Genomic DNA, 57,671 nt, shown 5'->3' with positions numbered 1-57,671 from the left:
ATCGATTCCCCCTCATAATTTAACACCGGAACAGCGCAAGAAACCAATGGAGATCAAAAATATGCTCATTGACGTAGGAGCAGATGATGAGGAAGATGCAAAGAAACTGGGAATTAAGCCGGGACAGCAGATTGTTCCAATTTGTCCCTTTACCCCAATGGCAAACCAAAAGAAAATTCTGGCAAAAGCCTGGGATAACCGTTACGGATGTGGCCTGTCCATTGAATTACTGAAAGAATTGAAGGATGAAACACTCCCGAATGAATTGTATTCTGGAGCAACGGTACAGGAAGAAGTGGGGTTACGGGGAGCACAGGCGGCAGCGAACATGATCAAACCGGATATTTTTTACGCGCTCGACGCATCCCCTGCCAATGATATGGAAGGAAGCGATAAGGAATTTGGCCACATCGGCAAAGGTGCCCTTCTTCGGATTTTTGACCGGACCATGGTTACCCACAGGGGCATTCGTGAGTTTATTTTAGATATTGCTGAATCCAATGACATCCCTTACCAATATTTTATTTCCCAGGGCGGCACGGACGCTGGACGGGTTCATATGTCCAATGAAGGCGTTCCTTCTGCTGTAATCGGCATTTGCTCCCGCTATATTCATACGTCTGCCTCTATGATCCATGTAGATGATTATGCTGCAGCTAAAGAATTACTAGTAAAACTGGTTCAGGCAACGGATCAAAATGCAGTGGAACAAATCCGAAAAAATGGATGATCAGATACAAAATGAAAGGATGACAGGATGAAAGTACTGGTGGGATCCAACAACCCGGCAAAGGTCAATGCTGTGCAAAAGGTTTTTCCGAATGAACAGGTAGAAGGTGTGAAGGTGTCATCTAACGTATCCTTACAGCCGTTTTCAGATGAGGAAACTCTGGAAGGAGCTATTAATCGGGCCCGTCAGTGCGCCCAAATGGACAAAGATGTTATAGGAATCGGGCTGGAAGGCGGAGTGATGGAGCTGGAAGGCAGGTTATATGTGTGCAACTGGGGAGCCCTGGCAGATGAAAAAGGAAATTTATATACAGCTGGAGGAGCCCGCATTGCCCTTCCGGATGAAATTGCTAAAGAACTAAAAAGGGGAAAAGAACTGGGCGACATTATGGACGAGTATACGAAAAAACAAAATGTCAAGCATCATGAAGGGGCTATTGGAATTTTTACTAACCATTTGGTGGATAGAGAAACGATGTTTATGCATGTGGTTCAGTTATTAAGAGGACAGATGGAATTTACTCTCATAAGAACTAAAAACGGTTTCAAGTAAAATAGCCTCCTGCAATTTCTGCAGGAGGCTAATGTATAACGTTACCTAAAAATGTAGGCAATGGCATCTAAAGCCTGATCTACGGTCTCCACGGTTACATTTGCCCGGTTGGAAAGTTCCTTAAGAGGATGAATTAAGGATTCCGGACGAATAATGATCAGTGGCTTTTGATAGGCAATAGCCATGCCAGCGTCCATGGCCGTATTCCATTGCCGATATTGATCACCAAATAAAGCGATCACTAAATCCGATTTTTCCATCAATAGCTGGGTGCGAAGATTATTGATGCTGGATGCTGTATCGTCCCGGTAAAGCTGGTTCGGTTGCTTGCCTAGAATATCTTCACCGATGCTGTCTGACTGATCGTGGTTTTCCTGAGGACCTACAAAATTGAGCGGAAGACCTTTATCTTTGGCTTTTCTTTTAAGTTCTTCCCTCCAGTTATCATGAATTTGTCCGGCTAGATATACCGTAAATTCCATGTTTTCGCCTCCTTAAGAGATTCTACTATTATCATGTAATGCATACTTCCCCTTGTCAAATCATCTGGACTAACAGTATGATAAAATAGGACATAGAAAGATCGGGGGAATTATTTCATGAGAATTAAACCAATCCTGTTTTTAATCATATGGACACAGTTATCAGTTCTTTTAAGCGGATGTTTGTTTGTATCGGAGGAACAGATTATTGATGATACTGAACGGGCTGTTAAAGATGCGTTTCTTGCGGATCCAACAGAGGCTACTGAAGAGACAGATTCATTATCGTTGTATGTTCCGGAGAAAATGGACATGGCTGATGCCACCGAATACAATCTGGTATTACAGGACGGTGATCAGACATATTTACTGTTTTTTAATCCTCTGGAGGAAGACGCAAGCCGTTTATTATATGAATCCGCCAATAAAAATGATGTGCTAATAGATTCCACATTTCAATCCGAAGAACAGTTCGGATATGTAGTAGCCGTCCCTTATAATGACGACGGTCAATATGAGTTAATTGTCGGCCTTGGAGGGAAAAGAATCTCCACTGTATCAGAGAAGCGAAATTTAGCGGAGGATGCAGGGTTAATGATGGAGATGGTACGGTCCATTTCTTATAAACAGAACGATTAAAAATCTATCGTATATTGTCTTGAGTGACAGGTGTTTGAAGGCTCTGATTCGTTATATAACCCCCCACAGAAACCATGTACTGTGGGGGGTTATAACTGTGTAATCCTTATCTACCATTGTGTGCAGATAAATTATTTTTTCTCATCAGGAAATTCATCTGAGGCTTTTTTGATTTCATCCCATTGATCCTCAACGTTTTCTTCCGTTTCATCTGAATACGCATCTTCTTCTTTGGCAGCCGCAGTTTCTTCTTCTATTTCCTCTGCTTCCACTGCTTCCGTTGAATCTGTCATGATTTCCTCATCGAACGGTTCTAAATCTTGCTTGTCCATATCTTCGGTTTGTCCCTGATAATCGTCCCATTCATCTTCTGCAAGATCCATGTCTGATTCAAAACTTCCGTTTATAGCGTTTTCATTTAGCTTAAAATCACTTACTTCAGCTTCAAGTTCCTGGGATAATGCATGAAGATCCATGGCAGACTCATTTACTTTTGCAATGGATTCAGACTGGTTTTCACTGGATGCTGCAACTTCTTCTGCAGTGGCAACTGCTTCTTCGGAAATGACACTGATATCATGGAGCTTCTGTTTAAGTACGTCATTGGCATCCCTGACTTCCTCAAGAGATGTACCGATCTTATCTGTTTTCTCATTCATATCGTAAATGTGTTCTGTAATACTTGTAAATGCATTCTTTGTTTCCTTTACGGAAACAGCCTGTTCTTCCTGATACGTATTAAACTTGTCAGATTCTCTGGATAAGGCATTCATCTGTTCGGTCATTTGACTGATTAAATGATAGATTTCTTCGGCTTCATTTTTCGAGCGTTCAGCAAGTTTTCGCACTTCATCTGCTACAACGGCGAATCCCCGGCCGTCTTCACCAGCCCGTGCCGATTCAATAGCGGCATTTAATGCAAGCAAATTCGTGTTGTCAGCAATTTCCTGAATGGTGGATACGATTTGGTTAATTTTATTCGACTGGTCGGTAGCCTGCTGAATCTCTTTTGTTAAATGGTTGGCCAGTTCAATAAAAGATTTTGTGATATTTTCCAATTGATTCATTTTTTCAAAACCATTCTGACTTTCTGATTCGGCATTTTTCAATGCTTCGATAATTTCATCTTTCATTGATTCAGTTTGTTCAATCGCTTTTGCTACATTTTCGATCAGGGTTGTGCTTTCTTCAATCTGGCCCGCCTGTTCCTGCGAGCCGATAGCTACTTGATTAATCGCATCATTTACCTCTTGCGCCTGAGAAGAAGTTTGCTGAGAGATGGCTGCTAAATCACTGGATGATGAACCAAGTATTTTGGCCGCATCCCTTACCTTCAATAAGGACTGATTCATTTTTTCAGCCATGTGATTAAAGGATGCAGCTAAATCAGACATCTCATCTTTTCCTTTTACATCTACACGAAATGCAAGATCACCACTGCCCATAATCTCTGCACCCTGCTTTAATGTCTGGATAGAACGGTTAATGGAGCGGATTAAAAAGGTTCCTGTAATCAGAAGGAGTAATAAAACAATGACACCAATGGAAATTAACAGGATATATAACAGCTGCTGAAGTTCTTCCTGTTCTTTCTGCATACGGTTATTCACATCTTCAGCGGCAACAGTTACCTGATTCACCTGATTGACAACAGAAGATGTGATTTCTTCAAACTGTTGTTTGATTTCCATGGCGCTCTCTAAAGTAGTGCGGATCGAAAGCATTCTTGTTTTGTAGTTTAATGCTTCTCGGCTAATTTTCGTCCTTTCCCCATCTTCAACATCGGACTCACGGAGATTTACGTTAAACTGATCCACATATTTATTAAAGTTATTTAATGCAGCGTTATTGCCCGTTTCTAAATAATTTTGCTCATTCATTCGCATTTCCAGTACTAGACGGACCAGATGATGATTTCCAGTCTGTTCAACGAGTGAATACAGGAGGTCGTATGTATCATTCAACGTCTTGTATTGTCCTTCATCTGAATTAAAACCAAGGATTTCATACATTTTTATTACGGGTTCCAGTTCTTCCATATATAAATTAGAACTGTCTACAATTGATGTGAATCCGCCGGCGATCTCCTCATGCATCTGGTGGGATTCAGCATAGCTTTTCGCCTTATTATGTAAGGTTTGAATAGAGTTTCTCAGTTTTTCAGCCGTCTCTTTAGATGGATCATTGTAAAATTGCTGTTCATAGAATCTGGTGTTCATCAGCTCATATTTAATGTTTTCACTTTGCTGCATGGCCTGCTGTACCATTTGCTTTGTCTTTGCCATATCATTTTGCTTGTTTAGAAAAAATATGTTGAAACCTGTCAAAATGGATAGGCTGATAATGGATAAAATGAGCATAAACCCTACTTTTCCTTTAATCGTTTTCAATATGGTTCCTCCTTTTTGGACATATTTCCCCATGAAACGGGAAAATTTTCTAGCATTATTCACAATTATAGAATTAATTTTAAATTATGACAATGTTAGAAAGACAATTTAAGAGATAGCCAGAAAAATTATTGAGTTCCTGACGGTTTTCATGTATGATAGAATCATTGCAAATATGTAAAGGCAGGTGTAAAGTCAGATATGAAAATAAAGGAATTTATGCAAAAAAAAGGGGTAACCCTGTCTCCGAAGGAATATTTTATTACTGCATTATCTTATATGGCATTAGGACTTTTTTCTTCTCTGATCATTGGGTTAATTTTCAAAACCATTGGTCAGGAACTAAATATAACGGTTTTGGTCGATATGGGAAGTTTGGCTATGGAAACAAAAGTATGGGGAGGAGCCATAGGAGTAGCGATAGCTTATGGGCTTCATGCTCCTCCACTTGTCATATTTGCAGCCTTAATTAGCGGAGCAGCTGGAGCAGATCTTGGAGGGCCGGCAGGAAGCTACATCTCTGCATTGACAGCAGTAGAAATCGGAAAACTGATCAGTGGTGAGACAAAGATAGATATTATTGTCACACCTTTTTTCACCATCTTTACAGGATTTATGACCGCATTATTTGTAGGTCCGTATATTAACTCGTTTATGACCGGGTTCGGAAATACGATTGAATGGGCTACCGAACTTCGCCCCTTTTTAATGGGTATTGTGATTGCCGTTTTAATGGGATGGGCATTGACAGCCCCTATATCCAGTGCAGCCATTGCCATTATGCTCGGCCTGGAAGGAATTGCAGCCGGAGCAGCAGCGGTTGGATGTTCGGCACAGATGATCGGTTTTGCCATCAGCAGTTACCGTGAGAATGGAGTAGGCGGTTTATTTGCTCAGGGCATTGGAACATCCATGCTTCAGGTGGCCAATATTATCCGAAAGCCGATCATTATACTTCCCCCTACGATAGCGGGTGCTGTGCTTGCCCCTCTGGCCACGGTAGTATTTGAGCTGGAAAATAATCCATACGGTGCAGGAATGGGAACAAGCGGGTTCGTAGGTCAATTGATGACATTTGAGACCATGGGATTTAGCTGGAATGTTTTTTTCACGGTTCTCATGCTGCATATCATTGGTCCAGCCATCATTAGTCTGTTATTATCAGAATGGTTTAGAACACTAGGTTGGATTAAACATGGCGATATGAAACTGTCCTTACATGAAGGAGGAAAATAATGATGAAATGGCTAAGTGACCAGGATGAATTATTACCGATGATTAGCCGGGGTAAAACCGTACTGCTGTTTTCCGCAGACTGGTGTCCCGATTGCCGATTGATCGAACCCTTTATGCCCGAGATCGAAAAAAAATATGAAGAGTTTCAATTTGTATATGTCGATCGGGATGACTTCATTGACCTCTGTCAGGAATATGATGTATTTGGGATCCCGAGTTTTATCGCATTTGAAAACGGTGTGGAAATTGGCCGGTTTGTCAGCAAAGATCGAAAAACGAGAGAGGAAATTGAAGCTTTTTTAGATGATTTACAGGCATGATCCCTTTTGCGGATCATGTTTTTATTTTTTACTGGAAGTTTGCTAAAATAACTGTTAGTGTCTAGTGAAAAAAGTTTACCGCATGATGGGCTGAACTCATAAAGGGGGGAATTCCAATGCGTATGTCCAGTATGAAGATGAAAAACCTTCTTGAACAACGGTTTCAAAACCCCGACTGGAATCTTTCCTTCGATCGAGAGCGGGATGTTTTTCGGATCGAATGGAAAGATACAAAACAGGGGATTGATATATCTCTTCCCGGTGTTATTTCCAAGTGGGAAGTAAAAAAAGATGCTGCTCTCGATGAACTGGAGGAGCATATAAAAGAAGCCCTCAGGGTCATGCATGAAAAGCAGGTTTTAACCGGGAAAGAACAATATATATTTCCAGTTATTCGGTCTGCTTCATTTCCTGCTGAAACGAAGGATGGAAGAAAGTTAATTTACCGGGATCATACCGCTGAGACAAGAATCTATTATGCCCTTGATCTGGGAAAATCTTATCGGCTGATCGATGAAAGTTTGCTGAAATCGGAGGGTTGGACAGAAGAACGGGTGAAAGAAGTGGCCTCCTTTAATGTTCGGTCTCTGTCAACGGATATGAAGCAGGACGAAGTAGCCGGAAACACGTTTTACTTTATTGCAACAAATGATGGATATGATGCCAGCAGAATATTGAACGAGGTTCTGCTGGAACAGATGAAAGCACGGGTTGCAGGGGAACTCGCAATAGCCGTTCCTCACCATGATGTATGTATTTTTGCTGATATTAAAAACGAAGCCGGTTATGATATATTAGCGCAAATGACCATGCAGTTTTTTGCAGAGGGACGAATACCGATAACCTCTCTTTCATTTCTTTACGAAGATCAGAAGCTGGAGCCAATATTTATTCTTGCAAAAAACAAGAAGAGAGAGGATTAAGGTTTAAATTAGAAAGGACGAGTATTATGAAAGTTTATTATAATAAAGAGGGAATTGGAGATGTATTCATCATTCCTTTAAAAGAGGGAAACCGCTATCACCTTGTTCACGAGGCATTTAACGATGTTGTCAAAATAACGGATAAACAAATGGATCAAGTCGTAGGGTACAATATATTTCATGCATCAGACTATTTCCATTTTAAGGGAAACGGTCCCATTCAACTGACCAGAGATTTGCTTGATTCCATTCACCAGGTCTTTCAAAAAAACGGACTGCATGAAACCCTGGATATAGATTTATCTCCTAAATTTGTTGTGGGGTATGTAATGGAAAGAAAATCTCACGAAAATGCGGATAAACTGAACGTCTGCAAAGTTGATGTTGGTGAAGCAGAACCGCTGCAAATTGTCTGTGGGGCGCCTAATGTGGAAGAAGGCCAGAAAGTAGTTGTTGCCAGGGTTGGAGCGATCATGCCGGATGGAATGGAAATCAAAGAGGCTGAACTCAGGGGCGTAAAATCCTCCGGGATGATCTGTTCGGCAAGAGAGCTTGGTCTTCCGAATGCACCAGACAAAAAAGGGATTTTAGTACTTGATGATGACAAATATGAAACGGGTCAGTCCTTCGAAGGGTAATAAACTTCTGCCCAATCTATTATAAAAATAGATTGGGTTTTTTTAAATGGCGGGGGAATACACAATCCCTGTTATGATCCAGGCACGATTCCCAGCCCGTTCTTGACGCTTTCCTCTTCCTCAAAAGATCTGTGCAGAAACGGTGTCTCCTTTGCTTTTCTCTATTGTCTAGAAACGTTCAGCCCCCCTGGAGAAGCGGGCAGTACCCAGGTGATCCTTCATTGGTTTTCGGGGCAAAGCTAAGCCTTGCTTTCTTTTTGCTCGAATCTACCCATTGATTTTCTTCCCAATCATAACCATAATGAAATTACTAGAGATAGTGGAATACAACAAAGAAAGAGTGGGGTTCATGCTTGAACAAATCATGAAATGGCTGAGAAAAATCCTTTCAGATAATCAGGAACAATCCAGAATCGATACAAATCAAGAAATTCATTCGACGAATCAATCCATTGAAGCCAGAGTATCTTATCAATATCCAAAAAGGAATCATTTTCGTTTTCCTGTCATACCAGACGAAGAACCAGCAGTAAATAGACGGAAGAATAATCGTAAAACGGCAGAAAATTCCCGGGAAAGGGATGAAAGATCAGGACCGTCAGAGCGAAAACGTCCATTTCAGCCTTCTGATGTCCCTTCTCCTGTTTATGGGTATTCCAAAAAGCGCTCAGATGATGAAAAAAAAGTAGAAGACATCCCTTCATTTATTCGTAAACGTCAGGAGTCAGGTACGAATCAAATCAATGAAAATATCCACGGGCGAGAGAATGTTTCAAATAAAAAAGAGCAGGCAGGGATTGTTATTGATGCGAGGGATTCCTTTACGGAGAACAGAGAAAAAAGCGTAAATGAAGAAGGCCCGGAAAATATTGTCCATCGGGCAAACATTTCCCGGTCAGAACATGAACAAACTTTCCATGAATCGGGTAAACGCCCGCAACATAAAAAAGGAAATGAAGGGGAATCCGACCAGGGGGGCAGAAAAAACGCTGTACTTACTCCATTTAATGTCATCATGACCCCTGAAGACCGAAAAAATGTTCAACATAAAAAACCATTGCAGGAGAAAAACCGTACGCTTCCACCATTGCACCTGTTAAATGAACCAGAGAAAGGGAATCCCCACGATGAGAATTGGATACAAAGCCAGCGGGAACAACTTGAATTAACCCTGAGACACTTTCATGTCAAAGCAAAAGTAACCAATGCCATGAGGGGTCCAACGGTAACAAGATACGAAGTAAAGCCGGACCCCGGGGTAAAAGTAAGCAAGATTACAAATTTGTCGGATGATATTAAATTAAACCTTGCAGCCAGAGATATTCGGATGGAGGCACCGATTCCAGGAAAAAATGCAATTGGCATCGAAGTTCCCAATGAAAAGGCAGAAGCCGTTTATTTATCCGAGATTTTGCAGGACAGGCTATTTCAGCAATCTGCTTCCCCATTAACGGTGGCACTTGGCCTGGACATTGCCGGTGAGCCTGTAGTGACGGATTTAAAAAAGATGCCCCACGGGTTAATTGCCGGTGCAACCGGATCGGGAAAAAGTGTTTGTATTAATACCATCCTCATCAGCCTGTTATATAAGGCCAGTGACAATGACGTCCGATTTATGCTCATTGACCCGAAAATGGTGGAACTGGCTCCATACAATGCCATTCCCCATCTGGTATCGCCGGTCATCAGCGATGTGAAAGCTGCTACATCTGCATTAAAGTGGGCAGTAGGCGAGATGGAGGAGAGATATGAACGTTTTGTTCAAACCGGCGCAAGGGACATCGAACGGTATAATGAGAAAATGGGAAGAGAAGGTAAGATGGATGAAAAATTGCCCTATCTCGTCATTGTCATTGACGAACTGGCTGATTTAATGATGGTCTCCCCACAGGATGTGGAAGATGCCATTTGCAGGATTGCTCAAAAAGCCCGGGCATGCGGCATCCATCTGTTACTTGCCACCCAACGTCCATCTGTTGATGTCATCACTGGCTTGATTAAAGCGAATATCCCGACAAGAATTGCCTTTGCTGTTTCATCACAGGTAGATTCCCGCACCATCATTGACGTCAATGGGGCAGAAAAGCTATTAGGCAAAGGGGATATGCTGTTTTTAGAAAACGGTGCTGGCAAATCCCGCAGAATCCAGGGGGCTTTTGTTTCTGATGAGGAAATTGAACGGGTGACAAACTTTGTCAAAAAACATGGTGAGCCCCGCTATATTTTTAAACAGGATGATTTGATCGAAAAATTCGCTGCGGAAGAAAATGAAGACGATCTTTTGTATGATGTCATCGATTTTGTTGTTCAAGAAGGAAATGCTAGCACTTCACTTTTGCAAAGACGCTTCAAAATCGGCTACAACCGCGCTGCGAGACTAGTTGACCGCATGGAAGATCTGGGGATTATATCTGAACAGAAAGGTAGCAGACCACGGGATGTATTGATGTCGAAGGATCAGGTTCAACAACTGTTTCATGTCGATTCATAGAAAAATTTCCCGGGAAATAAGCCATCCATTCGCTTCACCTCTATTTGACTTTTGGTAAATTTTTTGTAAAATAAAATTATGCTATTATAGGACAGGAATGTGTTGTTCCATAATAGCATACTATTTTGAAAGAAGAGGGGGAAGATAATATGAAGAAACTTTTCAGTATGGTATTTTTCGCGTTAATCCTTGTTCTGGCTGCATGTGGGTCAGGTGATGAGGATAACAATGCCGGCGGAGACAATGACGGAGATAATGCCGGCGGCGAAGGGGCCCAAATTCAGTTAGGAACGGGCAGTACCGGGGGTACATATTACCCGCTGGGACAGGAAATCGCCAATATCCTAACGGATAATGTTGATGTTGAAGGATTCAGTGTATCAGCTATTTCTACTGACGCCTCAGTTGACAACCTTTCTCGCATCGGCCGCGGAGAATTAGAGCTTGGAATGACTGTTCATGTTCCTGCTCATGAAGCGATTGAAGGTACAGGAGCATTTGACGGTACGGTCATTGACAACTTCGGCTTTATGGGTCATATCTACCCTGAAGTCATGCAGGTATTTACCCTCGAATCAACAGGAATTGAATCCATTGCAGATTTAAAAGGTAAGCGGGTTGCGATCGGCCCTCCTGGAAGCGGAACACAGACACTTGCCAAGCAAATCCTCGAAGCGTATGGAATCGGTGAAGGTGATTACACAGCATTCCAGGAAGGTTTTGGTGATGCAAGTAAAAAACTTCAGGATGGACAGGTAGATGCCAGCTTCGGAATTCTCGGCCTGCCATCTTCAGCGGTTGATGAGCTACAGGCAGCAACAGGAGAAGTAAAGCTTCTGGAGATTTCCGGGGAAGAATTAGCATCTCTTGAAGAAACAACTGGCTATGAAGAGTTTGAAATTCCTGCCGGCAGCTGGGAATGGCTGGAAGAGCCGGTTACGACTCTTTCTGCATATGCCATTCTTGTGGGAAGCACAGACTTAATTGATGAAGACCTTGGTTATGAAATTACAAAAGCTCTATTTGAAAATGCCGGTGATATCACACACAGTCAGGGCCAGCATATCACCAAAGACAATGCTTTGAATGGTTTAGGTGATCTGAAGCTTCATCCTGGAGCTGAAAGATACTTCAAGGAAATCGGCCTTCTAGATTAATTAAGAAAAAGACCGGGCGATTACACTGTCCGGTCTTTTTTCCCGCAAAAAACTTCCGTCATAGCAAGCAGTAGGATGGTTGAATTCCCTTTAAACTTTAAAATGAAAAAAGCGGTTTCGATCCGGATAGAGAAGTCATTATCAAGTTATACTGCTGGCTCAGTCTTCCGTATAGGCTCGGCCTCGCCGGGTTTTCTTTTTGCCAGATCAAATAAACCCGGGGGTCAATGAACTGAGTATGAAGGAAACATGATAAGGGCAACTATGATTCTGACATTGGCTATAAGACTCGTCAGCCCGTATGATAAAGCGTTCTTGACGAAAGAACGGGTAAAGCTTGTTCTTTCGTGAAGATCGCAGGCACCAGGAAAAAAATACAAGGTGGTGGATGAGATGGACCAGTCTAAACAGAAAGACATAGAAACCAAACAGCTGCTGGCCAAATACGACAGAGAATTTGCAACAAGAGTAAAGCTGAAAAAGGCCCACTGGGTGATTATTGTCATTGGGGTTGCCCTGACCATTTTCCATTTGTATACCGCCTATCGGGGGGTATACCCTTCACAAATTCAGGGGCCGATTCATCTTGGTACGGCACTGGCATTGATTTTTTTGCTCTACCCGGCCAAAAAAGATTGGGTACATCGCCCGGGAGTTCCATGGTACGATGTGCTGCTTGCCTTGCTGGGTGTGTTTACAAACTATTACATCGTTTTTAATTATGAACGCATTGTTACCAAAGCCATTATTCTTGGATTTAATACAATGGATCTCATTGTTGCTACCCTTGGAATCATTTTATTACTGGAGGCAACAAGAAGAGCTGTTGGGTTGCCGATTGTGATTGTGGCTTCTCTCTTCCTCCTTTACGGCTTATATGGCCAGAATATACCGATTATCAGCCACAAAGGGTTTACCTGGGATCAGCTGAGCACGGAGATGTTCTTTAAGACCAATGCCATTTTTGGAATACCTATTCAGGTATCATCACAATACATTTACCTTTTCTTATTTTTTGGGGTCCTTTTGGTCAAAACCGATATTGGGAAATTTTTTAATGACCTTGCCTTTGCACTGACAGGCAGATTTACGGGGGGAACGGCGAAAGCAGCTGTATCAGCGAGTGCCCTTCAGGGGATGGTGACAGGAAGTTCTGTCGCCAATACTGTTGGATCCGGGTCTTTTACCATTCCGATGATGAAACGGGCCGGATTTAAACCAGAATTTGCTGCTGCAGCAGAAGCTTCTGCATCGACAGGCGGACAAATTATGCCTCCTATTATGGGTGCAGCAGCCTTTATTATGGCTGAATATACCGGCGTTCCGTACAGTGAAATCATTGTGATTGCCATTATTCCTGCCCTGCTGTATTTTTCAGGTGTGTTTTTTGGCGTCCACTTTGAAGCGAAAAAACGCGGCATCCTTGGTGTGTCAAAGAAGGAATTGCCTTCCATCAAAGGGATATTGAAAAAGATCGATCTCATTTTGCCCCTTGTTGTCATCGTAGGGATGCTTCTTTCAGGAAGGACTCCTACATATGCAGCTCTGTGGGCGATTGGAACAGCTTTTGTCATCAGTTTATTCCGAAAGGAAACAAGAATGTCTTTCATGAAAACGATTGAAACCTTTGCTGAAGGGGCAAAAACGGCATTGCCGGTTATTGCAGCCTGTGGAACAGCAGGGATAGTAGTCGGTATTGTAACAGTAACCGGTCTTGGTGGGAAAATAGCCGGTGGGATTATTGAACTGTCCCAGAACAACTTTTTCCTGATTTTATTCTTTACGATGTTAGCGGCCATTCTGCTTGGAATGGGTCTTCCGACTACAGCAAACTATGTTGTTACTGCTTCTATGGCAGCTCCTGCTATTTTAACAGCCTTCCCTGATATACCGGTAATTGCTGTACACATGTTTGTCTTTTATTTTGGAATTGTGGCTGACATTACTCCACCTGTTTGTCTTGCTGCCTATGCAGGTGCAGGGATAGCCGGCGGAAATCCGATGAGATCGGGAGTGAAGGCCTTTCAATTGGCCATTGCCGCCTTTATCATTCCATATATATTTGTTGCCCAGCCAAAGTTGTTATTGCAGGATGGAGCGACGTTCATGACAGTTGCCCCCATTTTTATCACAGCTATGCTGGGAATGGGAGCCATTAGTGCAGCATTAATGGGTTATTTAAGTAAGAACACGAATATAGTTGAGCGAATTCTTTTGATCGTTGCCGGTGTACTCCTTGTTTATCCGAACACATGGTATGCCATCGGCGGTCTGGCTCTCGTCATCGGTGTTTATGTATTCCAGCGTTTCTTTAAAAAAGAGAACGAGGCCGTTCAGGCATAACATTCTTTTCCTTGTCAGGCAAATCCCTTGCTGTCCGCACGGATGGCAGGGGTATTTTTTTAAATATTCAAGAAAACACTGACCAAAACGGAAATGGAGTGATCGATAAAAATCCAACTTTTCCTTGTATTGAGGGGCTGATATGATTAAGATAGTTATAGCATTATGTTTTTTCTTTCTTTTAGAAAAATACAAAAGAGGGATAAAAAAATGAAAGAATTCGAATTAAAGATGCAGGGGAAGATCAAGCGACTGACCAATAAAACCTTTAAATTCGACAAACGGGTAAAGGATGGCTGGTTTTCAGCTGTTTATTTTTTAAAAACCAGGGAAATCGTCAAAGAAAAATTAAGTGATAACATGGTAACGATGCAATTTTTTCAGAAAAAGCATGCGGTTCTGTGCGGTACCGATGAGGCGATTGCCCTGATCCATACTTTTGCTGATCGTCCGGAAGAACTCGACATTCATTCCCTAAAAGACGGGGATAAAATCAGCCCGTATGAAACGGTGTTGACCATAACTGGGCCATATCAAAACTTCGGTTATCTTGAAGGAATCATCGATGGTATTCTGGCGAGAAGAACATCTGTTGCTACAAATGTGTACAATGTGGTGAAAGCAGCCAGAACATCAGGAAAGCAGAAACCTGTGATTTTTATGGGGGATCGGGATGATCATTTTACTCAGCAGGCTGGAGATGGTTATGCAGCTTTTATTGGGGGCTCCACGGCACAGGCTACCCATGCAATGAATGAATGGTGGGGAAAAGAAGGAATGGGGACGATGCCTCATGCCCTGATCCAAATGTTCAGGGGAGATGTGGTAGCTGCAGCGAGAGCCTACCATGAAATGTTCCCTGGAGATGATCTTGTTGCCCTCGTGGACTATAATAATGATGTCATTACGGATTCCCTAAAAGTTGCCCGGGAATTCGGGGAAACCCTTAAAGGGGTACGAATCGATACATCCCGCACGCTGGTTGATCAATATTTTTTTCGTAACCCGGATGTGATGGGAACCTTTGATCCAAGAGGAGCCAATCCGGAACTTATTTTTGCACTCCGCAGAGCTTTAGATGATGAGGGGTATCACCATGTAAAAATCGTAGTCAGCGGTGGATTTAATGAAAAACGAATCCGTGAGTTTGAAGAACAAAACGTCCCGGTAGATATGTATGGGGTCGGCAGCAGTCTGTTAAAGATTCACATCGGATTTACCGGCGACAATGTCCTGTTAAATGGAGAACACGAGGCCAAAAAAGGCCGAAAGTACCGTCCAAACCCACGCCTGGAAAAAGTGGAATATATGCCACAGGAGAATTAAGCTTTAGGATTTCCTGAACAGAGATATCTTTTGAAAATACCCTTGCTGTATGTTGTCCCGGCAAGGGTTTTCATTTGGTCCTGGAATGTTGGAAAATTTTAAATGTTTCTATTGATTCAAGGAACATTCACCCTGATTTTAAAATTTGTTATAATATATTGAGGTGTCTTCGTTTAAGCACGAAAACCATTGTGATCGCTGTTTGCAGATGATGGTCAATTTGACAGCGGTTCATGGAAGATAGGGATTAGCAACAAACAGGTAAACGGATACATATACTAACAATAAGAATGACAGTTTGTGGGGGTTCTTGATTTATGACAACATACCACTTTATTGGTATAAAAGGAACGGGAATGAGTGCCCTTGCGCAAATTCTCCATGATTCCGGGGAACGTGTTCAGGGGTCGGATGTTGAAAAGCGTTTTTTTACTCAGAAAGCTTTAGAGGATAAAGGAATTCAAATCATGCCTTTTTCAGAAGATAATATTCGGGAAGGCCTCACGATTATTGCGGGGAATGCTTTTTCCGATGAGCATGAAGAAATACAAAAAGCGAAACAATTGGGACTGCCATATTATCGCTATCATGAGTTTCTTGGAAACTGGATCAAGCAGTTTACCAGCATTGCGGTTACAGGTGCCCACGGAAAAACCTCAACGACCGGATTATTATCCCATGTTTTAAAAAAGGCAGCTCCAACATCCTATTTAATTGGAGACGGAACAGGACACGGACAAAAAGACAGCAAGTATTTTGTTTTTGAGGCATGTGAATACCGAAGACATTTTCTTGCATATGAGCCCGATTATGCCATTATGACTAATATTGACTTTGATCATCCGGACTATTTTACCAGTATCGATGATGTTTTTGAGGCTTTTCAGCAGATGGCTATGCAGGTCAACAAAGGAATTATTGCCTGCGGTGATGATGAGCACCTCCAGCAGATTCAGGCCAAGGTTCCGGTTCTCTTCTACGGCCTTTCAGACGGGAATGATTTTCAGGCAAAAAATATTCGTGAGACGGAGAATGGAACTGAATTTGATGTGTTTATAAGAAGTACCTTTTATGAAACCGTTGAAATTCCTTCATTTGGCACACATAACGTACTGAACGCTCTGGCTGTCATTGCGTTATGCCATTACGAAGAGATTGATCCGGAATACGTCAAGGAAATGAAATCCTTTCAGGGAGTAAAAAGGCGTTTTACAGAGAAACCGTGGAGTCACGGCCAGATTCTTATTGATGATTATGCCCACCATCCGAGGGAAATACGGGCTACTATAGAAGCAGCCAGAAAAAAATATCCAGATAAGAAAATTGTCGGTATTTTCCAGCCCCATACTTATACACGTACCAAAACATTTCTTCAAGAGTTTGCCGACAGCCTCAAGGAAGCAGACCAGGTGTACTTGTGTGAGATTTTTGGCTCTGCCAGGGAACAAACCGGGATGTTGACGATTGATGATCTGAAAGGAAAAATCGAGGGAGCCGAGGTACTTGATCTGGATCATACAGAAGTTTTGAAGGAACACGATCAAGCGGTTCTGATCTTTATGGGAGCCGGAGATATTCAAAAGTACCAGGAAGCCTATGAAAAATTGCCTGTAAATACGGCAAGAGAATAAAGATTACCTGGCAAACCTGCAAAGGTAAGGATGACAGGTCCCAGCTTTCCTTGTGAACCTTTTTCATGTGATTACTGAGGCAAAGGGGACTTTTAGCTATAGGATAAAAGATTAAATGGGACAAAACTTCATAAGGTCATGTAATATCCGAACGATATTCAGGCAGCACCTGAATGAGTTCGGATATTTGTTTTTTTCCCAGCCTCTTTCCTTTAAACAAACATGGTTATTCTTCAACCCGCTTATTTATAGGGAATTTGCACATGATTCTTTAATTTCTGTCATATATATATGTTGTTCCGATCAAACTAATCATACGATCAGGTAAAATAGAGAAACTTGTTCGAGGATTGGTTTATTTCCCAAAAGGGTTTGACGAATTCCAGATGGAGGTATAGATTAATAAATAAATACATAATAAGGAGATGATCAGGGAACATGGAAAATCTGTTGTATATTTCAGTATTCATTGTAGCACTGGCTATCGTTGTATTTGTTTTTTTCGTCATAAGGCTGTTAAGGTCGACACAGAGAACACTTGACAATGTTTCAAACACGCTTGAAAATCTCACCAGGCAAATGGAAGGAATAACCGTTGAAACAACATCATTGTTAAACAAAACCAATAAGCTGGCAGATGATATACATGAAAAATCCCAAATATTAAATACATTCGTTGATCGTGTAAAAGAAATAGGGGATACCATTCAGGAATTTAATCAATCCCTGCAGTCGGTCTCCAGAGAAATTGTGAAAGGAGCACAAAAAAATGCAGATAAAGCAGCGCAGGCCATGCAGTTTGGTGAGGTTGCGCTGGGTCTATGGAAAAAGTATAAATATGTAAAAAATAAACATGATCAGGAGGTATAAGTATGACGGATAAACAGGAACAAAACCTCAACAGTAAAGATTTTCTGCTGGGCACGTTGATCGGGGGAATTGTCGGGGCATCTGTGGCCCTTTTGTTTGCGCCGAAATCAGGAAGAGAATTGCGGAGAGATCTGAATGAGGGCGCCCATTATGTCCGTGACCGGGCAGATGAGTGGCGGGGACGCGCCTATGAAAAGGGAAATGAATGGCGGGAGGCAGCGAGAGAGAAATCTTCTGAACTTGGCCAGACGGTAACAGAAATTGGGGAACGGGTTAAGCAGAAAAAACAACAGCTTCAGGAAAAAGTTCAGGATCTGAGACATCAGACGGTCGAAGAATCTATGGAAAAGGCTAAGGATATTGCGGAAGCCATTGAGGAGGCGGCTGAAGAACTGGAAAGAAAAGAAGCCGAGAGAAACATAAAACGTATGACCAGAGAAGAGGAATAGAGCAGGGGATTTCAGATTGGCTGTTGATCATGCTACATTTAGATCAGCAGCTTTTTGCATGTTAGAAAAACCACATAATGGAGGATGTGTATATGGCTTTAGGTGTTGTGAGAACCTCGGAAGAGTTTCAGAAGATCCTGAACGAATACTCCAAATTTTTACTTCTTAAGCATAGTCTGATATGTCCAGTCAGTGCAGGGGCAAAAAAACATTTCCATGCTGTGAGCAACAACAGTAACATCCCTTTTTTTATTCTTCCGGTCCAGGAAGCCAGAGCTTTATCCAGGGAAATTGAGCAGCAATTTCGGGTAAAGCATGAGTCCCCCCAGGCACTATTGTTTAGCAAGGGAAAGGTCATCTGGCACGCATCCCACCGGAAAATCACCAGTGCTTCACTGCAAAAAGCACTGAGCATATAAACGGTTGGAAAAGGTCAGGGTATATTGAAGAAATGCCCTGACCTTGGGATGCTTGATCAGCTTTTGTCTTTCATCGTTACCGAATCCTGCCAGACAATTTTTAATTCATCACCGGGAGCAATCTGGTCTGAGAATCCGCCTTCCTCTCCATTAATGAATAGTTTAAATCGTTTTCCATTCATATCGGTTAGATTCAGGTCGATATATCGAAAAATATCCTGAAAAATAAAGGGTTCCGCATCATGCTCTTTTGTGAATAGCTGGTCCCCGGGAAAAACCGGATCATTTTCATCAAGCTTCGTACCGTCGCGAAATACGGATATCTTTGGTTTCGTTAAGACAATTTCTTCTGATTCGAACATGACAGGGATTTTTTCACTTATGTCCATCTCAAGGAAAGTCAGAACATCTTTTAATGGAACGGATGTACATGTGTGAATGTTTAATTGATCATTGTGTTTAATCGGGTCATTGAGTTGTGCATCCCTGCCATTAAGGGTGATCGATACCACCTGGGCATTCAATTTTACTTTGTTCTGATTGACATAAAGGGTAAAAGGTTTGTGATCCTTTATGTAATGGGTATGGTCTGTCATCTCCAGAAAATGACGAATGGTGCCTGGTGATTTGATTTGAATTCGGTCCCTGTCCTGAATCATATCGTGCTTTTCAGCTAGATGGCCGTTTACAAAAATTTGTGAATCAACCCGGTGGGTTTTCCCGTTCAAGATGACGTTTAATGACGGAACTTCACCAACCAACTCTTCAATGCTAATTTCTGGTGAATGCCCATCTCTTCCTCTTTCAACCTGAATATGCTGTCCATGTTCGATGGGGTCCTTCAGGGAGGCTTCTTCCCCATTTAATAATATTTTCGGAGGTGTGCCGAATGTACCTGGAATGGTCATATGCTTTTCATTTAAAGTAATTGTAAAGGCCATGCCGGGTTTTCCATACAATTTATTTATTTCTATACCTGCTGACAAGAGACAGTCTCCTACTGTTAGTTGTTTCAGATCAAACAGTCTGATCGTACGTTCATTGACATGTACGCTTATATAATGAACCGGGTTTTCTTTTGCGGCAATAGCGATTCCAATCGGGGTGACAAAGGCTGGACCTTCGGGTACAATATCGGATTTCTGCAGGTTCTGGATCGCTTCCGTCCCCCTGACGGCTACCCGGTTTGCCGGAAGTTCCAGCATGTCTGCTATTTTCTTGGTCAACTCCGGAGTTAAACTTCCTCCCCCAACAAGCATCACAGCCTGAGGTGTTTTTAGGTTCAGCCTTAATATTTCCTCACAGATGGATCTGGCCAGTTTGTCGATGGCTGGTGCGATGCTTTCAACAACTTCATTGTAGGAAAGCTCGGTTTCGAATCCCAATATATCCACCATTTTTACCGTTTCAGATGGAGATAATTTCCGTTTTACTTCCTCAGCTTTCGGAAAATCAAGTAAATATTGATCACTCAACGCTTCTGTTATTTCATCCCCTGCGACTGGAACCATGCCGTAAGCTGTTACTGTTCCATAGTTGGTGATGGCAATATCACTTGTTCCTGCTCCGATATCTACAAGGGCTACATTTAGCCTTCTCATCGATTTAGGAATCAGGACATGAATAGCTGCAATCGGTTCCAGTGTCAGAGCATCCATTTCCAGATCAGCCCGCTGGAGGGCAGAAATTAACGATTCTACTACAATTTTCGGAAGAAAAGTGGCTATAATTTCAACAGAAGCCTCTTTGCCCTGCTGATCAATTAAAGAGCCGATTTCTTCCCCGTCGAGGTGGTAATGGAGAACGGAGTAACCTACACAATAATAGCTTGTACTGTCCTCTTCTTCTTCACTTCTTGCCAGTTCATATTGAGCTTTTTGCACTGCGGACAGTTCAAGGTGTAAAATATCCTCTTCTCCCATCATCGGCTGATTTTCGATGGACTTGACTGATTTTGTCTGCTGAGTTTTCAGGGCCCGCCCCGCAGCAGCAACACAAACTTTTTTTAACGATCCGTGTTTCTCCTCAAGCTTCTCCTTTACTTCTTTGATAACACCGGCGACAGACAATACATCATGAATCTGGCCATCGAGCATGGAACGTTCCTTGTGTTCTAGAGCGATTAAATCTTTCACTTGAAATTGGTCCCCGTTTTTTTCTAAAATAATACCAACTACTGATCGTGTACCAATATCCAGTGCAAAAATCTTTTCATTCATAATGGCTTCGGTCCTTTCCTTAATATCCAAATATTATCATCCAAAACGTGGTGACATTTCACATTCATTCCTATATAATAATCTCTAATTAATTAAAAATTTATCATATTTTTAATGTTAATAAAATAAAGAGTTGGGGAGGATGTATATGAGCAATGAGCTAGAAAAGCTGAGAAAAGAGCTAGATGAGGTGAATGTGGAGCTGCTAGAATTAATTAACAAGAGGGGCCGTCTGGTGAAAAAGATTGGCCAGATTAAAGAAAAACAGGGGATGAAACGGTTTGACCCTGTCCGGGAACGAAATATGCTGAATCATCTTTTAAGCCATCATGAAGGGCCGTTTGAATACTCTACGATCGAACATTTATTTAAAGAGATTTTTAAAGCAGGCCTGGAACTGCAGGAAGATGATCACAGGAAAGCCTTACTCGTCTCCAGAAAGAAAAAGCCTGAAGATACGGTTATTGAAATTAATGGAGAGAAAATCGGCGACGGCCATCCCCACTTTGTGATGGGTCCGTGTGCGGTTGAAAGCTATGAACAGGTAGCGGAGGTTGCAGAGGCAGTCCAAAAACAGGGTGTGAAGCTTTTGCGGGGAGGAGCCTTTAAGCCCCGAACATCACCCTATGACTTTCAGGGACTTGGCATGGAAGGCTTAAAAATTTTGAAACAGGTTGCTGATGAATACGATCTTGCAGTAGTAAGTGAAATTGTAAATCCTGCTGATATTGAAAAGGCTCTTGACTATATTGATGTCATCCAAATTGGCGCACGAAATATGCAAAACTTTGAATTATTAAAGGCGGCTGGTTCAGTCGACAAGCCTGTCCTTCTAAAACGCGGACTTGCAGCGACCATTTCGGAGTTCATCAATGCTGCTGAGTATATCATGTCCCGAGGAAACGGCAAGATTATGCTCTGCGAACGGGGAATTCGCACCTATGAAAAAGCGACAAGAAATACTCTTGACATTTCGGCTGTACCCATTTTAAAACAGGAAACCCATCTCCCCGTACTTGTTGATGTTACCCATTCAACAGGCAGAAGAGATTTGCTTCTTCCTGCAGCAAAGGCGGCTATTGCCATTGGCGCTGACGGGGTGATGGCTGAAGTTCATCCGGATCCGGCTGTTGCGTTATCCGATTCGGCTCAGCAAATGGATATTCCGATGTTTGAAACATTCATGAGCGAACTGAAACAATCAGCTCTCGTAGAAAGAACGTTATAATGAAGAACAGTTAGCAGAAAAGAGATTTTTTCATTCGTATGCCGAATCATATTTAGGATAATGTTTTCTCCAATCACCATCCGTTTCAGAAGGATATGAAACAACGGATGGTGATTTTTATTTCAATTGATTTCCTGGCAATAAGAATAATCTTCACTGGAAAGAATTTAGCAATCCGGTTAATGAATATGGAAAGATGTTGATGAAGTACCGGTGAATGTGAAGATTAAGTGAAATGAACCGGGACGAAGGGTGTCTGAAAAAATGATAGTATATAATAAAACTGAAGACTTTGTTGTCTGAACGTTGCCTGCTTAAAAAGTTTGTCGTATGATAACAGATATATACATCGGGTACAATCGGATGCATTAAAGGAGGATGATGGAAATGAACAGTGTAACCATATATGATGTGGCTCGTGAAGCAAATGTGTCAATGGCTACGGTTTCAAGGGTTGTCAATGGCAACCCAAATGTAAAACCGTCAACGAGAAAAAAGGTCCTTGATGCGATTGAAAAACTGGGTTATCGTCCGAATGCAGTAGCAAGAGGACTGGCGAGCAAAAAGACAACTACGGTTGGAGTGATTATTCCCGATATATCGAGCGTCTTTTTTGCGGAATTGGCCAGGGGAATTGAAGATATTGCTACCATGTATAAATACAATATTATTTTAAGCAATTCGGATCAGAACAAAAATAAAGAAATTCATCTGATTAATACCATGTTAGGCAAACAGGTGGATGGAATCGTTTTTATGGGAGGAACGATTACAGAAGACCATATTAAAGAATTTAAGAGTGCTCCGGTTCCAGTCGTACTGGCTGCAACCGTTGATGAAACGAGCGAAATTCCATCGGTAAATATTGACTATGAACAAGCTTCCTATGAAGCGGTTCAGCTTTTATTAAAACATGGAAATAAACGAATAGCCATTGTGTCCGGCCCCCTTGATACCGTTATTAACGATGAAAAAATTGTCGGTTACAGGAAGGCATTAAATGAAGCGGGCATTTCGTTTGACGAAGAACTCCTGGTCAAAGGGGACTATACGTATCAGTCTGGGCTGGACGCTGCGGAATATCTGTTAAAACTAAAAGAGCCTCCTACTGCGATTTTTGCTGCTTCCGATGAAATGGCTCTCGGGGTTGTTCACGGCATTCAGGACAGAGGACTGCAGGTGCCAGGTGATATTGAAGTGTTTGGATTTGACAATACGAAGCTTGCCACCATGATCCGCCCTACACTGACAACGGTTGTTCAGCCTATGTATGATATTGGGGCTGTTTCCATGCGTCTTTTAACAAAGTACATGAATCATGAAGAAGTGACCGAACAAAACGTCATTCTTCCACATCGAATTGTCGAAAGAAACTCAACAAAGTGAAGGAGCATCCGATATAAAATGTAGATAAAAGTCTGATGTTAGGGAGAGAGACGATGAAGCGGAGTGATATTTTAACACCATTAGGCATCTTTATTGGAAGCACAATGATTCTGGTTGGTATTTATGCAAATGGAGGATGGGGCGGCGCGGTCCTTTTTATACAGTTATCTTCTATCATCATTGTTCTCGGAGGACTTACTGCGGCACTCTTAATCAATTTTAACCTGGATGAGGTGAAACTGCTAGGAAGGGTGTTCAAAGAAGCTTTCCGAAAAAATGATCACAATTTGCGGGATTTAATTCATTTATTTATTCGACTGTCGGAAACAGCGAGACGGGAAGGATTGCTCGCCCTGGAAAATGTAGTGGAAGAAGTGGATGACCCTTTTATTAAAAAGGGTGTACTGCTTGCAGTCGATGGAATCGAACCGGAAGTCATCAATGATATCATGAATGCAGAAATAACTGCCATGGAAGAACGGCATCAAAGGGGACGGGCTATTCTTGAGAAGGCCGGCCAATATGCTCCGGCATGGGGAATGATTGGTACCCTGATTGGGCTGGTATTAATGCTGAATAATTTAACCCAGCCAGAAACCCTGGGTCCGAGCATGGCAGTTGCCCTTTTAACAACTTTTTACGGGACTGTACTGGCAAATCTTGTTTTCCTTCCAATGGCCTCTAAGCTTGAAAATAAAACAGAGCAGGAAGTATTTATGAAACAGATTGTTATAGAAGGCATTATCGGGGTACAATCCGGTCAGAACCCGAAAATACTGGAAGAAAAATTAAGTGCGTTCCTGTCAGATAAAGACAGGGAAAGCGAAGAAGCGAAGTTAGAAGACGAATTTGTGGGAGAGACCATCAATGAGTCTTAAGAAGAAAAAGAAAGAGCAAAACAACGCACCGGGATGGATGGTTACGTATTCGGATTTAATGACACTGATTCTTGTGTTTTTTATATTGCTTTTTTCAATGTCCCAGATCGATGCTGAAAAATTTACTGCGGTAGCGGAGTCTTATCGGGAAAGAGTCATTTTTGATTTTTATCCATCCGTTGTACCGATGGAAAACCCATCAGAAAAAACGACAGACATCAGGGATGAAGGAACTTTTGATGATATTTCCACCCCCTCGAATGACTATACAGAAGACCGTGGGCAGGGGAATGGTGAAGGGGCAGGCGAAGGCGAGCAAGAAGAAGATTCTCTAAATGAACTGATAACAGAAATCAATCAATTTTTGACCGATGAGAACCTACATCATGTTATTACGGCCGTACGAACCGACCGGGGTGTGGTTTTGACGCTTCAGGAAAAGGTGCTTTTTGAGACCGGACAGGCTGAAATCATCGATGAAGGAAAACCATTTTTAAATAAAGTAAGCAAACTGCTTGAAAACATTCCAAATCATGTAAGGGTAGAGGGACATACAGACAGCCGGCCAATCAATACATATCGCTACCCTTCAAACTGGGAGTTATCAGGTGCGAGAGCCAGCAGTGTGATTCGTTATCTTCTGGAAGCAGAAGAAAAACTGGATCCAACCCGTTTCCAGGCCGTCGGATACGGCGATACAAGACCAGTTGCTGAGAATAATTCTCCTGAAAACTGGCGAAAAAACCGCAGGGTGGAAATTGTTATTTTAGAACCTGAACAAGTCGTTAATCCTTAAAAAAGGCGGGCGTCCCCTATTTTGGTGGACGTCCGCTTTCTAGTGAAAGGTTGGTGGTTTCCAGGTCATTGCGCTGACTGCCTTAATGGGAAATGGGAATCGATTCTGGTTCCTTTTAGCATTACAGCTCCTCCCGATTATCCGGGTACATCGGTGGATGCCCCGCAATATTTATGAATAGGGTGTATTTTTTTGATTTCGGATCCATTGCATAGCTTTGTCAAGGTTCTGTTTATTTTTTTCCGTAATTTCCATTTTTCTTGGGATTGCTTTATATAATGGTTCAATATCTTCCCATGTTTCAGGTAGAGGAACCGGGGCTTCATCCTTCCACTTTTTGAGCCATCTTTCCGGCAATGGGCCTGAAAAGGGAGTGTTGGTCGTCATAATTTTCCACAGTTGTGACCAGGCTCTTGGAACAACCCGCCAGATGTCATATCCTCCTCCTCCAAGAGCAATCCATCTTCCATCGCAATATGTATGGGCGAGTTCATGGGCCAGTTTTGGAATACATTCATATAGGTTCATCGTTCCATACAGATGGGTAAGGGGATCGAAATAATGAGCATCTACGCCGTTCTGAGTTACGATGACATCCGGTTTGAAGTATTCCATTACTTCTGTTAATGCCGTCTTATATACCTCAATAAATGACTCATCTTCAGTAAATGCATCAATCGGAATATTAAAAGAATAGCCGTATCCTTCTTTCTGTCCGCGCTCATTGACATTCCCGGTACCCGGAAATAGGTAACGCCCTGTTTCATGAATGGAGAGGGTGCATACATTCGGGTCATCATAAAATGCCCACTGTACTCCATCTCCATGATGGGCGTCAGTATCTACATACAGTACCCGAAAACCATATTTTTGGCGGATATATTCAATCGCAATGGCTCCATCATTATAAATGCAAAATCCAGAAGCTTTTCGTTTAAACCCGTGGTGAAGTCCCCCTCCAAGATTTAAAGCATGCTGAACTTTTCCTTCTAAAACGGCATCGACGGCCTGCAGGGAACCTCCCACCATCCATGCAGAGGCTTCATGCATATTTTTGAAAACAGGGGTATCTTCTGTACCCAGACCATATTCTGCGGCTTTGCTTTCCGATAATTTGCCTTCACCTGCTTTTTTCACGGCTTCAATATAAGCACCATCATGTACCAGTTTGATTTCATCATCGGTTGCAAGGCGAGGTGGAAGAACCTGATTATTGTTTAAGGCCCCTGACTCTTTCAATAACTCGTAAGTCAGCACCACCCGTTTTTGGTTAAAGGGGTGTTCATCATGAAATCGATAGTTCGTAAACTGTTCAGAATAAACGAATGCGGATGTACAATTCATTTTGTAATCCCCGGCATATTTGGCCATAATACCTCATATCCTTCGTCTTTTAGTTCCTGAATAACTGGAAGCGGATTCATCGTTTGTATTCGGAAAACTAATATTTTGTAATCATCGTCTTCGGGATCAGGATAAACAAGAACGGAACAGATGTTAATCTTATGTTTGGCAATAATATTTGTAACCGCGGGGAGGACTCCGACTTTGTTTTTCACTTTTATTTCGATCTGGGAACTCTGGACGTGGACCCCGGTCAGTTGAATCAGCGTGTACAGTACATCTTTCTCGGTCACAATTCCGACCAGCTTGTTTTCCTTGGTGACTGGGACACAGGCAATTTCATTTTCATAGAAAATAGCAGCTACTTCTTCAATGAAATCAAGGGGATGGACCGTAATCACTGGTGTGGACATGATGTTCTGGATTTCTTTTTTAAACTCTTCTGGGTCAGGATCATTTTCAAAAATGGACGGGCTGGCATCCCTGACATCCCGGTCTGAAACAATGCCGATGACGTGATGGTTATCATCTACGATTGGGATGTGTCTGATTCGGTGCTTACTTAATAATTTTAAAGCGTTTTCAATTGTAGCAGTAGGGGGAAGGGTAACCACTTCCCTCGTCATTACTTCTTCTACTAACATGTGCTTCCCTCCTAATATCGATTCCTTTTTCTGCCGAGAAAGCGCAATTCATGAAACTTGTCAATGGATTCCTGTGGTACATTTTTCCCAATTCGGGCAAGCAGGCAATTAGCGGGATGGGAAACAATTTCGGGATCATCAGTTGCATATGGCTCTAGCCCCCCGGCAGCCATCATTTTCTGCATGATCTCACGATACTGCCAGACATTTAAGCCAGTGCCTTTTAAATCCCAGTGCCAGTAATATTCCGTTGTGATGATAATATAGTTTTCCATTGCCTCATCCATCATAGACATGTTAAGGAGCGTTGATCCTACTTTATGTCCCCTGTAATCAGGAGCAACTTCGATAGCCCCCAGTTCCAGCAAATCCTCCATCTGGAATGTGGACCATCTTTCAAGGGGATCCGGATATAAAAAGGTCACATAGCCTACAATTTGCTGGTTCACACTTGCCACATTGATACGGCCTTCCTCAAATTCAGCGATTTGTTGGATGGCCTCGAACTGTTTCTTTGGAGGACGAAAGGCATCCAGCCCTTCATGGAAGTCATATGTTGAAAGCTCTTCGGAACTTAAGGGACCGTGAATGAAAATGGTTTCATTTTCAGTTTGTATTTCAGTGGAATGATAGGTTTTTGGATGTTTCATTCCTGCACCACCTGTTTATGAAGACATCAGTTAATACCAATTATACAAGAAGATTCGTGATTTTAAACGATGATGCTGAAAATAAATATGAAAATTTTGTTATGTTTGATGGATGGCCGGGGAGGGATCCGGCAGTGACCCAAAAACCGGTACTGATCGTCCAAAGATGTAATGCAATCACCCGGGGGCTGAAGCAGATTTCCCAGAGTCGTTCCAGCATCCCCGCGGGATGGAACGAATGCTCAGGAGGAGAGCGATTACCTGTGGAATGAGTCGGGAAGGATTGGTATAATGTTTTGCGAATGGTTGAAACCCATACGGTAATGATGATAAGAAAGCCTATCAGGCTGGGGCCAAAAAGGAATGAGCGGTGGAAAAGATAAACCACAATGGTTTAGGAACAATTCACGTAGTTAACATTCGTAGACTCCAGCGGGAATAGTACAGGATGAAAATCCCGAAAGAAAGAAGAATGGTTGGCCTCGGGAACCTGGCGAACAGCGAAGCACGTTGACTGTGCATAAACATATCCGAACGACATTCTGACGATTGAATATCGTTCGGATCGTTCATTTGCCGTTTTACCCCAGTCTTTCATGAAAGGATTGAAAAATCGCTGGTTGGATTTACCAGTCAATGATTAAGGATTTTCATCAGATTCTTCTTCTTTGGGATCTCCATCCTGATTATTGTTATTTTCCTCATCACTACCGCCGCCATCGACAGGTGTGTCGTTTCCGCCATTTTCAGAACCTTCATCTCCTTCTGCAGGATCATCATGATCTGCGGGCGGCTCTTCTTCATTACACAACTCATCATCTCTGTTCCCGTCTTCACATGGATCCTCAGGCGGCAGTTCGCCATAAATGACTGCCTTTGAAGGGGAAGATTCCTGTCCAAAGTAGTCCACTGCTGTCACGTAGTACATTTTATGTTTTGTCGGCAAGGAAAATTTCAATTCAGTTGTATTCCCAATCAGTTGTCCTTTCTGTTCTTCCTGGTCACTCTGATAAATCCGATACCCGATGACGTCTTTTTCCTTTGGTTTTTTCCAGACCAATTGATTTTTATTGATTTTCACACTTCTCGGGGCAGAGGGTGCTTTTTTATCATTTGGAAAATCGTTTGTTTCGGGAATTTTGATTTTGTCCCATCCTGGACGATCCGGAATCAATTTCTCTAAATTGTCCAGTTTATCCCATTCCTGATCTTTTATATAGTCCGGATTCAAGAAAAATCCTTCTTCGGTAAATTCTTCTGGAGTTTGATCAAGGGCAGCATATATTTGATCATCAATTGTCACATAATTTCCTTTTATTAAACTATAGTCTCTTTTGGTGGGAGCATATTTTGCATTGAATATTTCTGATTTCACAAGGCCAGCTTCCTGACAGGCTTCACTCGCTAGCAGTCCTGACACTTCACATATACTTGTTCGTACAATGCCGCCAGGATTTTTAAACCTTTCATCTGGAATCATCAGATCCGGACGGATTTCAGATGCTGCATTGACAAGCAGACCCCAGAATCTGATATTACGGTTGCTATAACTGAGTTCACATGAATGACATTTTAAGTTAATGGTTCCGGGATCTGCTTTGCCGTCCCCATTCGCATCATAGGTATCATACCCCATCCAGCTGCCGATGGTGACATTGGGGTTGGTGGCCACAAACCAGGTATCCATCAATTCCTGAGAGGTACCTGTTTTTCCGGCCCAGTCCACATTCTTATGATTCAGGACATAATTGGCATAGGTTGCTGTTCCGTATTCCAGCACATCCCGCATCATATCCAGGACTAAATAGGATGTCTGGGGAGAAAAGACCTCCACAGGCTCGGTTTCATGCTGGTAAACGACCTCACCGTCTTTACTCTCAATTTTTTCAATCATATAAGCATCCATAAACTTCCCGTAATTGGCAAAGGTGACATAGGCGTTGACATTTTCTTCAACGGTAACACCTTCTGTAAGACCGCCGATGGACATAGAAGCGTTCTCCATATCCCCTTCCGTCAAAGATGTAAAGCCCATTTGTTTTAAATATTCTGCAGGCCGCTCGTGTAAAATATCCAGATACACCCTGGCGGCGGAGATGTTATGGGACTTGGCCAGAGCTTCACGGGCACTGGTCAGCCCGTATTCCCTATATTCAACGTAGTTACTTGGTGTCCAGCCGTAATAATTGAACTTAACGTCTGGTATTGGCGTACCCGGCTGATAAACGCCCATTTCAAATGCCGGTGCATAGTCTAAAAGGGGTTTCATGGTACTTCCGTTTGGACGCATGGTATAGGTTGCATGATTCAGTTCATTGGATTCAAAGTCCCGTCCACCAACAAAGGCAATGATTTTTCCGGTACTATTTTCAATTAAAATTGCCCCTGCCTGTACTGGAAGTTCCTTTGGCTGGCGTTCTCCTGTTTCAGGATCTACTTCTATGATGGTATGCGTAGGTTTGTATTGGTCATATTCTTTAGCGATTTTCTGAAATTCATCGTAAATTTCTTTATCAATGGTCGTGTGAATCTTATATCCGTTCTGACGCAAATCCCGATCTGCAATAATCATGTACTGATCCCGCAGTTCATCATTTGTTTCAAGATCTTCCTTTGTATACCCATCTTTTTCTGCCAGGATGCCTGCTAATATTTCTCGGGCCCTTTCCTCAATTTCAAAGGTGAGGTAAGGGTATTGGTGAACCGGCAGAGGGGTTGGCTCTGAGAAATCTTTCGTAATGTCATAATTCAAGGCATTTTCATATTCTTCTTTCGTAATCATGCCTGTTTCATACATCCGCTCCAGCACAATTTTCATCCGTCTGAGCCCTGGTTCGATTCCTTCCTGACTTTTTAATTCGCCGCTGTTTTTAAAAGGTGTGTAATAGAAGGGGCTTTGCGGCAGTCCGGCAATAAATGCCGCCTGTGGAAGATTTAAATCCTTTGCATCCACCCCAAAAATGCCCTGTGCTGCGGATTGTACACCTGCGATGTTCCGTCCTGAAGAATCTCTTCCAAAAGGGACGACATTTAAATAGGCTTCTAGTATTTCGTCTTTGTCAAAAAACTTTTCAAGGCGCAGGGCCAGCAAAATTTCCTTAGCTTTTCGTTCAAAGGAAACCTCATTGGTCAAAATCTGGTTTTTAATAAGCTGCTGGGTCAGTGTACTTCCGCCTGACTTCGTAGATGAGTTCGTTACTTCCTGGAACAATGCCCGCAAAATAGCTTTAGGCACAACTCCCTGATGTTCATAAAAGTATTCGTCCTCAGTTGCTATGATGGCATTGAGCAGATGCTTAGATACTTGTTGAATAGTGACTTCCTCTCGATAAATATCAGAACTCAGTTTTCCCAGATACTTATTGTCGTCAAAATATACAAGGGTTGTTTCTTCGTAATTATAAATTTGTTTCTTCATTTCCGCCTGACTCCGGATTGGCTCATCCTTCACAAGGGATGCAAAATAACCGGCCCCGACACCACCGGCAAAAAAGATTCCGATGAGTCCGATAATTAAGAAAAATAAAATCACATTCCAGGTGACGTCGTAAGACATTCGAACATATTTTTGTATACGGCCCTGGTTCCAGAGTTCAAGCGATTTTTCGAGCCATTTATGTTTTTTTTCTGAACGTTTGTTAGCCATCGCCAAATACCTCCTAAAATTCCATCATACATTATAACATAAACTATATTAAGCAGAACATGATTCTGCATACTTGTTCTGGCTCTCTATTGCTTTTTAAACAAAAATATGGTATTTATGTATAACAACATCATATGGACAAAGTTGCAAAGAAGAGATGAAGTAGCAATCTGTTCCCTGTTCCCAGAGAGCTGACGGCCGGTGCAAGTCAGCACAAAGCAGATTGTGAATTACGTCTTGGAGCAATCTTCTGCAACAGGCAGAAGACGGGGAAAACCGTTATAAAATGAAGCGGCAGGAAACTGCAACAAGGGTGGTACCGCGGGAATATCTCGCCCCTTATACAATCGTATAGGGGACGAGTTTTTTTATTTTCAGATGATTGATTTCGAAAATTTCTAGTACTTTTGCGGAATTAAAAAAATCTACGTTTAGGAGGGTACCCTATGGATTTATTGCAGGATTTGAAGGAACGGGGATTAGTCAACCAGATCACTGACGAAGAAGGATTAAAGGATCATCTTGAAAAGGAAACCGTAACACTGTACTGTGGATTTGATCCAACAGCCGACAGTCTTCATGTCGGAAATTTACTTCCAATTATGCTGCTGAAAAGATTTCAGCAGGCTGGCCACCGTCCAATTGCTCTTGTTGGTGGAGGCACCGGGCTCATAGGAGATCCAAGCGGCAGAAATTCTGAACGTCAGCTTAATGAAGCCCATGTAGTTCAGGAGTGGAGCGCTAAAATTAAGTCACAGCTGGAGAAGTTGCTGGATTTTGATGATGAAAAGACTGGTGCGGTCATTGCGAACAACTATGACTGGCTTTCTGATATGACCATCATTGAATTTTTAAGGGATATCGGAAAACATTTCAGTGTCAACTACATGCTGGCCAAAGAATCGGTTGAATCCCGAATTGAAGGCGGAATATCTTACACCGAGTTCAGCTACATGATTCTCCAGTCCCTTGATTTCATGAAACTGTATAAAGAAAAAAATTGCACGTTACAGGTTGGCGGCAGTGATCAGTGGGGCAACATCACGGCAGGTCTTGAACTGATTCGTAGAAATTCTGAAGAAGGTGAACGGACAAAAGCCTTTGGATTAACCGTTCCGCTCATTACAAAGGCGGATGGAACCAAGTTCGGCAAAACCGCCGGCGGTGCCATCTGGCTTGACCCTGAAAAAACGACCCCTTACGAATTTTATCAGTTCTGGATCAATGCTGATGACCGTGACGTGATCAAATTTATTAAATACTTCACTTTTCTGGATCACGATGAAATAAAGGAGCTGGAAAAAGAAGTTGAAACCAGGCCGGAAAAACGCCTGGCACAGAAGCGCCTGGCAGAAGAAGTAACCCGCATGGTGCACGGAGAAGATGCCCTGAAGCAGGCCCAAAAAATATCTGCTGCCCTATTCAGTGGAGACATTAAATCCTTAAATGGCGAAGAAATTGAACAGGGATTCAAAGATGTTCCTTCCCATACTGTATCAGAAAAGGAAAAAGGGTTAATCGATCTGTTAGTGGAAGGAAAGATTTCTTCCTCAAAACGCCAGGCGAGGGAAGATATTCAAAACGGTGCCATTTACATTAACGGAGAACGGCAGCAGGATTTAACGTATGTCGTAGGTAAAAGCGATAAAATTGACGGTAAATTTACCATTATTCGCCGTGGAAAGAAAAAATACTTCTTAATTCGATTTGAATAACGAAGGATAAAAAAGGCGGATTCAGGTTTTATGGTTGACCTTGATCTGCCTTTTTACGTTGCACTCTTACAGGATTGTAATCTAATTTTTATATAACATTTTTCTAGATTGTTGTATAATAATCTCTAGTATTATCAAAATTTGCTAATTGAAAGGAAAAATGTTATGGCTAGCAGAAAAGAAGCACGAAAACAGAAAAAAGGAAAGAAGAAAAAACGTAAAATTGTGCTGGCGATTATTGGTGTGCTACTGCTTGGAGGACTGGCTTATTTCGTTCATCTATATAACAAGCTGGAAGATACCGTTGAAACGATGTATGCACCTCTTGAATCTGATACAGAAAAGAAAGCCGACATCGAAAATCGCTTTAAAAATAAAGATACCATTAATGTGCTGTTGCTCGGTGTGGATGAGCGCGAAGGAGACCGGGGGAGATCCGATACGATGGTGTTCCTGTCTTTAAACCCCGATACCAATAAAATGTTGATGTTTAACATTCCCCGTGATACGTATGTGAACATCCCGGGCCGCGGCATGGATAAAATCAACCATGCATATGCGTTTGGCGGATCAGAGTTATCCGTCCAGACAGTTGAGGATTTTCTGGATACAACAGTCCACTTTTATGGAAAAGTGAACATGGAAGGGTTGATCGAAGGGGTAGATGCAATCGGAGGTGTCACCGTTTATAACGACATGGCGTTTTCCCATGGAGGTTATGACTTTCCTGAAGGTGAAATTACGCTGAGCGGAGAAGAAGCTTTGATCTACTCCCGGATGCGAAAACAGGATCCCAGGGGTGATCTTGGCCGAAATACTCGCCAGCAGCAAATTATTGATGCAATGATCGATGAGGCTGTATCGTTTGAATCCTTTACGAGAGTGACAGAAATGCTGGATGTTATTGGTTCCAATGTAGAAACCAATGTTCAAATCGATGAAATGCGCAAGATCTTTTTCAATTATCGCGGGACGAGAAAAGAAACGATTCGGGAAGAAATTCAAGGTACAGGAAAGATGATGGATGGGGTCTGGTATTATATCGTAAGCGATGAGGAAGTTAACCGAATCAGAACGCTCCTCGAACAGCATATGAATGAACAATAAACAGGAGTGCCGGAACATCAGTTGCCGGCACTCTTTTCTTCTTGATTATATATGGCCAGAACCAGCTTTTCACTCGCATGTCCATCGTTATATTCGTTCCATTCCTTTGAAAATTTCTGGATGACGGCCGGATCAAAAGAATGATGTTTCAACAAATGGATTAATTCATCGGTATTTTTCGCTATCGGACCTGGAACAAAGGTTTCATAATCCTCCCAGAATCCGCGGGTTTCTGCATAATCTTCCAGGTCATAAGCATAAAAAATCATCGGTTTCCCAAGCAGAGAAAATTCAAAAGGAATCGAAGAATAATCGGTAATTAAATAATCCGCAATCAGCAATAAATGGTTTACATCCGGATATTCCGATCCATCGATGACAAAGTCGGGGTAGTTATTCTCATATTGATTCATGACAGCTGGATGAAGCCGAAGCAGTAAAGCATATTGATCATGTAATGCTTCATACAATTTTTTGATGTTGAGTTGAATAGAATAGTTTTTCAGCTGTGAATCCCGAAATGTAGGAGCGTATAAGATGACTTGCTTTCCTTTGATTAATGGATACTGCTGTCTTAGCCTATGGACCATTTCCTCCTTTTTTTCATCATCAAAAAAAAGATCCGTTCTTGGGACCCCGGTCCGCAGAATCACATCATCATTTACATCAAATGCCTGTTGAAAAATTTTTGCCATCTTCTCCGAGCCAGCCACAATCCGATGGAAACGGCTATACACACTTTTGAAACGCTTATAAGCCCGGCGGCTCCGGAAGTGAATGGACGGATCTTTTAACCCGAACCGCTTGACAGCACCATTCGCATGCCACAATTGAACGCAGATGACGTTTTCCCCGAAAGGCGTAGCGGCTAAAAATCCGTAATAGTTATCAATAAAAACCACCCGGCAGGTTGCCAGATGATATATACCCCTGAGAAACGTTAAGGGCCTGCGGAACATATCAAAATAAAGCACTTTTGTCCGGGCGTCTGGCGTGAAGGTCCCTTTTGTCCCTGGGACCTGCAGAATAACGATCTGATCATCTGCCAGATTGATGACCTTCTCGAAAACAAACATCACATTATCTCCAAAAGAAGAGACAAACACCGTCTTCTTTTTTTGCGGAAACAGGCTGAATAAAGAAAAAAAGATTTTGACATAGGTTAGGTAAGCAAAAACAAACAGTTCTCTAATCATGGTTCACCTTTTTAATTTGAAATGTTAGCTACCGTAATCATATCAAATCTACCAATTGAAAGAAATAGATTGATAAAAAAGGAAATGGCGAGAATCACCATTTCCTTACCCCTTATTTATTCACTTTCATCAAATCATCTTTAATTTTTGTTGTTGAAATCCCTTCAGTTCTCGGCAGATAAACAACTTCACAGTAATCGTTCAGAAAATCAAATTTTCCTTCCCAGTCATGGCCCATGACAAAAATATCCACATCATATTTCTGAACATCTGCAATCTTCTGCTCCCAGTTTTCTTCAGGGATGACAAGATCCACATACTTCACAGCTTCCAGAATGGTTTTGCGATCTTCATAACTGTAGTAAGCTTTTTTGTTTTTCAAAGCATTAAATTCATCCGTAGAAACCGCTACAATTAGATAGTCTCCCAGCGCTTTTGCGCGTTTCAGCAAATTTATATGTCCTACGTGCAATAAGTCAAACGTTCCGTAGGTGATGACTTTTTTCATAAAAAATCCCCCTAAAAAACGGAAAAAGGATACGATTATACATATTTTATTATATTTTAAACAAAGGATTAATACAAACTAAATAATAAAGAGGAGTGGAAAATTCCACTCCCTAAATGTGTTCTATTAAAAGCTATTTTACGATATTTACGTAATCAGCAATCCATGCTGTTCCGTCACCATAGTATATTTGATACCATGTATACTCCGTATTTCCTAGACTTTCTTTAACGGTTACTAGATTATTGTTTGAATCTAAAACAGCACTAACATATTCGCCATAATTAATTTGGCCCACTTGTTTGCCAGCAGGACTGCTTCTGACATTTAATGGATCAGCAGTTATCTTGAATAAATTTAAATGTTCTACATACGTTTCACCGTTATATGTCTTTGCAACCCATCCTATATCTGAAGAACCTTTCACCTGAACTTTAATCCAGTTATTATCAACATCAAGAATTTCAAGAATAGTACCTTTGTCAAGATATTTTATCCATTCATGATTGGTTGAGGGACCTTTACGTAATCTTAAATTATCTACTACTGTAATAGCTAGTGTATTTTTTGGGTATTCTTTAATATTGATCGCCAAATTGTTATTACTTGGAAAATCATCTGCAGGTCCAGGCTGATTTAAATACCTCGGAATGTCAAAAAACAGTACATAATTGTTAATTAATTTATAATATTCAGCTATTCGCGTCGTTTGTAATTCTGCCCACATGATATGGGTTGCATATTGGTGTTTTCCTGGGTTTTCAGGATTCCATCTCATTTTATAAAGCGTGTCTTGCCCTACATCAATCCAGTCTTCACGAATAAATTTTGCCCCACCAATTATAGCTTTAGCTGGTGTAAACCAGCCTTCTACATAAGCTTTTTTTGCTCCGCATTCAACTGGGCAGCGATCAAAAGCGTGTATACCATACATATTGTAAGTGGTTTTGATATTTCTTAAATGCTCTCTATTTGAATCTGTAACTAATTCTAACTCATTATCAGAGTTTCGGCCTACTTCTACACCTTGCGCTAATACCGAACTTCCATTACCTGTTTCGTGGACAGCATGTGCTATTAAGTAAAGTTCATTAATTTGATAATCCCTGCCCGCCTGTACAAATGCTTCACCTTGTCCAGCTAAGGTTCCCTTATTAAAAAGAATTTTTTCATTTACTTCTTCTGCATCTATTCCAGTAGGTTGAGACAACACCAAAAATTGAAAATAGCTATCGGTACCTCTAGCAAAATTGGATGGGTTTAGATAGTAAGCAATTTGTTCTTTTGTTGCTTTAATTAATCCAGCTCCATCAGTATAACCGCCTACATCATGTTGAATATCAACCACTTTATTAAAATCAATGTTATACTGTGTTGTTTCATAAACAATTCCTGTATTCACATCATCATGATGGAAATATGCATTTCTTGGCTTCCCATTTACGATTACTATTGCTTCATACCAATTTTTCGAAAAAGTTTTTAGCTTTAATAAATTGCTTCTCTCATAGGTTTTCCATACTGGAGTTTTTCTTGAGGCCCCACTATACGCATTAGTTGGTGTTTTTAGTGCAACTCCCCGTAATGTTTTTTGTTCTTTATATGCGTTTTCAACTTGACTTCTTTGAAGAAAAACCTTTTTCTTTTTTCCATTAACAAATACAACTGCTTCATGCCAATTTTTACTAAGGGATTTGTAAATTAAAACTGATCCTTCGCTATAAGATTTAACAATTTTTGATTTAGTTGAAGGGCTTTCATAAACGTGAGTGGTCCCTTTGATTGCTATTCCTCGTAAATTCTCCTGTTCTATTAAGTCGTCAACTACAGAAACAGGTAGATAACCTGTCCGTGGTTTCCCATTCAAATAAACAGTAGCTTTGTGCCACTTAGAACTATAGGTTTCATATTGTAATATTGATCCTGCAGAATAAGATTTTAAAACTCTTGAACTCTCAGAAGGATTATTAAAGACTCGAGCAGTTTTTAATGATATTCCCTTTAATTCAGTTGGTGAATTGTATAGCCGATCAATGTCATCATGACGAATATATCCAGTGTAAGGTTTATAGTCTAAATAAACAGTAGCTTTATACCATCCTGAGGTATAGGATTCCATTTTCAATATGGAACCACTTTTATAAGACTTCAAGATTTTAAAATTCTTAGAGGCTTCCCTATAGACATTAGTTGTGTTTAAAGCAATTCCCTTAATTTCTACTGGATCCTTAGTTGCGTTTTCTACATGGTCCTTATGTATAAATCCTGTGAACGATTTATGATTGACTATAACTTTAGCTTTATACCAATTATTTGTATAAGATTCATAGCGTAATATAGAACCCTTGCTATATGATTTTAGAGGTTTAGAATTAATAGAAGCTCTAGAGTAAACATGCGTAGTGTTCTTTAAAGCGATCCCTTCGAATTTAACTATGTCATTAACAGCGTTTTCTACGTCGTTTTTATGAATATAACCAGTGTATGGCTTATGATCAATATAGACTGTGGCTTTGTACCACTTATTTGAATAATATTCATATTTTAAAATAGATCCTTGGGAATAACTCTTTAAAATGCTCGAATTCTTTGATGTACTTTCATATACATTGGTAGGATCTTTTAACGCAATCCCTTCGTAAGAATTATTAGCTGAAGCAGATGATGTAAATATAACGAAAAAGGTAAAACCAAATAACGCTAATAACAAACAGACTAATAACGTTTTTACTATTTTATTCACTTAAAAACCCCCATATATGTTATTGTTGGAGGAGAGGGACTAAAAATAGTTTTAGAAAAATCTTCATAATTTATTAATAATTCACCTCCAGACTTTTTATTTACCAATTATAATAACATATCTTTTCAAGAGTTCCCATATATTTTGTAGAAAATGTTAGTATTATAATAGACTTTGTTAGTATTAATAAAGTTCAGACGAAACATCACAATATTTGTATTAGAATATAACATATTTTTTGTTTAAAATTAGTTATGGAGTATAGTATATAATTGAAATTATAATTCATTATCAAGGCTATCTTTTAGGTAAAGTATAGTATAATAAAAATACTTATTAACCATTCAGTTCATCAAGAGGTTGTATATTTAGACATGCCATCAGTATAATAACTTTATATAAATTGGTTTAAAAACCTAAAATTTTGACAGGTGATTTTATGATTAATTATTTAAAAAAGATGATGTTTAGAGCTATACGAAGCAAAACCGCAAAAATCATTTACAAAAAAATTTTTCACATAATAAGTTTTTTACCAAAAAAGAAAAATGTTATAGTTTTCGAAAGCTTCCATGGTAAACAGTATAGTGATAGTCCAAGAGCAATCTATGAATATATGAAGAAATATGAACCTTCATGCAAATTGATTTGGAGTGTGGATCGTAGGTATACTGGTTTATTCAGGAAATTAGGCATTCCTTATATCATACGTTTTACACCGAAGTGGTTTTGGACAATGCCAAGATCTAAATATTGGGTAAATAATGTCAGGATTCCTAACTGGATGCCAAAACCTAAAGATACTGTTTTTGTTCAAACCTGGCATGGAACTCCTTTAAAGAGATTAGGTTTAGATATTGAAGAAATCAAGATGCCCGGTACAAATACGGAAAGATACAAAAAGAATTTTTCAAGACAAACTAAAAAATGGGATTACTTAGTGTCTCCTAATGACTATTCTTCAAAAATTTTCAAAAAAGCTTTTGATTATAGTGGAAACATAATAGAAACAGGTTATCCTAGAAATGATTACCTCTATACATTTACTGAAGAAAATGTTAGAAATATAAAAAAAAGGTTAAATATCCCATTGGATAAAAAAGTAATTTTGTATGCGCCTACATGGAGAGATAACCATTACTATAGTGTTGGTCGTTACCGTTTTAATTTAAGTTTAGATTTAAAATTTATGAGAGAAAAGTTAGGTGATGATTTTGTGGTTTTATTACGTATGCATTATTTGATCGCTGAAAATTTGGACGTTATTGAATATGAAGGCTTTGCTTATGATGTTTCTAATTACCTGGATATTAAAGATTTATATATAATATCAGATATTCTTATAACAGATTATTCATCAGTATTTTTTGATTACGCTAATTTGAGAAGGCCAATAATATTTTATGTATATGATTTGGAGGAATACAGGGATCAATTACGTGGTTTTTACTTTGATTTACAAAAGAATGCACCGGGACCTTTAACAACAACAACAAGAGAAGTTGTAGAAGAAATAAATAAATTTTTCAATAATGGTTTTCAGGTTGATGAAAATTTTAATAATTTCTATAATAAATTTTGTTATTTAGAAGATGGAAATGCATCGAAACGCGTAGTTGATAAGTTTTATAGGGATTAATACATCAATAAGTCGATCAATGTAATTCTAGAGAAAGTAGGAACAATGATGAAGGCTGCAATTATAGTATTAAAAGAACAAATCAAATATTTTTATTTGATTAGAAGACTTTCTCTTTATGAATTAAAGAGTACTACTACAAATAATTATTTAGGAATGGCCTGGGAGATTATTAACCCGTCTATACAAATAGCAATATATTGGTTTGTGTTTGGATATGGAATTAGACAACATCAACCAGTTGAGGGAATCCCTTTTTTTCAATGGATGCTAGCAGGAATAGTTGTTTGGTTTTTAATCAATCAAGGAATTTTAAAAGGAACTAAATCTATTTATTCAAAAATAAAAATATTAGCAAAAATGAACTTTCCGATGAGTGTTATTCCTAATTACGTTTTATTTTCTCAATTATATCCACATCTGTTATTGTTATTAATCGTAATTATTTTACTACAACTAATAGGTTATCCTATTTCTATTTACTATTTACAAATACCTCTTTATGTATTTGGAGTCATGTCGATTTTATTTAGTATAACCTTAATTACATCGACATTAGCAACCATAGCCCAAGACGTTCAAATGTTTTTACAATCTATAATGAGAATGCTTCTTTATTTGTCACCAATCTTATGGCCATTAAGTCTATTGCCAGACTGGTTACAAACGGTTATGAAAATTAATCCATTTTATTATATTGTGGAAGGATATCGTCATTCTCTATTAGGAAAAGGATGGTTTTTTATAGAAGAATGGAGTTATTCCTTATATTTTTGGGCTTTGGTTTTAATTTTATTTACGCTTGGATCTTATTTACATGTGAAATTTAGACGTCATTTTGTTGATTTTATATAATTAACTAGGGTGAGAAATTAATGGAAAAATCTGTAGTTATTGAGGATCTTTCAAAAAAGTATAAATTGTATAATAATCGAAAAGAAAGGTTATTGGATTTAATAGTTCCAGGTAAATCTTACGGACACGATTTTTATGCACTCCATAACGTTTCATTTACTGTTGATAAAGGAGATATCGTTGGATTTGTAGGAGTCAATGGTTCTGGAAAATCTACTTTGTCCAATATAATTGCTGGGGTAATACCAGAAACAACAGGTAGCGTATTTGTAGACGGCCAGGCATCTTTAATAGCGGTAAATGCAGGTTTAGACAGAAAGCTTACTGGAAGGGAAAATATAGAACTAAAGTTATTAATGTTAGGTTTTAGTAAACATGAGATAAGAACGTTGGAAAAAGATATCATTGAGTTTTCAGAATTAGAACAATTTATTGATCAACCGGTTAAATCATATTCTAGTGGTATGAAGTCGCGTTTAGGTTTTTCTATTTCCATTAATATCGATCCAGATATATTACTTATTGATGAAGCTTTATCTGTAGGAGACAAAACATTTAGTGAAAAAAGTATAGAAAAAATGCTAGAATTTAAACAATCAGGAAAAACGATGTTTTTTGTGAGCCATTCCCTTGGACAGATGAAGAGATTTTGTGAAAAAATTTTATGGTTAGAATTCGGAGAAGTTAAGATGTATGGTTCTACAGAAGAAGTTTTACCGAAGTATGAAGACTTTTTAAAGAATTATAAGAAGATGTCAAAAGAAGATAAAAAAATTTTTCGTAAAAAAGCATTGGAAAAACAATTTAAAAAATGACAAAGCAAAAAAAGCTTTGTCATTTTTTAAATAAGAATTAAAAAGAATATAAATTCTTATATAAAAAATCTTTTTGGAAAAGATCTATACCCATAAATGATTTTTGAAAGGCTTTGGTTGTATGGAAGAAAATCGTATTAACATTTTGGATATACCATTTATACACTCAACAAAAAAACAATTTTTTCATGATATTATAATACCCTCAGTTGAAAATCAAAGGAAATTGTTTATTGTCACTGCAAACCCTGAAATTGTGATGTACGCAAATGAAAACCCGGCATATAAAAAAAATATTTTACAGGCGGATTGTATTGTGGCAGATGGGGTTGGAATAATTTTAGCCTCGAAATTAATCAGAAAACCTTTACCGGAAAGAATTCCAGGATTTGAATTAATGGAGTTGATGCTTGGATATGCCAATCAAAACAAAAAATCAATATTCTTATTCGGAGCAAAAGATTATGTTGTTAAAAAGGCAGCCCAAAATATTAGAAAAAAATATCCTGATATTCTAATCGCTGGATATCATCATGGGTATGTTGATTTGAATGATAACACTGTATTAGAGTTAATCAAACATTCCAACCCGGATTTTGTATTTGTAGCTTTGGGTTACCCTAGACAAGAAAACTGGATTTCTAGGAATATGAAAAAACTGAACAAAGGAATATATATAGGAGTAGGCGGTAGTTTTGATGTATGGGGGGGAAAAGTAAACCGAGCTCCAAGATTATGGAGAAACTTAAATTTAGAATGGCTTTATAGAATAATAACTAACCCAAAACGTTATAAAAGAGCAGCAAAATTACCAAAATTTGTACTTCATGTTTTGAGAGAAAAATGGAAGGGATTTAATTAAAAATATATTTATAAACTATCATAAATATTTTTATCATCAATACTTTGATAAAAAGTAATAATACATCTTACAAAATGTTCTAGAGAGGTTGATAGGAATGAACAACTTAGAAAAGAGCTTAAAGAATTACCTGGAAAATGCTGGGAAACTATTAAACTTACTTAAAAAAACATTTAATAAATTTCGTGTGCTTCAAGTAAAAAATAAAATATATAAAATTTTATTAACAGTTATTAAAAAGAAATTTCTGTTGAAAGATATAACAGTTGATGAAAAAGGATTTTATTTACAGGTTGATCCTATAGGTTTTCATAGAACATCTTATAATGATGTATTACTTATCCTTATCCAAAAGAGTAATACAAAGAAACATCTTCATTTTGAAACAATAAGAAGGCAAAGTGATGGTACTACTTTTGAGTTTTTTATTCCTATTAATTTTCTATCAGATAGAGGGCAACTAGAACAAGAATGGTCAGTTTTTGTTAAAATAAATTCTAAATCAAAATTTAGGTTGACTAGACGAAAATTAATTGTGTCTCCAACTCTAAAACAAAAGTTAGTTACTCAAAGAGGCTACTCAAACGGATACATTTTTATTCCAAAAACAAACTGTTCAAATACTTTAATTGTTAGCAAGGAAAAATTCACCATTGATAAATTAAGTCACTTTATAAATAACGTTAAACACATAGAATTTAAGGAAGACCATCTATTAGTTTCGGGAGATGTTCACTTTGAGTTTATTAACGATCTTAGTCCTGATAATGTAAAGTTGTTAATTCAAAAGAGACAGAGTGAAAAGAATTTTAGTGTTGACCTTCAGTGGTTAAACTATAGACAATGGAAAGCAACAGTTCCTTATTACTCTTTATCAGCACAAAATGGGGTTTTAGACTTTTATTTATTAATTAAAAAAAATAATACTAGTTATAAGGTAAGGGTTAAGCACATTGAACCACTAAATCTTAATGATATAAAAAAATTTATTAAACATGATGTGAAAGGCACTATATCTTTTAGCCCTTATCGAACTATTAAATATAATTTCTCCTTATTATCTCGAACTGAAACTATTAATCTCTTGGATTTAAAGCTTAAAGAAAATAAAAATTCAGTTGTTATTAATGGTAATATAAAAGGTGATTTTAAATTTGAACAGAACAGTTTAATTGTTTTTAAGGAACGAGATGGAATAGAAAAAATTGGCGCAAATTTATCTTGTGAAAAAGTAGGGAATGCGTATAAATTTGAGGCAATTGTTGATAGAAAAAAACTTTACAAATTAAGGGAAAAGACTTTTGATGTTTTTATAAAACATCCTTATTTGAATGAAGAATTACTACTGAGATTAAAAACAAAAGATAAAACATTAAAAACAACAACATTAAAAGAAATATTAACTAGTGAAAATCAAATTTTTCATTTTTATTTTTATTCAACCATTAATAACCGATTATCATTTAAAATAGGCAAGCCCACCCTTATTCGGTCTCTGGACAAGGCATATTTTAAAAAAACACATCTTTTTATAGATGGTTTTGCATATTTAATTAGAAAGAATTTAAAAGATTGTATAGATAGTCAATTGGTTTCAGTAGTAATCAGAAATCGTGAAACAGAAAAAGAAATCGAATACCATCTAGAAAATTATAAATTTAAACACATGATTCATTTAGAAGATTTGAAGGGGTTACTACGAACCCCAAAAGATATCTTAGATATTTATATAAAAGTAAAAGATGGTGAATATATAAATGAAAGAAAATTAGGTTTTGATAAATATTCTTATCGAAAAGATGAATATTTGTCTAAAACAACTACATCGTTAGATAAGAGAATAATTGAATGGTTTCTGACGTTAACACCACGAGGTAATATAAAGATTGAAGTTTTCCAGCACAAAAAACAACACATATTACTTCGAGAAAAAATAAATAAAGAGTTTAGGCAAACCAAAGATGTGTGGATTGTTGGTGAACGACCGGATACTGCCCAGGATACAGGATATTACTTCTTTAAATATATGAGAGAGAATCATCCAGATCAGGAAGTATATTATGCAATAGAACCAGGATCTAAAGATTTAAAAAACCTTGAACCATTGGGAAACATATTATTAATCGGAAGTGAAGAGCATGTTCAAAAATGTTTAAAAGCCAACGCTTTCTTCTGTTCTCATGACATTGACTACATTCTCCCGTTTAAATCAACTGAAATGAGAAGTTATAGAGAAGGATTAAAAGTATTTTTGCAACATGGAGTTCTTGGAAGAAAGAATGTTGAATATCATAAGAAATTTTACAAGTATCCATTTAATATATTTTGTGTAAGTTCTATTTACGAAAAAGAGATGGTAGTTAAAAAGTTTGGTTACGATGAAAAAGAAGTATTTGTGACAGGTTTATCACGGTTTGATAATTTACTAGATAATAACTTTCCTGAGAATAGAATATTGTTAATTCCAACCTGGAGAGAATGGCTTAACACAAAGGAAAAATTTTATGAGTCAGAGTATTTTGCAAGGTATTACTCATTATTAACTAATTATAAATTGCACGATATTTTAGAAAAAAATGATTTAATTTTAGATTTTTATCCGCATTATCGCATGCAACATTTTATAAAGGATCTATCCTTAAAAATAAATGAAAGAATAAACTTAGTTCAACTAGGTGAAAGAAAAGTACAAGATCTTTTGAAATCTAGCAAGTTAATGATAACTGACTATTCCAGTGTTTCATTTGACTTCAATTACCAGGGGAAACCTGTAATTTTCTATCATTTTGATTTTCGACAATTTTTCAGTAAGGGAATTTTGAGAGAGAAAGATGAAACATTTATAGGAGATATAGTTAATAATGAGGAACAACTAATAAGAGCAATTGAATACTATATTAATAATAACTTTAAAGAAAAAGATATTTATAAGGATAAAAAATATTTAATACTCAGCTATATTGACCAAAAAAACTGTAAGAGAATTTATCAGATTTCAAAAAACTACAATAAGTAAAAACCCGGAAATAATCATTCCGGGTTTTCTTTTCTACTTTTATGTTTAATCCGTATAGAAAAACCTACTCCCAAAAATATAATTAACCATAATAAGAATCCTATTGATTTATTTACAAGTAGTAAATTTAATTCATAGTTTTGATAAACGATTATACCCAGATAAAAACTGGACGATAGTTTAATTACATAACTTTCAAGATTAATTGATAAATATTTCCATAAAACAACCAGGAAAATAAGAAAACTAATAAAACCTAACATCCCACTTTCTAGGAAAATTTGTAAATATTGATTATGAACATGGGCATAACCCTTAGTACTTAGATATTCATCTGGCTTTATCCCAACTTTATGTCCAATTATTGGTGATTGAATACCATATTTAACGGCTTCATCCCAGATAGTTTGTCTGCCAGAAAAAAAATTTTTGTTGAAGTATTCTCTTGACCATTCATTTAAAATGTTCCGATAACTAGAATTATATAGTTTAAAATATACAAAAAAAGATGTTAGGTTGAATAAAACGAATATATAAAATAAATATTTGTATAGCTTTTTTGAGAACTTCATGACAGTTAAACTTAATATAATAATAAATATGGATAAATATACTGTTCTGCTAGTTGTTACATAGATTAGAAATAGGTTTATAATAATGGAGAAAACTATTAGTATATTGTAGAGAATTTTCCCTTTTACTAATCCAAGTAATTGGAAAAACATAAGAATAAATAGAAATATTCCTGTTAAGTTTGGGTTTCTAATAATACCTTCAAATTTTTGAAAAGGCATGTCAGATGATAGCCAATTAATAAATAATAAGAGGACTAATATGATAGAGGTAAAACTAATAAAATTAAAATGTTTTTTTTTCCAATCGATATGTGTTAAAACTACTAGATACATTAATGTAATCATAAAAGTTGCTAATATTCGATCATTATCAAAATTTCTATTATATAAATGAGACAATGTATATAAAAAAGCAATAGCTGTTAACGATATAAATATCGGTAATATTGTCAATACGCTCTTTTTAGTTTGGAAAACAATAAAATATAGAAAAAGAATTAAACTGATAAATAACGATATTTGGATTCCTGTTTTACCAATAGTTATCAGTTCAGGTTGAGTAGTTAACTCCAATATATTAAGTATTAATAAAATAAAAAGTGTGTTTGGTAAATTGATTAGAAAATTTAGTTTTTTCATCATGTTAATGTTCTCCTGTATTATTGTTGTGTTATAGAGTAATAATACGGATGCGATTTTAATTATGCTATACTTTCTATTTTTTTTCAAATGACCAGTTGTGTAATTCTATAATACCTAAATATTTCGTTATATTTTGGCTTGTTTAGTTAAAATGGGGGATTTCGGTGAACTTCCGTTTGGTCTACTCTTCGATAATCTGGGTAACCTTGAGTGTGTAGAAATCCCATTCACGACCATTTCCATTAAAGATTCGCTGACACCGTTGGAATAGATCTGTGGTGAATTAGCTATTCACCATCCCCTCATCATTTCATCATTTGTTAACAGCTCGTGCAAAATCTCTGAATTTAAGTTAATATGATATTGAGCCATGATTGCTTCTACTTCTCTGATTAGTTTTGGTTTTTGGTTAACCATATTCTATCAAAGGAAGAGCATCATGGCCTATTTTCTATTTCCGTTTTTACACAATTATATGAACTTAACTGGAATTTCTATTCTATTTAACTAAACAATATAAAATACTATAGAATATAATTCATACACCGATAATTATTTTATGGGAGGAACCATACTTGCGTAGAGAAAGTGTATCCTTAAAAACTACTATTTTTACATTTGTAACTTTTTTGATTTTCTTACTACAAATTCCGGAGACCATGAATCTGCATTCTGAATCCAGGGTTTTAAAGGGAGTAGCGGTCAACGATCAAGTTGCCGTGTATAGTGAAAAAGACGTTAATTCTCAGCCTCTAAAAAGTTATTCACAGGGTTCCATTTTAATGTTTCAGGGTAATAAAGACGAAAACTGGTTTGATGCGGTAGTTTTTGTCCAGGGAGAAAAAAAAGAAGGATTTATACATAAAAAAGATGTCGAATTAATTACAGATAATCCATCTAGGATATCAGGGTTTGCCAAAAACAGGACTCAGGTTTACGTGAAGCCTTCAAAGGACTCTAAAACATGGAAGAGTTATCCTGATGGTAAACGGTTATATTATGAAACATTTACTTCAGAATGGCATCGGGCTACTGTATATGTTAATGGAGAAAGAAAAATAGGATATATAGCGGTATCGGATGTGGAAGAGCCTGTTTCTCATCAAGTAAACCGATCAGGGTTTGCAGTAAGTCATACAGCCAGTGTATATGCCTCTCCAACTAAAAGTAGTCAAGTATTGAAATCCTATGAACCCGGAAAAAGGCTTTACTATAAAACATTTTTAAGTAACTGGTATGAAGCAATGGTTTATGTGAATGGAGAACGCAGAACAGGGTATATACCTGTTTCTGATGTGGAAGAACCCACTTCACAGCCTGTTCAATTATCGGGAATTGCTGTGGCAGACCGCACGGCTGTTTATACACAGCCTTCGAATGATAGTGAGCCATTAAAATCCTATAGAGCTGGTAAGAAATTATTCTATCAAACTTATCTAGGGGACTGGTATAGAGCAATTGTATATGTGGATGGGAAACGTCATACGGGATTTATCGCAAAATCAGATGTAGAGGAACCAGTACCTGAACCCGAAAACAAGAGAGGTATTGCGTTAAAGGGTAAAACAAAAGTATATGAATCCCCCAGTCAAAGCAGCAGCATACTGAAGTCTTATCAACCGGGACATATTTTATATTATAAAACGTTTATATCCGATTGGTACGAAGCTGTTGTTTACTTAAATGGAGAACCAAGAAAAGGGTACATTTATGCAAGGGATGTAGAAAGTATCTCAGAAGTACAAAAAAATGTAAAAGGAATAAGTTATAATACTAGAACACATGTCTATACTGTATTTTGCAATAGAAAAGTACATAAAATTGCAAAGAAAAATACACAACTTTGCCAGCCCATATTTACTCTATTGTGATTTAGATAATGCGTGTGTCACACGGTAACTGTCACCCGTAAAGCTTAATACATGGGCATGATGAATGACACGATCTACCAATGCTGCCGTTAATCTAGGATCGACGAATATCTTGTTCCATTGGCTAAACTCCAGATTGGATGTAATAATGAGGCTCTTTTGCTCATACCAGTCTGAAATCAGTTGAAACAGTAACTCAGCCCCCTCCTTGCTAAATGGAATATATCCCATTTCGTCTAGTATGATTACATCCACCTTCTTAAAACGGCTTCTAAAAGCTTGTAGCTTTCCTTCTTTCCATACCTTCTCTAATTGATCGATTAAATCACAAACTCTATAAAAACGCACCTCATAGCCTTTTCGGCAGGCTTCTTTTCCTAAGGCAGTTGCTAAGTGAGTCTTGCCGGTTCCGGGAGAACCGGATAAAATCACATTTTCACGGCGTGAGATGAAGTTCAGTTCACATAAGTCCTTCGGATCGGTGTGGGGAGGAAAATGAATCTTCTCTCCCCATTGGAATGAGTCTAGATCATTTTTAGAAAGAAAGCGTGCCTTTTTAATTAAACGTTCGGCTTTCGCCTTCTCTCGAAGCTCAATCTCCTTCTGAAATAAGGCCTCAAGGTATTGAGTAGTATTTTCAAAAGGAATGGTTTCATAGATTTCAGCTACATTGGCGAGACGCAACGACTTACACATTTTCTTTAAATTTGTCTTACTCAAGAGAATCCTCCCCCTTTGTTATGTGATTTAGTTGATCATATATCTCCCAATTCACATCATAGGGGTGATCCTCTACCTGCTGGAACTCCCGTTCCTGAATCAGTTCATAAAACCTTTCATTGATCTCTTCCATATCGTAGCTAACCAATAAACTAATCAACCACTTGATTCGATCTTTCCGCAGTTGGTAGTTTTCGATACTGATATATTGATAAACACGGCCAGGCAAATAAGGAGCGTATCTTGAATAGGTCACACATCTTGGCTTCCTAGCCCAGTCTGTTAAAATAGACTTCCAGGGAATATTGCGTTTACTGTGCATATATGGACGTTCGTCCTCGTAAAGGATTTCTCCGTCAGGAGAAACAACCTTGAATCGATTCCAATACAGTACTAAATGCAGTTGTCCGTAGTTATATCCTCTTGGAATATACACTTTTGTTTTATCTAAAGTGATTTCTCCGTACTTATTGGCTTTTACGATTTTCTCCTTGAATACCGGATAACCTTCCTCAGGCAAAGCTAGTAAATGCTTTTCCTCCTCCTGAAGCAATTTTTGAATAGGCACCTGTTTCTGATAATGTTTACGTTCACGATCCTTTGTTAGTTTTGCTGACAAAATTTCTGTTAAATGCTCGTAGCTTTTTACCACAGGTGCTGGTGTTACAAAGTTGTACCGGATATACCCGACTTTATTTTCCACATTGCCCTTTTCATGACCACTTCTTGGATTGCACGGTTGAACCTCAAATCCATAGAAGTTCGCAAATTGCAGAAATTCTTGTGTAAATTGAGCCTCTCCAGATTGACTCCTGGCTTGGATAACAGCTGCCGTTAAATTGTCAATTCGTAGCTTTCTAGGCACTCCCCCCAACTGATGAAATAATGTCTTTAATCCGTATAAGAAACATTCCTGATTTTCACCTGGCAGTGCCACACAAAAGGCAGCATTACTATATGGTAACGTCATGACTAAGCAGTGTGAATCGATATACTTTCCATCTTTTACAGCTTCCGTTTTTCCAAAATCGACCTGTGCTTCCCCAGGTGGGTGCTGCAATCGTTCATAATTTTTACTGCTTGTCTCTTCGTCAGCTATCTTCCCCTCTTTCCATTCTTCAATAAAGTAACATACGGTCCGATAGGACCCTGGGAATCCCATCGATTTTAAATCCTCATAGATCTTCTTTTTGGTTCGCCTTTGTTTTCGGCGGAGTTTTTGATCTTCCATTAACCAATCGGACACGATTTCTCCCCACTTTTCTTGATACATCATTCCTTTCTTCAATGTTTTTTTCTCTCGAGGAATCTCATCTTTATCAGCGTACTTTTTTGCAGTACGCCAATTAATGCCAAAGGTATTTGCAATTTTATTAATCGAAAATGATTTATGATTCCGAAAAAATTTGATAGAATTAATTTCAGACATTGTCAGCATCCCTTTCTACCTCCACTGAATTGTTATTCGACACCAAATACAGTAGAGGATATTTTAGGGGGCTGGCAAGTCTTTTTTTATACCCAAATGATCATTGCAGGGTTATGTATTTTTTTCTTGCAAAACTATGTACTTTTATTTTGCATTAAACATCTATACAAGGCCTAGTAAAAGTTCCAGTGTTTTAAAATCATATGACGAAGGTGATAAACTTTTATATCAAACATTTTCAGATAACTGGTATGAAGCCCTTGTCTATGTTAATGGGAAACCGGTGACCGGATACATTTATAATGGGGATGTTATAAACCAAGGAACAAAACAAAAAGACTATACTGGATTCGCAGTTAAGGATAAAACCTATGTCTATGAAGAAACCTCAAAACATTCAAAAAAATTAAAAGGGTATACTTATGGGGCTAAAATGCTATTTAAATCTTATACAAGCAACTGGTATGAAGCGATAGTTTACCTGAATGGAAAACCACATACGGGATATATACATAAGAACGATGTAAGTTTTCACCGGCCATATAGCAAACAAATTGTCAATCCTAAAATGATATATACCTATGAACAAATGGTCAGGGATATTAAAGCCTTAGAAAATACTTATCCTGGTATCATTCAAACAGAGATTATTGGAAAATCGGTAGATGGCAGAAACATTTATGCTGTTAAACTGGGAAAAGGGGATACAAAGATATCGATTAACGCCGCAACCCATGCACGAGAATGGATTACGACTAACCTGGTTATGCATCAAATTGATACGTATAGCCGCGCATATACAGGTAACAAAAACATTGATGGATATAATGTCAGAGACCTGTTAAATAAAGTTTCCATATACTATGTGCCAATGGTTAATCCAGATGGAGTAACATTAGTCCAAAAAGGCCCATTTGCCTTAGGTAATCCATATAATCTTATTCGGATAAATGGCGGAAAAACTGATTTTTCTCACTGGAAGGCTAATGCAAATGGGGTTGACTTAAATCGAAATTACCCCGTTGGTTGGAGAAATGTAGTCAATGATCCAGGCAAACCTTCATCCCAAAATTTTAAGGGTTATACACCACTGAGTGAACCTGAAACTATCGCTCTATCTAACTTTTCATTAGAACACGATTTTAAAACAATCGTATCCTATCATTCATCAGGAGAAGTTATATACTGGGAAAATGGTGAAGGAGAGATAAGGGAGAATGCAAGAAAGGTAGCTCATCTGATCAGTAAAAAAACTGGTTATTCTATGCTGCCGGCTTCTTTCTCACCAGGCGGAGGATTCTATGCAGACTGGTTTACAGAAAACACTGGCCAACCAAGTGTGACTCCAGAAGTATCTCCTTATGTAGGTTCAAAACCTGTTCCCATTAGTAACTATGACCGGATATGGAAACAAAATTTTTCTATTGGACTAGTAGTTGCATATGAAGCTTATCAAAGTAGACATAAAAGATAGTAGACTTTGTTAATAAGGCGGTTTAACATTCTTGCTGGTAGGTAAATATTCCTATGTCCTAATATGTTAAAAATCGTATTAGTTATTTTGAAATGTTAGGGGGATTAGGTTGAAGAAATTTCAATGGCGTAAGTTAGTGTTTAATCTTTTTATTTCTTGTTTGACCTTATTTTTTATTCAATTGGTTTTTCCATCTGTTTTACAGTCTGAAACAAAAACTGCCACAGGGATTGCCTTGCAAAAAACAGTATATGTTTATGAAGATAAGGATAAGAATTCAAATTCACTGAAAGGTTACCAAAAAGGGTCTATATTGGTGTTCCAGATAAATGACAGCGAAGATTGGTACAATGCAGTTGTTTATGTGGATGGAGAAAGAAAAGAAGGATTTATCCATAAAAATGATGTCGAAGTAGTTACTGAAAGTCCGGAAAATTTATCTGGTTACGCAGTAAAAAAAGCGAAAGTTTATCAATTGCCATCTAGTGATTCAAAAGTGTGGAAAAGTTACTCGTCAGGAAAACTTTTGTATTACCAAACATTTACGTCCGAGTGGTACCAGGCAATTGTATATGTTAACGGTGAAAGAAAGAAAGGATTTATACCTGTTTCAGACGTAGAACAACCAGTTACCGATCAAATTAGTAAATCGGGTTATGCAAAAGAAGATCAAACGAGAGTATATGCTAACCCAAACAAAAATAGTCAAGTACTGAAATCCTATGAATCTGGTAAGAAATTATACTATAAAACATTTTTAAGTGACTGGTATGAAGCAGTTGTATATGTAAATGGACAAAGAAAAATAGGTTACATTGCAGCATCAGATGTTGAAGAGCCGGATTCGGAACAAAAAAGCCTATCTGGTGTTGCGCTAAAGAACAGAACCAATGTTTATGTGGTTCCAAACAATAAAAGCAATGTTCTAAAGTCATATCCAGCGGGAAAAACCCTTTATTATAAAACATTTTTAACCAATTGGTACGAAGCTATCGTATATGTGAATGGAGAAAGAAAGACAGGATATATTCATGCAGAGGATGTAGAGTCTCCAACAAAAAATCCTGTGCAGCTTTCAGGAATTGCTGTTAAAAGACCTACTAATGTTTATGCTAAGCCTAGTTCTCAGTCAAAAGTACTGAAGAGTTATGGTGAAGGAAACACTCTATATTTTCAAACTCACGTAACAGGCTGGTATAAAGCACTAGTTTATATTAATGGCAAACCTTATACAGGTTTTATTCAGGCAACAGATGTTGAAATTCCGACTGATCAATCTGTGAATTTGTCAGGTATTGCATATAACAGTAAAACAAAAGTTTATTCAAAACCTACTCAGGAGAGTCAGGTTCTCAAATCGTATAATCAAGGGAGAACGTTATACTACAAAACATTCATTTCCAATTGGTATGAAGCTCTGGTATATATTAATGGGAAACTCACAATCGGTTATATTTATAAAGATGATGTCATTTCACCGGATGAACAAAGAGATTTAAAAGGTGTAGTTTATGGAAGTAGAGCGCATGTCTATTCTAAACCAAATACAAAATCAAGTATTTTAAAATCTTATAAACATGGTTCCATATTGCGATTTAAAACCTTTACCACTGACTGGTATGAAGCAATCGTATATGTGAACGGAAAAAGGAATGTCGGATATATTCACAAAAAAGACGTTGATCTAATAGATGTTAGGGATAAAATCATCAAGGGTGTACCTGTTCTGAATCAATTTCCGTCCTGGCCAACAGGATGTGAATCAGTTTCTGTTACCATGTTATTAGCGTGGGCAGGATATAATATTTCTGTGTCAGATGTGGTAGATGTCCTTCCGAAAGGACCCGCCCCTTACTGGTATGCAGGAAAAATGTATGGTGCTAATCCTGATGAGGAGTTTGTTGGTCATCCTGCTTCTAAATATAGTTTTGGCGCTTATCAAAAACCTATGCTTAGAGTGATCGATAAAATTGCAAAAAATGGCGGAAAAGATTTAACAGGTATGTCTTTTGAAAAACAACTGGAAGTTGTCAAATCAGGAAAACCTGTTGTGATGTGGACAACAATTAACCTTTTGCCAAGTTATGAGTCCTATACGTGGTATGATCGAAAGAAAAATAAAGTAACATGGATAGCAAGAGAACATGCTTTTGTTGTGGTTGGTGTATCAAATAATTATGTTATTGTTCATGACCCATACATTGGAAAACGTATAGTATATAATAAACAATTAGTAAAAAAACGTTGGAATGAAATGGGTGGAAGGGCGATTACAATAAATTAAAGATAAAATGTTAAAAATCCTGTCTTTATGACAGGATTTTTTATTTAATCTATAAATTTTATCTGCATACAATTGTGTTTTGATTGAATTTGGCATGCGATTTTAAATACATCTGATTACAAACAACTATAATTGACTACTATATTATTAATAAATCTGTTCATTCAGGTGATACCATTGAAACCTCTTTTGAAAAAAATATCGATCAAAATCATTTCAACAATATATAAACGTGTTAGAATTCGCAAAGCCTCCATTCTGATCATCGAAAACGCGTATCCCTCTGGTTCCAGCACAAAGAGGATTTATGATTATTTGAAGGGCGAGTACCAGGTGGACTGGATCCGTTCTGACGAAATTTTATTTAAAAGAAAAAACACCTCCGATTACTTGAATTATATACGTCAAATGTTGAAAGTATCCAGGTACCACATCATCATTACTTCCCATGGGTTTAGAAAACTTAAACCTGAACAGGTCTTAATCGATCTCTGGCATGGTATTCCATTAAAAGCGATGGGGTTTATGGAGAATGATGAGCGGATATACGATCCGGAACCTTTTAACACGGACTATTTGATTACGAATTCGAAACTGGATTCAATGTTAATGGCAGCCTGTACCCATATTCCCTTTTCAAAACATCATATCCTGGGGAGCCCACGGACTGATTATTTACTTAATCCGGGAAAAAACAAAATAAAAGAGCTTGAGAAATATGACAAAGTAATCATCTATATGCCAACCTTCAGGCAAGGATACCGGAAGCGGACAGAGGGAAAGATTTCTGATGGCCTTTTTCCCTTTGACGATTTCGAAGAGAATGAATGGATTCAGTATTTACAGGATCACAATTATCTATTAATCGTCAAACTGCATCCGCTGGAAGAAAAATATGTCATCAAAAAAATGACCGGGCACCCGAATATTTGGGTTTTAAGTACAGAAACCCTGTTGGATCTCGACATGGATTTATATGAACTGTTGCCCCATACCGACTTATTAATCACAGATTATTCCAGTGTATATATTGATTATTTACTGCTTGATCAACCGATGATCTTTTTACAACATGATCTTCAAGAATACAGACAAACAAGGGGGCTGCTTTTGGAACCTTATGACTTCTGGACCCCTGGCTATAAGGTGAAGACACAATCGGAGCTGATTCATGCGGTCGAAAAAAGTTTTGACCGGGATGAGTATGCTGAACGAAGACAAAATCTAAAAGCAGTTTTCCATGTCCATAAAGATGGAAAAGCAACAGGAAGAACCGTGGAGCTTATTGACCGGATCATAGCAGGCCATGTTAAACCGTAAGCATCCTTCAGACTTACAGGAGCAGCACATTTCTTCGTTTCCGTTTGATGCAAACACACAGCTATGAAGGACAGAACGGGAAAGTGGTTGCACATTATTTCACTACAATTTGGTTGATCATTTCAATCGTTTCATTCCGGTTATTGACGCCTAACGTTTTATATATTCTGCTGGTGTATTTTTTACGGTTCCTACTGATAAGTATAAGCGCCTTGCAATTTCAACATTTGTGCAACCCTGCCATATTAAAGTGATAATTTTCTTGTCTGGCTTCGATACCGTTGCAGGGATTCGATCCCAGGGGATTAAGGAAAGGTCAGGTTCCTCGTTAGGTGTTTGGATATCTTGCTGCACGGCATTGACAACAGAATTCCCATGTCTCTCTTGATGATTCTTCAGTCGAGTTATCAGGGATTGCGACATAACATCCGGCCAGACCATTTGCCCTTTTTAGCGAGTTTTGGATGGCGGACACAATACGTTCGGTTTCCCACTCCTTCAAAAGAAATCCGTTTGCACCATTCAGTAAAGCCTGAATGACCAGTTCATCATCGGGATGGGATGTAATCAATAAAATTCGTGCTTCTGAATGGAGGGCCCGAATATCTTGAATCGTCTCCAGCCCATTCATTTCCGGCATATATACGTCCAATAAAATCACAACCGGATGATGTAGAAGAACAAGTCTGACCGCCTGCTTTCCATTTTCCGCTGTTCCGATAACTTCGAATCCATCTGTCAGTTCGAGAAGTTTTTGAAAGCCGTCTCTTACGATGGGATGATCATCAGCAATCAATATTTTGATCGGAATTGTCAAAGTGAAAACTCCTTTCCTGCTCTTTCGGCGTTCCCCGGTACCAGTGGACAGCAAATGTGCAAATGTGCGCCTTTGCCATCTTTCCTCGGTCCTACAGTAAGAGTTCCACCAATCATGCGAACCCGTTGATCCATTGCTGAAAGTCCAAAACCAAATGTAATTTGTTCCTGAATGTTTCCATTATCTTTTAGGTCAAAAGTAACCTGGTTGCCATCCCTCCCCATTTTCAGTTCAAAAACGGTGCTGTTTCCGTGCTTTTAACCATTCGTCAAACCTTCCTGCAGGGCGCGATAAAATGTCAGTTCCTGTTGAGGGGTCAGGTAGTTCGGATAAATCGTAATGAATGATCACACCCGAGTGCGCCATCGTTTTCTTGATTAAATCAATCAGACTAATCAGATGGAGCGATAGAGAATGATCAACGATCTGACAACCAGAAACAAAGTTCGTTCATCTGTCCACTGATACTAATAGCGGGAATCGTAGTGGCGGGATCGATTGTCTTTCTCATTAGGGGGAGAAAGATGAAGTTCAATGTGAAAGATGAATAAAAAAAGGATGGCATACTTTTTATACAGGTGATTGGATGGGCGTCCTGAATTGATATGATCCCCTTATAGTAGACAGAAAAAAGAAAGCACATTAATCTGTCTACTATGGAGGGGATTTTTTCTATGGGGAAAATACGAAAAACAT

Annotated in this window: 46 protein-coding genes and 1 other annotated feature (1 of these 47 running past the window's edge); of the genes, 30 read left to right on the top strand and 16 right to left on the bottom strand. The window is 38.7% G+C overall.

What is annotated here, in order from left to right; genetic code table 11:
• Both EDD68_RS11025 and EDD68_RS11020 read left to right on the top strand, forming a co-directional pair.
• Positions 1-730, top strand: partial view of a M42 family metallopeptidase gene (locus EDD68_RS11025; RefSeq protein WP_132372342.1) — the 3' portion only. Its footprint begins 338 nt before the window's first position; the window shows 730 of its 1,068 coding nt (coding positions 339-1,068); its start codon lies off the left edge, out of view; its stop codon occupies positions 728-730.
• Between the two features lie 27 nt (positions 731-757).
• Positions 758-1,282: a DUF84 family protein gene (locus EDD68_RS11020; protein WP_132372341.1), complete on the top strand. Its 525-nt coding sequence runs from the start codon at positions 758-760 to the stop codon at positions 1,280-1,282.
• Between the two features lie 41 nt (positions 1,283-1,323).
• Here EDD68_RS11020 and EDD68_RS11015 read toward each other — a convergent pair whose 3' ends face one another.
• A complete protein-coding gene (locus EDD68_RS11015) occupies positions 1,324-1,764 on the bottom strand; it encodes a YtoQ family protein (RefSeq protein ID WP_132372340.1) in 441 nt (146 codons plus the stop codon).
• A gap of 117 nt (positions 1,765-1,881) precedes the next feature.
• Between EDD68_RS11015 and EDD68_RS11010 the strand changes: the two genes are divergently transcribed.
• Entirely contained in the window at positions 1,882-2,403 is a 522-nt protein-coding gene (locus EDD68_RS11010; protein WP_132372339.1) for a hypothetical protein, read from the top strand.
• A gap of 131 nt (positions 2,404-2,534) precedes the next feature.
• Here EDD68_RS11010 and EDD68_RS11005 read toward each other — a convergent pair whose 3' ends face one another.
• The gene (locus EDD68_RS11005) at positions 2,535-4,793 is read right to left on the bottom strand and encodes a methyl-accepting chemotaxis protein (RefSeq protein ID WP_165902154.1); all 2,259 of its coding nucleotides are present in this window, start codon (positions 4,791-4,793) and stop codon (positions 2,535-2,537) included.
• A 219-nt stretch (positions 4,794-5,012) separates the two neighbouring features.
• On the opposite strand from EDD68_RS11005, the gene EDD68_RS11000 reads away from it, so the two are divergent.
• The 12 genes from EDD68_RS11000 (at position 5,013) to ytxJ (ending at position 18,596) form a co-directional block, all read left to right on the top strand.
• On the top strand, positions 5,013-6,029 hold the full coding sequence (locus EDD68_RS11000; RefSeq protein ID WP_424399167.1) for a PTS sugar transporter subunit IIC: 1,017 nt from the start codon (positions 5,013-5,015) through the stop codon (positions 6,027-6,029).
• Between the two features lie 2 nt (positions 6,030-6,031).
• Positions 6,032-6,349: a thioredoxin family protein gene (locus tag EDD68_RS10995; protein WP_132372337.1), complete on the top strand. Its 318-nt coding sequence runs from the start codon at positions 6,032-6,034 to the stop codon at positions 6,347-6,349.
• 116 nt (positions 6,350-6,465) lie between these two features.
• Positions 6,466-7,272, top strand: coding sequence for a DUF1444 domain-containing protein (locus tag EDD68_RS10990; RefSeq protein WP_132372336.1), 807 nt, complete (start codon positions 6,466-6,468; stop codon positions 7,270-7,272).
• 26 nt (positions 7,273-7,298) lie between these two features.
• Entirely contained in the window at positions 7,299-7,910 is a 612-nt protein-coding gene (ytpR, locus tag EDD68_RS10985; RefSeq protein ID WP_132372335.1) for a YtpR family tRNA-binding protein, read from the top strand.
• A gap of 349 nt (positions 7,911-8,259) precedes the next feature.
• Positions 8,260-10,401 (top strand): DNA translocase FtsK, encoded by a 2,142-nt coding sequence (locus tag EDD68_RS10980; RefSeq protein WP_243646845.1) that lies wholly within the window; start codon positions 8,260-8,262, stop codon positions 10,399-10,401.
• 149 nt (positions 10,402-10,550) lie between these two features.
• Complete coding sequence (locus EDD68_RS10975) at positions 10,551-11,558, top strand: TAXI family TRAP transporter solute-binding subunit (protein WP_132372334.1); 1,008 nt, start codon at positions 10,551-10,553, stop codon at positions 11,556-11,558.
• 393 nt (positions 11,559-11,951) lie between these two features.
• Positions 11,952-13,901 carry a TRAP transporter permease gene (locus EDD68_RS10970; RefSeq protein WP_132372333.1) on the top strand — a complete coding sequence of 650 codons (1,950 nt, stop codon included), beginning with the start codon at positions 11,952-11,954 and terminating at the stop codon, positions 13,899-13,901.
• A gap of 210 nt (positions 13,902-14,111) precedes the next feature.
• Positions 14,112-15,227, top strand: coding sequence for a nicotinate phosphoribosyltransferase (locus tag EDD68_RS10965; RefSeq protein ID WP_132372332.1), 1,116 nt, complete (start codon positions 14,112-14,114; stop codon positions 15,225-15,227).
• 317 nt (positions 15,228-15,544) lie between these two features.
• Positions 15,545-16,858, top strand: coding sequence for a UDP-N-acetylmuramate--L-alanine ligase (murC, locus tag EDD68_RS10960; RefSeq protein ID WP_132372331.1), 1,314 nt, complete (start codon positions 15,545-15,547; stop codon positions 16,856-16,858).
• 438 nt (positions 16,859-17,296) lie between these two features.
• Positions 17,297-17,728 carry a DUF948 domain-containing protein gene (locus tag EDD68_RS10955; protein WP_132372330.1) on the top strand — a complete coding sequence of 144 codons (432 nt, stop codon included), beginning with the start codon at positions 17,297-17,299 and terminating at the stop codon, positions 17,726-17,728.
• A gap of 2 nt (positions 17,729-17,730) precedes the next feature.
• The gene (locus tag EDD68_RS10950) at positions 17,731-18,177 is read left to right on the top strand and encodes a YtxH domain-containing protein (RefSeq protein ID WP_132372329.1); all 447 of its coding nucleotides are present in this window, start codon (positions 17,731-17,733) and stop codon (positions 18,175-18,177) included.
• A gap of 92 nt (positions 18,178-18,269) precedes the next feature.
• Positions 18,270-18,596 (top strand): bacillithiol system redox-active protein YtxJ, encoded by a 327-nt coding sequence (ytxJ, locus tag EDD68_RS10945; RefSeq protein ID WP_132372328.1) that lies wholly within the window; start codon positions 18,270-18,272, stop codon positions 18,594-18,596.
• A 56-nt stretch (positions 18,597-18,652) separates the two neighbouring features.
• Here ytxJ and EDD68_RS10940 read toward each other — a convergent pair whose 3' ends face one another.
• Positions 18,653-20,845 (bottom strand): cell division protein FtsA, encoded by a 2,193-nt coding sequence (locus EDD68_RS10940; protein ID WP_341540278.1) that lies wholly within the window; start codon positions 20,843-20,845, stop codon positions 18,653-18,655.
• Between the two features lie 118 nt (positions 20,846-20,963).
• Between EDD68_RS10940 and EDD68_RS10935 the strand changes: the two genes are divergently transcribed.
• The 4 genes from EDD68_RS10935 to motS all read left to right on the top strand — a co-directional run bounded on the left by EDD68_RS10935 (position 20,964) and on the right by motS (position 25,103).
• Positions 20,964-22,043, top strand: coding sequence for a bifunctional 3-deoxy-7-phosphoheptulonate synthase/chorismate mutase (locus EDD68_RS10935; protein WP_132372327.1), 1,080 nt, complete (start codon positions 20,964-20,966; stop codon positions 22,041-22,043).
• A 387-nt stretch (positions 22,044-22,430) separates the two neighbouring features.
• Entirely contained in the window at positions 22,431-23,429 is a 999-nt protein-coding gene (gene ccpA, locus EDD68_RS10930) for a catabolite control protein A (protein ID WP_132372326.1), read from the top strand.
• A gap of 53 nt (positions 23,430-23,482) precedes the next feature.
• Complete coding sequence (gene motP / locus EDD68_RS10925) at positions 23,483-24,307, top strand: flagellar motor protein MotP (protein ID WP_132372325.1); 825 nt, start codon at positions 23,483-23,485, stop codon at positions 24,305-24,307.
• Entirely contained in the window at positions 24,297-25,103 is an 807-nt protein-coding gene (motS, locus tag EDD68_RS10920) for a flagellar motor protein MotS (RefSeq protein ID WP_132372324.1), read from the top strand. The genes motP and motS overlap by 11 nt, the downstream gene beginning before the upstream one ends.
• Positions 25,104-25,274: 171 nt before the next feature.
• On the opposite strand, the gene EDD68_RS10915 is transcribed toward motS, so the two are convergent.
• The 4 genes from EDD68_RS10915 to EDD68_RS10895 all read right to left on the bottom strand — a co-directional run bounded on the left by EDD68_RS10915 (position 25,275) and on the right by EDD68_RS10895 (position 31,387).
• Positions 25,275-26,474: an acetoin utilization protein AcuC gene (locus EDD68_RS10915; RefSeq protein ID WP_279388258.1), complete on the bottom strand. Its 1,200-nt coding sequence runs from the start codon at positions 26,472-26,474 to the stop codon at positions 25,275-25,277.
• On the bottom strand, positions 26,444-27,091 hold the full coding sequence (locus EDD68_RS10910; RefSeq protein WP_132372323.1) for an acetoin utilization AcuB family protein: 648 nt from the start codon (positions 27,089-27,091) through the stop codon (positions 26,444-26,446). Before EDD68_RS10910 ends, EDD68_RS10915 begins: the two co-directional genes overlap by 31 nt.
• An 11-nt stretch (positions 27,092-27,102) precedes the next feature.
• On the bottom strand, positions 27,103-27,741 hold the full coding sequence (locus EDD68_RS10905; protein ID WP_132372322.1) for a GNAT family N-acetyltransferase: 639 nt from the start codon (positions 27,739-27,741) through the stop codon (positions 27,103-27,105).
• Positions 27,742-28,381: 640 nt separating this feature from the next.
• Positions 28,382-31,387 carry a transglycosylase domain-containing protein gene (locus EDD68_RS10895; protein WP_132372320.1) on the bottom strand — a complete coding sequence of 1,002 codons (3,006 nt, stop codon included), beginning with the start codon at positions 31,385-31,387 and terminating at the stop codon, positions 28,382-28,384.
• Between the two features lie 140 nt (positions 31,388-31,527).
• Positions 31,528-31,730, top strand: a binding site (T-box leader).
• A gap of 103 nt (positions 31,731-31,833) precedes the next feature.
• Here EDD68_RS10895 and tyrS point away from each other — a divergent pair.
• On the top strand, positions 31,834-33,102 hold the full coding sequence (tyrS, locus tag EDD68_RS10890; RefSeq protein ID WP_132372319.1) for a tyrosine--tRNA ligase: 1,269 nt from the start codon (positions 31,834-31,836) through the stop codon (positions 33,100-33,102).
• 165 nt (positions 33,103-33,267) lie between these two features.
• Entirely contained in the window at positions 33,268-34,209 is a 942-nt protein-coding gene (locus EDD68_RS10885; RefSeq protein ID WP_132372318.1) for an LCP family glycopolymer transferase, read from the top strand.
• Between the two features lie 17 nt (positions 34,210-34,226).
• Here EDD68_RS10885 and EDD68_RS10880 read toward each other — a convergent pair whose 3' ends face one another.
• The 3 genes from EDD68_RS10880 to EDD68_RS10870 all read right to left on the bottom strand — a co-directional run bounded on the left by EDD68_RS10880 (position 34,227) and on the right by EDD68_RS10870 (position 38,656).
• Positions 34,227-35,405, bottom strand: a complete 1,179-nt coding sequence (locus EDD68_RS10880) for a CDP-glycerol glycerophosphotransferase family protein (RefSeq protein WP_132372317.1) — start codon at positions 35,403-35,405, stop codon at positions 34,227-34,229.
• A 112-nt stretch (positions 35,406-35,517) separates the two neighbouring features.
• Positions 35,518-35,913 (bottom strand): glycerol-3-phosphate cytidylyltransferase, encoded by a 396-nt coding sequence (gene tagD / locus EDD68_RS10875; protein WP_132372316.1) that lies wholly within the window; start codon positions 35,911-35,913, stop codon positions 35,518-35,520.
• A 133-nt stretch (positions 35,914-36,046) separates the two neighbouring features.
• Positions 36,047-38,656 (bottom strand): SH3 domain-containing protein, encoded by a 2,610-nt coding sequence (locus EDD68_RS10870; protein WP_132372315.1) that lies wholly within the window; start codon positions 38,654-38,656, stop codon positions 36,047-36,049.
• Positions 38,657-39,095: 439 nt separating this feature from the next.
• Here EDD68_RS10870 and EDD68_RS10865 point away from each other — a divergent pair, with 439 nt between their 5' ends.
• The 5 genes from EDD68_RS10865 to EDD68_RS10845 all read left to right on the top strand — a co-directional run bounded on the left by EDD68_RS10865 (position 39,096) and on the right by EDD68_RS10845 (position 45,843).
• The gene (locus EDD68_RS10865; RefSeq protein ID WP_132372314.1) at positions 39,096-40,295 is read left to right on the top strand and encodes a CDP-glycerol glycerophosphotransferase family protein; all 1,200 of its coding nucleotides are present in this window, start codon (positions 39,096-39,098) and stop codon (positions 40,293-40,295) included.
• Between the two features lie 48 nt (positions 40,296-40,343).
• The gene (locus EDD68_RS10860) at positions 40,344-41,150 is read left to right on the top strand and encodes an ABC transporter permease (protein ID WP_132372313.1); all 807 of its coding nucleotides are present in this window, start codon (positions 40,344-40,346) and stop codon (positions 41,148-41,150) included.
• Between the two features lie 20 nt (positions 41,151-41,170).
• Positions 41,171-41,965, top strand: coding sequence for a teichoic acids export ABC transporter ATP-binding subunit TagH (gene tagH, locus EDD68_RS10855; protein WP_132372312.1), 795 nt, complete (start codon positions 41,171-41,173; stop codon positions 41,963-41,965).
• 121 nt (positions 41,966-42,086) lie between these two features.
• On the top strand, positions 42,087-42,827 hold the full coding sequence (locus EDD68_RS10850) for a WecB/TagA/CpsF family glycosyltransferase (RefSeq protein ID WP_132372311.1): 741 nt from the start codon (positions 42,087-42,089) through the stop codon (positions 42,825-42,827).
• Positions 42,828-42,924: 97 nt separating this feature from the next.
• The gene (locus EDD68_RS10845) at positions 42,925-45,843 is read left to right on the top strand and encodes a CDP-glycerol glycerophosphotransferase family protein (RefSeq protein ID WP_132372310.1); all 2,919 of its coding nucleotides are present in this window, start codon (positions 42,925-42,927) and stop codon (positions 45,841-45,843) included.
• 14 nt (positions 45,844-45,857) lie between these two features.
• On the opposite strand, the gene EDD68_RS10840 is transcribed toward EDD68_RS10845, so the two are convergent.
• Both EDD68_RS10840 and EDD68_RS15615 read right to left on the bottom strand, forming a co-directional pair.
• The gene (locus EDD68_RS10840) at positions 45,858-47,060 is read right to left on the bottom strand and encodes an O-antigen ligase family protein (protein ID WP_132372309.1); all 1,203 of its coding nucleotides are present in this window, start codon (positions 47,058-47,060) and stop codon (positions 45,858-45,860) included.
• A gap of 291 nt (positions 47,061-47,351) precedes the next feature.
• The gene (locus EDD68_RS15615; protein ID WP_279388257.1) at positions 47,352-47,477 is read right to left on the bottom strand and encodes a hypothetical protein; all 126 of its coding nucleotides are present in this window, start codon (positions 47,475-47,477) and stop codon (positions 47,352-47,354) included.
• A gap of 158 nt (positions 47,478-47,635) precedes the next feature.
• On the opposite strand from EDD68_RS15615, the gene EDD68_RS10835 reads away from it, so the two are divergent.
• The gene (locus tag EDD68_RS10835) at positions 47,636-48,931 is read left to right on the top strand and encodes an SH3 domain-containing protein (RefSeq protein ID WP_132372308.1); all 1,296 of its coding nucleotides are present in this window, start codon (positions 47,636-47,638) and stop codon (positions 48,929-48,931) included.
• On the opposite strand, the gene istB is transcribed toward EDD68_RS10835, so the two are convergent.
• Both istB and istA read right to left on the bottom strand, forming a co-directional pair.
• On the bottom strand, positions 48,923-49,627 hold the full coding sequence (istB, locus tag EDD68_RS10830) for an IS21-like element helper ATPase IstB (protein ID WP_132372356.1): 705 nt from the start codon (positions 49,625-49,627) through the stop codon (positions 48,923-48,925). The genes EDD68_RS10835 and istB overlap by 9 nt on opposite strands.
• Before the next feature lie 16 nt (positions 49,628-49,643).
• A complete protein-coding gene (gene istA, locus EDD68_RS10825; protein ID WP_132372307.1) occupies positions 49,644-51,089 on the bottom strand; it encodes an IS21 family transposase in 1,446 nt (481 codons plus the stop codon).
• Between the two features lie 127 nt (positions 51,090-51,216).
• Here istA and EDD68_RS10820 point away from each other — a divergent pair, with 127 nt between their 5' ends.
• The 3 genes from EDD68_RS10820 (at position 51,217) to EDD68_RS10810 (ending at position 56,158) form a co-directional block, all read left to right on the top strand.
• Positions 51,217-52,554: a M14 family metallocarboxypeptidase gene (locus tag EDD68_RS10820; protein ID WP_132372306.1), complete on the top strand. Its 1,338-nt coding sequence runs from the start codon at positions 51,217-51,219 to the stop codon at positions 52,552-52,554.
• A gap of 109 nt (positions 52,555-52,663) precedes the next feature.
• The gene (locus EDD68_RS10815; protein WP_165902153.1) at positions 52,664-54,838 is read left to right on the top strand and encodes a C39 family peptidase; all 2,175 of its coding nucleotides are present in this window, start codon (positions 52,664-52,666) and stop codon (positions 54,836-54,838) included.
• A 168-nt stretch (positions 54,839-55,006) separates the two neighbouring features.
• Positions 55,007-56,158 carry a CDP-glycerol glycerophosphotransferase family protein gene (locus EDD68_RS10810; RefSeq protein WP_279388256.1) on the top strand — a complete coding sequence of 384 codons (1,152 nt, stop codon included), beginning with the start codon at positions 55,007-55,009 and terminating at the stop codon, positions 56,156-56,158.
• Between the two features lie 328 nt (positions 56,159-56,486).
• Here the strand turns inward: EDD68_RS10810 and EDD68_RS10805 are convergent, their stop codons facing one another.
• Together EDD68_RS10805 and EDD68_RS15275 are read right to left on the bottom strand one after the other, a co-directional pair.
• Entirely contained in the window at positions 56,487-56,975 is a 489-nt protein-coding gene (locus EDD68_RS10805; protein WP_165902151.1) for a response regulator, read from the bottom strand.
• Positions 56,972-57,199 (bottom strand): sensor histidine kinase, encoded by a 228-nt coding sequence (locus tag EDD68_RS15275; RefSeq protein ID WP_165902150.1) that lies wholly within the window; start codon positions 57,197-57,199, stop codon positions 56,972-56,974. Before EDD68_RS15275 ends, EDD68_RS10805 begins: the two co-directional genes overlap by 4 nt.
• Positions 57,200-57,671 lie beyond the last annotated feature (472 nt).

The sequence above is a fragment of the Melghiribacillus thermohalophilus genome (genome assembly GCF_004342905.1).
Lineage (GTDB): Bacteria > Bacillota > Bacilli > Bacillales > Alkalibacillaceae > Melghiribacillus > Melghiribacillus thermohalophilus.
The sequence above is the reverse complement of the archived record's forward strand: the minus strand, read 5'-3'. Positions and strand labels throughout refer to the sequence as shown.

Bases quoted from the DNA above. Each gene is read 5' to 3' on its own strand.
- tagD (WP_132372316.1), bottom strand. From the start codon at position 35,913: ATGAAAAAAGTCATCACCTACGGAACGTTTGACTTATTGCACGTAGGA.
- EDD68_RS10950 (WP_132372329.1), top strand. From the start codon at position 17,731: ATGACGGATAAACAGGAACAAAACCTCAACAGTAAAGATTTTCTGCTG.
- EDD68_RS10990 (WP_132372336.1), top strand. From the start codon at position 6,466: ATGCGTATGTCCAGTATGAAGATGAAAAACCTTCTTGAACAACGGTTT.
- EDD68_RS10880 (WP_132372317.1), bottom strand. From the start codon at position 35,405: ATGATTAGAGAACTGTTTGTTTTTGCTTACCTAACCTATGTCAAAATC.
- EDD68_RS10865 (WP_132372314.1), top strand. From the start codon at position 39,096: ATGATTAATTATTTAAAAAAGATGATGTTTAGAGCTATACGAAGCAAA.
- istB (WP_132372356.1), bottom strand. From the start codon at position 49,627: ATGTGTAAGTCGTTGCGTCTCGCCAATGTAGCTGAAATCTATGAAACC.
- EDD68_RS10955 (WP_132372330.1), top strand. From the start codon at position 17,297: ATGGAAAATCTGTTGTATATTTCAGTATTCATTGTAGCACTGGCTATC.
- EDD68_RS15275 (WP_165902150.1), bottom strand. From the start codon at position 57,199: ATGGGGAGGGATGGCAACCAGGTTACTTTTGACCTAAAAGATAATGGA.
- tyrS (WP_132372319.1), top strand. From the start codon at position 31,834: ATGGATTTATTGCAGGATTTGAAGGAACGGGGATTAGTCAACCAGATC.
- EDD68_RS10905 (WP_132372322.1), bottom strand. From the start codon at position 27,741: ATGAAACATCCAAAAACCTATCATTCCACTGAAATACAAACTGAAAAT.
- ccpA (WP_132372326.1), top strand. From the start codon at position 22,431: ATGAACAGTGTAACCATATATGATGTGGCTCGTGAAGCAAATGTGTCA.
- EDD68_RS10915 (WP_279388258.1), bottom strand. From the start codon at position 26,474: ATGGCCAAATATGCCGGGGATTACAAAATGAATTGTACATCCGCATTC.
- EDD68_RS10895 (WP_132372320.1), bottom strand. From the start codon at position 31,387: ATGGCTAACAAACGTTCAGAAAAAAAACATAAATGGCTCGAAAAATCG.
- murC (WP_132372331.1), top strand. From the start codon at position 15,545: ATGACAACATACCACTTTATTGGTATAAAAGGAACGGGAATGAGTGCC.
- EDD68_RS10850 (WP_132372311.1), top strand. From the start codon at position 42,087: ATGGAAGAAAATCGTATTAACATTTTGGATATACCATTTATACACTCA.
- EDD68_RS10910 (WP_132372323.1), bottom strand. From the start codon at position 27,091: ATGTTAGTAGAAGAAGTAATGACGAGGGAAGTGGTTACCCTTCCCCCT.
- EDD68_RS15615 (WP_279388257.1), bottom strand. From the start codon at position 47,477: ATGGTTAACCAAAAACCAAAACTAATCAGAGAAGTAGAAGCAATCATG.
- motP (WP_132372325.1), top strand. From the start codon at position 23,483: ATGAAGCGGAGTGATATTTTAACACCATTAGGCATCTTTATTGGAAGC.
- EDD68_RS11000 (WP_424399167.1), top strand. From the start codon at position 5,013: ATGCAAAAAAAAGGGGTAACCCTGTCTCCGAAGGAATATTTTATTACT.
- EDD68_RS10980 (WP_243646845.1), top strand. From the start codon at position 8,260: ATGCTTGAACAAATCATGAAATGGCTGAGAAAAATCCTTTCAGATAAT.
- motS (WP_132372324.1), top strand. From the start codon at position 24,297: ATGAGTCTTAAGAAGAAAAAGAAAGAGCAAAACAACGCACCGGGATGG.
- EDD68_RS10995 (WP_132372337.1), top strand. From the start codon at position 6,032: ATGAAATGGCTAAGTGACCAGGATGAATTATTACCGATGATTAGCCGG.
- EDD68_RS10935 (WP_132372327.1), top strand. From the start codon at position 20,964: ATGAGCAATGAGCTAGAAAAGCTGAGAAAAGAGCTAGATGAGGTGAAT.
- EDD68_RS10845 (WP_132372310.1), top strand. From the start codon at position 42,925: ATGAACAACTTAGAAAAGAGCTTAAAGAATTACCTGGAAAATGCTGGG.
- EDD68_RS10965 (WP_132372332.1), top strand. From the start codon at position 14,112: ATGAAAGAATTCGAATTAAAGATGCAGGGGAAGATCAAGCGACTGACC.
- EDD68_RS10885 (WP_132372318.1), top strand. From the start codon at position 33,268: ATGGCTAGCAGAAAAGAAGCACGAAAACAGAAAAAAGGAAAGAAGAAA.
- EDD68_RS10840 (WP_132372309.1), bottom strand. From the start codon at position 47,060: ATGATGAAAAAACTAAATTTTCTAATCAATTTACCAAACACACTTTTT.
- tagH (WP_132372312.1), top strand. From the start codon at position 41,171: ATGGAAAAATCTGTAGTTATTGAGGATCTTTCAAAAAAGTATAAATTG.
- istA (WP_132372307.1), bottom strand. From the start codon at position 51,089: ATGCTGACAATGTCTGAAATTAATTCTATCAAATTTTTTCGGAATCAT.
- EDD68_RS10975 (WP_132372334.1), top strand. From the start codon at position 10,551: ATGAAGAAACTTTTCAGTATGGTATTTTTCGCGTTAATCCTTGTTCTG.
- EDD68_RS10820 (WP_132372306.1), top strand. From the start codon at position 51,217: ATGTACTTTTATTTTGCATTAAACATCTATACAAGGCCTAGTAAAAGT.
- EDD68_RS10860 (WP_132372313.1), top strand. From the start codon at position 40,344: ATGAAGGCTGCAATTATAGTATTAAAAGAACAAATCAAATATTTTTAT.
- EDD68_RS11010 (WP_132372339.1), top strand. From the start codon at position 1,882: ATGAGAATTAAACCAATCCTGTTTTTAATCATATGGACACAGTTATCA.
- ytpR (WP_132372335.1), top strand. From the start codon at position 7,299: ATGAAAGTTTATTATAATAAAGAGGGAATTGGAGATGTATTCATCATT.
- ytxJ (WP_132372328.1), top strand. From the start codon at position 18,270: ATGGCTTTAGGTGTTGTGAGAACCTCGGAAGAGTTTCAGAAGATCCTG.
- EDD68_RS11020 (WP_132372341.1), top strand. From the start codon at position 758: ATGAAAGTACTGGTGGGATCCAACAACCCGGCAAAGGTCAATGCTGTG.
- EDD68_RS11015 (WP_132372340.1), bottom strand. From the start codon at position 1,764: ATGGAATTTACGGTATATCTAGCCGGACAAATTCATGATAACTGGAGG.
- EDD68_RS10970 (WP_132372333.1), top strand. From the start codon at position 11,952: ATGGACCAGTCTAAACAGAAAGACATAGAAACCAAACAGCTGCTGGCC.